Consider the following 57179-nt stretch of genomic DNA (forward strand, 5'->3'; position numbering starts at 1 on the left):
CCGTGCTCGCGGTACGGACGCGCCGCAAGCCGTGCCCGGCGGGTTCCGGATCGGGGTACGGCGGCCCGGACACCTCGCGCGCCATGTCCTCCCGGGGGCCGACCCGGCGTCCTAAGCGCCCTCCGTCGTCTTCGACATGATCGGCACCGAGCCCGCGCACCGGCGGCGCGGGCTGGGGCGGGCGGTCATGGACGCGCTGGCCCGCCGGGCGGTGGAACGGGGCGCGCGACAGGGGGTGCTGGTGGCCAGTCCGGAGGGACGGGCGCTCTACGAAGCGATGGGCTGGCGGGTCGGTCCCCGGTCACGGCCGCCGGGCGCAGGGGGTGAACTGCCGCCCGCTCCGGTGCCGTTGCCGTGCGCTCAGGCCCTGAGCTGGGTCCCCAGCCAGCGGAAGGTCTCCGGCACCTGCTGTGCCCAGACCGCCGTGGTGTGGCCGCCCGCGTTCGACGGGATCTGGCGTACGGTCACCGTCGTCGGCGGCAGCGCGAACTGCCGCAGGGCGAGACCGGCCTGGAAGCCGTCGCCCGAAGCGCCCGACACATACAGCGCGGTACGCGGCGGCTTACCGGCGGCGTTGGCCGCCTTCAGGATGTTCAGCGGGTTGGACCGGGCGCGCAGCTGGGGGTCCTTGCCGGCCAGCGAGTCCCGTTCGAGCGCCGGGTCGTTGTAGCCGGACATGGCGACCGCGGCGCGGTAGCGGTCGGGGTGGGCCAGGGCGAGCTTGGCGGCGCAGTGCGCACCGGCCGAATACCCGGCCAGGGCCCAGGAGTCCGGCTTGTCGCCGGCCCGGAAGTTGTCAATGACCATCTTGCGGACGTCGACGGTCAGCCAGCTGTCGGCGTTGACCTTCCCGGGGAGGTTGACGCACCCGGTGTCCACACCGGGGAGGAGGTTGGTGCGGGGCGCCACCAGGATGGCCGGCTTGACCGCGCCGCTCCGCATCAGCGGCATCAGCTGCTGGGCCGCGTGCAGCGAGCCCATCCAGGACTTCGCCGAGCCCGGGTAGCCGGGCAGCAGCTCAACCACCGGGAACTTCCGGTTCCGGTAGGCGGGGTCGTTGTACTGGGGCGGCAGCCAGACATACACCTCGCCGCGCACCCCCGAGATGCGGCCCTGGAGCTCGGTCATCCGGACATCGGCGCCCACGCTCGGGTCGTCGGCCGGGCGGAACCGCTGGAGCTGCTTGGGCTCGTGCGTGATCTGCCGGCCGCCCATGCCGTCGGGGCCGAGGTCGCGGGCCGCCTCGACATGGCTGCCGGTGCCGAGCAGGTCGTCCCAGGTGTCGTAGAGGTTGTTGGCGTTGTTGACCAGGACGAAGACCACGGTGATGGCCGTGACCTGGGCGAACAGCAGCATCAGCAGCCGGGCGAAGCCGCGTGCCAGGGCCGGCCCGGCTATTCGGCCCCAGAGGGCGAACGGCAGCACGACGGCGACGATCAACAGCGCGACCGAGGTGAGGAAGAAGGGCGTGCCCGTCAGGCTCATCGGGATCTCGCTTCCAGGGCAAACTAGGCGAAGGACGTGGGGTGGTTCCGCCCCCGCCTTCGGCAGTGAGCCTCTCCGCGCCCTTAGAGGAGATCCGCCGGGTCCTGGTTGCCCTTCTGTGGTGCTTTGTTACTCCCTCGTCATGAAGCCGTGCGAGCGCCCGCGCCGTGCCGCTTTCCGCAGCTCAGACCAGCCTTCGGGCGGCGGCCCAGCGGGTCAGCTCATGGCGGTTGGAGAGCTGGAGCTTGCGCAGCACCGCGGACACATGGGATTCGACGGTCTTCACGGAGATGAACAGCTGCTTGGCGATCTCCTTGTAGGCGTAGCCGCGGGCGATCAGCCGCAGGACCTCGCGCTCACGCTGGGTGAGACGGTCGAGGTCCTCGTCGATGGGCGGGGCATCCGTCGAGGCGAAGGCGTCCAGGACGAAGCCGGCCAGCCGCGGGGAGAAGACCGCGTCGCCGTCGGCCACCCGGAAGATCGCGTCGACCAGGTCCGTGCCCGTGATCGTCTTGGTGACATAGCCGCGGGCGCCGCCCCGGATGACGCCGATGACGTCCTCGGCCGCGTCGGAGACGGAGAGCGCCAGGAAGCGGACCGGGCGCTCGGCGTCGGCCGACATCGCGGCGCAGCGGCGCAGCACCTCCACGCCGCCGCCCCCGGGGAGGTGGACGTCCAGGAGGACGACCTCGGGGCGGGTGGCCGTGATGACCGTGACCGCCTGGTCGACGTCGGCGGCCTCGCCGGCCACCTCGACGCCGGTGCGCCCGGTCTCGCCGATCTCGGCCTGGACGCCCGTGCGGAACATCCGGTGATCGTCGACCAGCACGACCCGTACGGTCCGGCCCCCGGCCGTCCCGTCGCCGGTCCCGCCCTGCTGTGCGTCGTCGCTGCTCATCTCTTCCGCCTGTCCCTCGGTGTCTGCCCCGTCATCATCCCGTGCCCCGGCGCGCGCTGTCGCGTCCGGCCGCCGCCCGTCCGGCCGCCCGGTCATCTCCCGCGCTCCGTCTCCGCGCGCTCCATCTCCAGCTCGACGACCGTGCCGCCCTCGGGGGCGGAGCGCAGCCGGGCGGTGCCGCCGTGGCGCTCCATACGCCCGATGATGGACTCCCGTACGCCCATCCGGTCCTCAGGGACCGCGTCCAGGTCGAACCCGGGTCCGCGGTCACGCACCGAGACGAAGACCGTACGGCCCTCCACCTCGGCGAACACCTGCACCGCGCCGCCCTCGCCGCCGTACTTCGCGGCGTTGACCATCGCCTCGCGTGCGGCCTGCATCTGGGCGCCCAGCGGCTCGTCCAGCGGGCAGTCGCCGACGACCACGACCTCAAGGGGGACGCCATGGGCGTCCTCCACCTCGGCGGCGGCCTTGCGGACCGCCTCCGCCAGAGTGGCGGGCTCCTCGTCCTCCTCCTTGCCGCGGCCCTCGGGTTTGTAGAGCCAGGCCCGCAGCTCCCGCTCCTGGGCGCGGGCCAGCCGCGCCACCTCCCGGGGGTCGTCGGCGTTGCGCTGGATCAGGGTGAGGGTGTGCAGGACCGAGTCATGGACATGGGCGGCCACTTCGGCGCGCTCCTGGGCGCGGATGCGCATCAGCCGCTCCTCGGAGAGGTCCTGGGTCATCCGCACGAGGTAGGGGCCCGCCAGCAGCGCTATGCCGACGACGACGGCGAGCGCGGCCTGCAGGACCGAACCGAGATGCCGCACCGAACCCTGGAGCACCACGATGCCGGTCACCCCGACACCGACCAGCAGCACACCGGCCGCGCCGCGCACCATCGGCAGCACGCCCTTGCGGCGGCCGAGCTCCAGCCACTGGGCTCGGCGGGAGTTGTCCGCCTGCCGCCACACCAGGGCGACACCGGCGCCGATCAGCAGCACCGGCCAGAGATAACCGTCGGCCTGGCCCAGCTGGAAGCGGGAGGCGACGACCGAGGCCCCGACGAGCAGCGCGATCAGCGCGAAGACCTGGCCCCTGTCGGGGCGGTGCCGCAGCAGGCGGCGCCTGCCGTCCGCCGGGGCGGGCTGCCGGTGCTCCACGCCGCCGACGCCCAGCGGGACGAAGAACCAGAACGCGGCGTACAGCAGCGCGCCCATCCCCTCGGCCATGAACAGGGCCACGAACACGATCCGCACCCAGGACACCGGCAGTCCGAGGTGCCCCGCGAGGCCCCGCGCGACGCCACCGAGCAGCCGCCCGTCGGCGCTGCGGTAGAGCTTGCGCACGGGCGGATCGTCGGGGTCCGGCGCCGGGGCGTAGGCCGTGTCGGCGCGGGGCGGAGCGGTGGTCATGTGCCCGATCGTCACACGGCACCCGGGCCCGGGGCATCAGGGTCGTCCCTGAGGCTGTCCCTGAAGTTTGCGGGGTGTGGTCCGGGTCCGGGCGAATGCCCCGCGGCGCGGGCGCCTCAGTTCTGGGGGTCGGTCCTGCGGAACCCGTCCTTCACCACCGAGAAGACCTTCGCGTACTTCGCCCAGTCGGCCTCCGGCGCGGACACGTAGATCGCGTACTCCTTACCGCCCTCGCGGCCGAAGCCCAGGTCGACCCCCCGGAAGGTACGGGCCCGGCCCCCGAAGGTGAACTCCCAGATCGCGGCGGGGTCGCCCTGGAAGGACGTGGGCTGCAGGCGCAGGTTCTTGTAGACGGAGTACTTCTCCTTGAAGCCCTTCTCCACCTCCTTGAAGTGCTCCACCTGGTCCCCTGAGGAGAAGTCCAGGACGCTGACGAGGATCTGCGCGAACCGCGTCCGGTAGATGATCTGCCGGCCGTCGTCCTCGGGCTGGCGGGTCCAGCCGTCGGGGACCGGGAAACTGACGCCGAGTGCGGTCTCGTTGACGCTGTGGTAACCGTCAGGGAGGGGCGGCGTCGGCCCGATGCTGTGGGCGGGGGCCTTGGGGAGCTTGGGGGTGGTGCTCTTGTTCGCCGCCGCCTGGCCGGAGCCACCGGATTCGGTGGGCCGCATCAGGTACCAGGCCGTGCCTCCGCCGCCACCGGCGACCAACACCCCGACGGCACTCCAGACCACGATCCGGGTGCGCTTCCTACGGGGCGCCGCGCCGCCGGGAAGGACGTCGGCACGGGCGGGCCGTCCGGCGTCGGTCCCCTCCGGAATGGCGACCGGGCCGGTCACGGCCTCGCTGCTGGTGTCCGCAACGGCGCCGGTCCCCGCCCCCGTTGCCGCCTCCGTACGTGCCCCGGTGCCGGTGCCGGTGCCACGGACCGAAGCGGCCGCCGCCTCGCCCGTGTGGTGCACCGGACGGGTGGACGACTCGGTCTCCCCACCCGGGTCGGCCGCCTCGGCGCGGCCGTGTGCGACCGTCCCCAGAGCCATCGTGGACCAGCCCATCAGCGCCGTGTCCGCCTCGGCCTCGACGGCCCGCAGCGCCTGTTCGACGACCTCGGCCGTCGGACGGTCGGCCGGCTCCTTGGCGAGCAGCGCCTCGATCAGCGGGCTCAGCGACCCGGCGTTGCGCGGCGCCTCAAGGGGGTCCATGGCGATCGCGTACGCGGTCTCGACCGCGGTGGCCTTCCGGAACGGGGGGCGTCCCTCGACCGCCTGATAGAGCGTCGCGCCCAGCGCCCACAGGTCGGAGGCGGGCCCCGGGGTGCCGCTTCTGACCCGCTCGGGCGCCAAGTAGTCGATGGAGCCCACCAGCTCGCCCGTTTTGGTGAGCGTGGAGGTACCGGTGGCGACCGCGATGCCGAAGTCGGTGAGCACGACCCGGCCGTCCGCACCGAGCAGTACGTTGCCCGGCTTGACGTCACGGTGCAGCACACCGGCGGAGTGCGCGGCACGCAGCGCCGCCACCATGCCGCGCCCGATACGGGCGGCCTCGCGCGGGGTGACCGAACTGTCGTTCCGCGCGGCCTCCTTGATGGCGTCGCCGAGCGTCGTGGAAGGGACGTACTCCATGACGATGCACGGCATCCCGGCGTCGTCGACGACGTCGTGGACACTCACCACGTTGGGGTGGTTGATCCGGGCTGCTGCCTGTGCCTCACGGGTGGTGCGCTCATGGCGCCTCGCCAGTTCGTCCTCGTCGAGCTGCGGTGCGACATGCAGGCACTTGACCGCGACCTGACGGCCGAGGAGTTCGTCCCGGGCGCGCCACACGGTGCCCATACCGCCCTGGCCTATCCGTTCAACCAGGCGATACCGCCCGGCGACAAGTCGCCCCTCGTCCACCGCCGCCGCCTCCGTCACCGCACGCCCCTCCGGAAACCCGTACGTATTCAAGGCTCAACGATAGTCGCCGATACGGCCGGGCAGCCGTCCGGCCACCGCCCGGCCGTCGCGCGTCCTCCGGCCGGGCACCGACGCGGGGGCATATGCGAACGCGCGAGGGATTTCGGGAGCCCCCTGGGGGATCTCGGGGCTGCCGTCGGCGGAACTCAGGGACAGACCAGGGTTTCCACGGATGCCGCGGCGCGGTCGCCCTTGTCACCATGGCTCCATGAACGATGCAGCGCACGCCGAGGAGTCGGCGCCCTCCGACCCCGCCGGCTCCGCCCCGTCGCCGCGGCCGCTGCGCCGCAGCCGGCGGCACAAGGTGATCGGCGGGGTCTGCGGCGGGCTGGGCCGGCAGTGGGACCTCGACCCGGTGATCTTCCGGGTCGCGCTCGCGGTGCTCTCCGTCGGCGGCCTCGGCCTCATCGCCTACGGCTTCGCCTGGCTGCTCATCCCCCTTGAGGGCGAGGAGGAGAACGAGGGCCGCCGGCTGCTCTCCGGCCGGGTCGAGGGCGCCGCGCTGACGGCCCTGCTCTTCGCGCTGGTCGGCTGCGGTCTGTTCCTGACGACCCTCGCCAAGGGCAGCATGATGTCGTTCGCCCTCATGCTGACGCTGGCGGTGGCCGGTTCGGCCTACTGGTCGCGGCGGCGCCGGCTGGTGGAGGCCAGGGGCCCGGCAGCGATGGACACCGCCACCGCGCAGGCGGTCGCCGACGCCCCGCCCGAGACCAAGGCGCCCCCGGTGCCCACCGGCCCCTCCTGGTGGCGTGCCCAGCGCTCCGGGGAGGCTGCCGGGCCGGGCTATCTGTGGGGGCCCGACACCACCCCGCTCCCCTTCGACCTCAGCTACCAGGCCGAGCACGGCACCGCCGCGGCCCCCTCCGCGCACGGGTACGACGCCTGGTCCGACGCGGACCACCCCACCGGCCGCCCCGTACCGCCGCCGGACGGCACACCGCCCGCCCGCGGCGCGGGCCGGAGCCGCCGCGGCGGGCGCCCGATCGGCGGCTGGACGTTCCTGCTCGCGCTGCTCGCCGGCGGCGGCACCACCAGTGCCGTCCTCCGCCATGACGGGCTGACGCCGGCCCTCCAGGCGGGCCTGGCCTGCGCGCTGCTCGTCTTCGGCCTCGGGCTGGTGCTCAGCGCCTGGTGCGGACGCACGGGCGGCGGCACGGTCTTCATGGTGGTGCTGACGTCCCTGCTGCTGGCGGGCGCGGCGACGCTGCCCGACAACCTCACCACCCAGTGGCAGAAGGAGACCTGGTTCCCGGCCACGGCCGCCGCCGTCCGGCCGCACTATGAGCTCGGCACGGGAGAGGGGCGGTTGGACCTCACCGGCCTGCCGTTCAAGGCGGGCACCAGGGTCCGCGCCGGTGTGGACGTGGGGGCCGGCCGCCTTCAAGTGACGCTGCCGCACGGTGTCTCCGCCCGTCTCCATATCTCGCTCGGCGTCGGCGACGTCCAGCTGCCCGGCGAATCACCGCACGACGTGGACCTCGTGGCGGGCGGGCACCGGACGGTCGACCTCGCCGCCGACGGCCTCAAGAAGGGCGAGAAGCCGCACGGCTCGGTGGAGCTGACGCTCAACCTCGGCACCGGACAGGTCGCCGTCCTGCGCGCCGCACCGGGCTCCACCCCCGCGGCCGTCCGCAGGTCGGCCACCGCCCTCCCGGCACCCACCCCGCCGACCGCACCGATCCTCCAGGGAGCCCCCCGGTGATGCGCCATCCCTTCGCACCGGCCCGCCTGCTCGTGGGCCTCACCGCCCTCACCCTCGGTACGGTCTACGGCCTGGACGCCCTCGGCCTCCGGCAGGCCCCCGGCCCCTGGCTGTTCCTCACCCTCCCCGCCGGGCTACTCCTCGCCGGCATCACCTCAGCCGTCTGGACCAGATCCCGCCGCCGACACCACCCGCACCACCCGGCCAGCTCGTCGCCGACGGGCCCCTGAACCCTGATGCCTGCCCCCCTGACACCAGCCGCCGGCGTCCCCGCACGCCCCGGCCCGCCCAGGCACGAACAGCCCCACCCGACCGTCCGCCTCGCCCACCTCCCCGGTCAGCCCGTCGACCTGCGCTCCGCCCGCCGGACGCTCCGGCGAATATGCGTACCGCCCCGAAGGGCAAGCGCTCTACCGTGGCGCGGTGACGACTCAGATGATCCTTCTCAACGGTGGTTCCAGCTCGGGGAAGTCCGGCATCGTGCGGTGTCTGCAGGCCGTACTTCCCGGTCCGTGGCTGGCGTTCGGGTGCGACTCGTTCGTCGACACCCTGCCCGCGAAGTTGCGGGCTTCGGACGAGGGGATGGTGTGCGCGTCGGACGGTGCGGTACGCGTCGGGCCGGAGTTCACGGCGCTGGAGGCGGCCTGGCGGGAGGGGATCGCGGCGATGGCCCGTGCGGGCGCCAAGGTCATCATCGATGACGTCTTCCTCGGCGGGGCGGCGTCCCAGCAGCGGTGGCAGAAGGCTCTGGGCGGCCTGACCGTACTGTGGGTCGGCGTCCGGTGTGAGGCCACGGTCGCCGCGGGCCGTGAGATCGCACGAGGAGACCGCGTCCCGGGGATGGCCACGGCACAGGCCGAGTTGGTTCACCAGGGGGTCTTCTATGACCTGGAGGTGGACACGACGCGGACCGCGTCCCTGGCGTGCGCACGCGCCATCGCCGCCCACATCAGCTGACCGCAGCCCCTCGGCTCACCCGCCCCCGCGAGCCGTACGGCGCGGCGCAGCGCAGCGCCGTGCAGCGCCGTGCAGCGCCGTCCGTGGAGGTCACAGCCCTAGCCGAACAACTGCGCCCCATGCCGCTTGCGGCGGTTCGCCAGGGCGGCGTCCAGGGAGAACCTCGGCGTTCCGGCCAGCAGCAGCGGGAGCCAGGCGATCAGGTAGGCGAGGTCGTTGCCGTAGTAGTAGGGCGTGGTCGCCCAGCTCACGGTGAGCCACAGCGTCAGCGAGATCAGCGCACCGCCGAGCGCCGCCAGCCGCCCCAGCAGACCCACCAAGGTCGCGAGGCCCACGGCCAGTTCCCCGGCCGCGATGGCATAGCCGAAGCCCACCGGACTCTTCTGTGCGAGTTCCACCAGCTGGGGCAGCGCCGCCGTGTCATGGACCTGGCGCAGCAACGCGCCGAGCGATCCCGTGCCGGCGATCGCCAGGAACCCCGAGTCCGTCAGCTTGTCGATGCCCGCGTAGAGGAAGGTGGCCCCCAGGAAGAGCCGCAGCGGCAGCAGCGCATGGCGCGCCAGCTGTCCCCGCAGCCCGGCGCCGGCGCTCTCGACGCCCGCCCCTCCCAGCTCGGCACCGATCGTACGATTCGCGTGCACCATGACGTCCGCCTCTCCGTTGCCACCGGGCGCAGTCGATTGTGCCCGCGCCCGCGCCTCCTGGGGAGATACGTACGCGCGCGGGCGAGAGGTTCAACGGACCGACGCACTTCGGGCAGCCATGGCACACAGAATCCTCACGCGAAGGCGACGCCGGCGCCCGCGCAGGGCCCGCCGCCGCCCGCCAGTACCTACCGCCCGCCGCTCAGTCCAGAACGTCGATCGGATAACCGTCCGTCTCCACGCCCGCCGCCGTGACCACCCGGACCTCCACCCGGCCGGGCTCGACATCGACCGGCACCGGGACCGTCAGCACCCCGTCCGTCGGATTGGCGAAGCCGCCGGCCACCGGGACCAGCGGGACGGGGACATGGACGTCGCCGATGCGGACGACGGTCCGGGCGAGCCGGTCGGGGGTCGCGGCGCCCGGCGGGACGAAGCCGGCACCGCGGATCTCGATGTCGTCGCCGGTACGGACCGGCGCGGCGAGATCGCCCAGTTCACGTGAGCGGACGACGGAGAGGATCACCGGAGGGCCGCCGCTGATCGCCTTCCCCGCCAGGTACGTCGCCCCGGAGAGCGCCAGGAGCACCACCAGCCCCCAGGGCAGCTGCGGCGCCTGGTCCGGCCGCCCGGCCAGCCGCGCCAGCGCGCACCCCAGCACGGCCGTGTGCACCAGGACGTACTGCACATCGAGGAGGCTGCCCCGCCCGGCGTCGTCCGTCAGCAGATCGGCGGCCCGCGGCCGGTCGGCGGGAACCTTCTGCAGCCGCCCGGCCCGCACCCGGGAGGCGACGAGCGCGTGCGCCGCCACCGCCACCGCGCACCCGGCGGCGAGCGCCACCAGCAGGGCGGCGGAGCGTTCGAGCGCCAGCCCCTGGAACAGTGCGTGCCGCTCGCCGGGGGCCGCGGCCGTCAGCTGGCGTACGGCCACCGTCAGGACGGTGTACAGGACGGCGGTCACCCAGGCCGCCGCCACCGTCCGCGAGGTGGACAGCCGCCCGTCCTCACCGATCAGCGGCGCCAGCGCCCCGCCGTGCGCCCGGTGCCGCCAGGCCGCCGCGGTCAGGGCCAGGGCCAGTACGACGGCCGCGAGCAGTCCCGCCGTACGAGCCGCCGTCCAGCCCGTGCCGAGCGCGGTCAGCGCCTGCCCGAGCAGCAGGGCGACCACCGCGCCCCAGACGGCGAGCAGGGTGCGCCCCCGTAGGGCCGTCAGCCAGGCGGCCTTCCCGGCGCCGCGCCGCTGGGCGACCTCCCGTGCGGACAGCGTCAGTTCGTCGGAGACCCACTGCCGGGCCGCACCCGCGGACCGCGCGAGCCCGGCCGGCACCCCGCGCCCGGCGGCGAAGTCCTCGCGGAGCGCGACGAACGCGGCCACCGCCTGCTGGTGCCCCGCACGGGCGCCGTGCGGGCACCGTCCGCACCGGCACGCGCCGTCGGCGCGCTCCGTTTCCTCCCCCGGCTCGCCCGTTCCGGCCCGTCTGCCCGCCGCATCCACCGACACGTCCGCTACCGCCCGCCACCAATGATCTTCAACTTGACCTGTCCGAAGGGGAATTGTGCCGCACCCCGTGAGGGCGCATCTCAAACGTCCAGTTGGTGGCGGGTGGTGGGGACAGCGCCGCGTTGACGCCCGGGGCCCGCGCGGTGCCCCGGCCCCGTACACCTGACCGGGGAACCGGCCCGCGGAACCCCTGGCGCTTCCCCTATTCGGGCGAACCGGGCCACGGCGACGGCTGAGCGGACGGCGCGCTGCGCAAGCTTCCGCCGTGCGTCACATACATGGATCTCACGGATCGCACAGCCGCGATGACCTGGACGGACCGACACCACCGCGCCGGCCGGACAGCCCGCACGAACGGGACGGAGCGCGCGGGCGGGAAGCGCCGCGCCCCCGCTCCGGACTGCCTCGCCCCCGCCCCGGATTGCGGGCCGCCGCCGCGCTCCTTCTGCTGACCGGGCTCGCCGCGCTGTGCGCCGTCGCACCGGCGGGCGCCGCCCAGGACCGGTACCACCGCGCGCCCACGGGCGACAACTGCGCCTACGCCGGGACGGCGCCGCCCGTGGACGTACCGACCGGCTTCCCCATGCCCCGCGGCTGGCACTTCCCCTGCACCCGGGCCAAGCCCCCGCCGCCGCCGGCCCACCGGCCGGCACCCCGTCCCCGTCCCCCCAGGCCCGCGCCCCCACCGCCGCCGCCCCCGGCCCCGGTCCCCAAAGCCCGGCCGACGCCGCCCCCGTCACCGCCACCACCACCGCCCCCGACTCCCCGCGCCCGCCCCGCGGCCCCGCCGCCCGCGCCGAAGCCCCGTCCCACCCCCGCCCTCCGCCGCCCGGCGTCACCGCCGCCCGTCCTGCCCCGCAGCTACGCGCGCCCGTCCCACCGGCCGCGCGACGGGCGCTCGATGGTGACCACGACCCTGCTGCTCACCGCCCCGGCCGTGCTGGCCGGCGCCGCCCTCCGTCCCCGTTCGAGCTCCTCGTCCGGCTCCGCCGGGCGCCGTTCCTCGTAGGAGGTCCCCATGTCCCAATGGCTGGTCCTGACCCTCGCCATGGCCGCCGCCTGCGGCGTCGTCCTGACCATCACCGTGCTCAAGGAGCGCCGGATCACCGAGGACGACGACCCGTCCGAAACACCCGATGTGATCGAGTATCTGACGATGATGGTGGGGGTGGTCTACGCGATCGTGCTGGGGCTGGCCATCGCCGGGGTGTGGGAGGCCAGAAGCGCGGCCGAGGACACCGTACGGACCGAGGCGCAGGCGCTGCACGAGGTCAGCGCGCGGGCCCGCGCCTACCCCGCGCCGGTACGGGACCGTATCCGCACGGACGTCGACGCTTATGTCAGTCACGTCGTGCACAAGGAGTGGCCGGTGATGGCCGAGCGGGGGGAGCTGACCCCGCGCGGCGCCGCGCTGCTGACGAAGGTCCGGGCGGACGTCTCCGACTACCGTCCGCGCAACGACTTCGAGGGGCAGTCCTACCAGCCCCTCGTCGACCAGGTCGCGGTGGCCGACGGGGCCCGCAACGCCCGGGGGAGCGCGGCGGATTCGACGCTCCCGGGGGTGGTGTGGTTCGGGCTGATCATTGGTGGCGCCATCTCGATCGGCGTCATGTTCACCCTGCAGATCCGGCGCTCGGGGCGGGAGTTGCTGATGGCGGGGCTGTTCAGCGCGCTGATCGCCTTCCTGCTGTTCCTGGTCTGGGACTTCGACGCGCCCTTCAGCCGCAGCATCTCGGCGACGGTCGCGCCGTTCCTCGATCTGTTCCCGCACGCGTGAGGCGGGGTGCCCCGCGGGACCGCCGCACGTCCCGCGGGGCACCGCGCCTCCCGTCCCCCCGTGCCGCGTCCTAGTCGAAGAGGTCCGGCTCGCTGCGCACGATCTGCTGGTACAGCGGCTGGTAGTTGATCCAGGCGACCAGGTCGTTGCCCAGCTGTTCGCGGGTGTGGACGGCGTTGTGGTGGTCGATCAGCACTGGCTTGCCGGCGGCCTTCGCGGCCAGCTGGACCTGGCAGGAGCGCTCCATCGTGAGGAACCACCACGCGGCCGCGTCCACCGAGTCGCCCACGGTCAGCAGCCCGTGGTTGCGCAGGATCACCGCCTTGTGGGGCCCGAGGGCGGCCGCGATCCGCCGTCCCTCCTCCTCGTCCACCACCACGCCCGTGTAGTCGTCGTAGAGCGCGTGGTCCTCGTAGAACGCGCAGACGTCCTGGGTGATCGGCTCCAGCAGCTCGCCCAGTGCGGACAGCGCCCGGCCGTAGGCGGAGTGGCTGTGCGCGGCGGCGACGACGTCGGGGCGGGCCCGGTGGACCTGCGCGTGGATGGCGAACGCCGCCTGGTTGACGTGGTAGCGGCCCTCGACGACCTTGCCCTCCGCGTTGACCAGGATCAGGTCGCTGAGCGTGAGGTGCCGGAAGGACATCCCGAAGGGGTTGACCCAGAAGCAGTGCGGGAACTCCGGGTCGCGCACGGTGATATGGCCCGCGACGCCTTCCTCGAATCCCTGGCGCCCGAAGAGCCGCAGCGCCGCGACCAGGCGCTCCTTGCGGTGGCGCCGCTCGTCCTCGACGGTCGGGTGCGTCGGCGGCATCGCGAAGTGCAGCTGCTCGGTGGGTATCGGCGTCGGCTCGGGCATCGCGGCTCTCCTCCTGCGCACGTACGGCTCTTGATGCTCGATGCGGAAGCTACCTTCCACTACCGCAGGTCACCAGGGCCGTGACCGGCACACCTCGGGCCACCTGGATGATGTGGGCACCAGAACGGCAGCAGAGGGGACACACCATGAGGGCCGTATCGGTCAGCAGGGACATCGCCGCCACACCAGGGCAGATCTTCGCCGTCCTCCGGGACCCGGACCGGCACGCCGGGCTGGACGGCTCGGGCATGCTGCGCGGCCGCCCGCAGGGGCCGTCGCCGCTGGGGCCCGGCGACCGGTTCAGCATGGGGATGACGCAGGGCGGCATCGCGTACCGGTCGGTGAACGTCGTGGTGGAGTACGAGAAGGACCGGCTGCTCGCCTGGGAGACCTGGGGCGAGTTCCGCGGCCGGCGGCTGGTCGGCGGACAGCGCTGGCGCTACGAGCTGACGCCGGTGGACGGCACGGACGACGCGGACGGCGCGGACGGCTCCGGCGGCGGGGCCACCACCCGGGTCACCCACACCTACGACTGGTCGCGCGCCCGCCTCCCCCGTCTCGTCGTCGAACTCCCCGGCTTCCCGCGGCGGATGGGCCCGGCGATGGCCACCACGCTGGAGCGGCTGGCCTCGGCCGTACGGGCCTGACGGCGCGGCCACCGGCGCCCACAGACGACAACGCCGCCGCTCAGCGGGCCGAGCGGCGGCGTGGTCAGGAAACCGGCGGGATCGCCCCCGGCCCCACGGGCGGGATCACTCCCACTCGATGGTGCCCGGCGGCTTGCTGGTGACGTCGAGGACGACGCGGTTGACGTCGGCGACCTCGTTGGTGATGCGAGTGGAGATCCGGGCCAGGACCTCGTACGGCATCCGGGTCCAGTCCGCGGTCATGGCATCCTCGGAGGACACCGGGCGCAGCACGATCGGGTGGCCGTAGGTGCGGCCGTCGCCCTGGACGCCGACCGAGCGGACGTCGGCGAGCAGGACCACCGGGCACTGCCAGATCTCGCGGTCCAGACCGGCCGCGGTCAGCTCCTCGCGGGCGATGGCGTCGGCCTCGCGCAGCAGGTCCAGGCGCTCCTTGGTGACCTCACCGACGATGCGGATGCCCAGGCCGGGGCCGGGGAACGGCTGGCGCTGGACGATCGCGTCCGGCAGGCCCAGCTCGGTGCCGACCATCCGGACCTCGTCCTTGAACAGCTGGCGCAGCGGCTCGACGAGCTGGAACTCGATGTCGTCGGGGAGCCCGCCGACGTTGTGGTGCGACTTGATGTTGGCGGTGCCCGTGCCGCCGCCGGACTCGACGATGTCCGGGTAGAGCGTGCCCTGGACCAGGAACGCGACTTCCTCGCCCTCGGCGCCGGCCTCGGCGACCAGCTCGGCCTGGGCCTGCTCGAAGACCCGGATGAACTCCCGGCCGATGATCTTCCGCTTCTGCTCGGGGTCGCTCACCCCGGCCAGCGCGGTCAGGAAGCGCTCCTCGGCGTCGACGACCTTCAGCTGGACGCCGGTGGCGGCCACGAAGTCCTTCTCGACCTGCTCGGACTCGCCCTTGCGCTGGAGGCCGTGGTCCACGTAGACGCAGGTCAGCTGGTCGCCGATGGCCTTCTGCACGATCGCGGCGGCCACCGAGGAGTCCACGCCGCCGGACAGCGCGCAGATCGCGCGCTTGCTGCCGACCTGGGCGCGGATCGCGGCGACCTGCTCCTCGACCACGCTGGTGGTGGTCCAGCTGGGCTCGATGCCCGCGCCGCGGTAGAGGAAGTGCTCCAGCACCTGCTGGCCGTGCGTGGAGTGCATGACCTCGGGGTGGTACTGGACGCCGTAGAGCTTCTTCTCGTCGTTCTCGAAGGCGGCGACCGGGACCACGTCCGTGGACGCGGTGACCGTGAAGCCCTCGGGGGCGGCGGAGCAGGCGTCACCGTGCGACATCCACACCGGCTGCTCGGCCGGGGTGCCCTCGAAGAGGGTGGAGCCGGGACGGGAGACGGTCAGCGGGGTACGGCCGTACTCCCGGGCACCGGTGTTGTCGACGGTGCCGCCCAGGCTCAGGGCCATGAGCTGGAAGCCGTAGCACATGCCGAAGACCGGGACCCCGGCCTCGAACAGCGAACGGTCGAGGCTGGGGGCGCCTTCGGCGTAGACCGACGAGGGACCGCCGGAGAGGATGATCGCCTTGGGGTTCTTGGCGAGCATCTCGGCCACCGGCATGGTGGACGGCACGATCTCGCTGTAGACCCGGGCCTCGCGGACCCGTCGGGCGATGAGCTGGGCGTACTGTGCGCCGAAGTCGACTACGAGGACGACGTCCGGGGCAGCGGCAGGGGGCGCTGATGGCACTTCGGCGGCCTTCCGGCGGTGTGGAGCAGGGTTGGACTTTCGATTCTAACGGGCTCATACTGAGCCCCATGAACAAGCAGCTGACCTTCGTCTTTACCTATGGCACCGGCCCAACCGGCTGCCATGGTCGTGCTGCTTGATCCACTGACGAGCAACTTCCCAGGCGCCCCGGGCCGACAAGGTCCGGGGCGCCTGTGTCTGTCCGGGACCTTCCCGGACCCCGGGGCCACCCACCCCAGGAGACACGGACATGAGCACCTCGACCAGCACCGCCCCCGACACCGGCGCCCGCTCCCCCGAGGCCGCCGGAATCATCACCGACGCACGGCAGCGGATCGACGATCTCGACGGCCGGATCATCGGCCTCGTCCAGGAGCGGATGGCCGTCTCGGCGGTCATCCAGCACGAGCGCCTCACCTCCGGAGGACGGCGGGTGAACCTCGCCCGTGAGATGGAGATCCTCGCCCACTACCGCGACCAGCTCGGCAAGCCGGGCACCTCGCTGGCGAAGACCCTGCTGGAGCTGTCCCGGGGCCAGATCTGAGGCAGCCACGAGACCGGCGGCATGGCCGGTTCTGGCTGGTCCGCGGTCGGTTTTGCGCGCCGGTCAGGCGCGTGCCAGAACGCGTGCGCCCCGGCGCGGCTGCCGGATCTGAGTTCGGTTGCCGACTCACCCGTACGGCGCGTGACCGGCCGCCGCGAGGCTTCGTTGTTCCCGGTGCCACGCCAGCCAGGCGCGGCCTGCAGGACTACGCGTAGACGCCGCCTCACGGGCGGAAACCCGGAGCGATGAGACGCCGGCCGCCAGCAGCGGCCCGCGTCGTGGGACCTCACTCCGGTGCCGTGGCCGGTCAGCAGGGGACAGCAGCCCGGTCACATCCGATGGGGTGGTCGGTCCTGGGGACGCCCGGGACCGACCGCATCCGGTCGAAACGGTTGCGCCAGGTGAGGCGCATCCAGGACGATGCTTCACACACGACGCACCGCGTCCGGCGGGGCCCCTGCAGTGCCATGGGTCCGGCCGCCGCGGGCTTCACCCCCCTCGCGCACCACCCCGAAAGCCAGCGGCGCCATCCCCCCCCCCGGCGCCGCCCCTCGGTGCCGGCGCTGCCCTGACGCCGGCACCGAAAGCCAAGGGCCCCGTGGCCGCCCGCACCCCCCTCGCGGACGGCGTCCGGGGCCCTTCGCTGTGCCCGGCGTGCGCCCGGCGCGCGACGACTCTCCGTCAGGTGCTGTGCGCCGCCTTTGGGATTCCTGTGAGCCTGCTGTGACAGGTGTGACTGGCATCACGACAGCGGTTCTGGTTGAGCGGACAACCATTTTTGGCCATGGCCGGTCATGTACCTGCAATCGCACGGCCCTACCGCGCCCCACCGCGACGGCCCGCACCACTGGTGCCGGTAACCGGCACTTCGGACCCGAGAGGTCTTCTCGATGAAGCTTCGCCGTGCCCTGACGGCTGCCGCCGCGACGGCCGTCATAGCCCCCGCCGCCCTGCTGGCGGCCCCCGCCGCGTATGCGACCGGCCCCGGCGCCGAGTCCACCGCGAGCGCCGAGCCCACACCGGGCACCCCCGGCCCGGAGCAGTCCGGCGAGACCGCGAGCCCCGGGACCCCGGGTTCCGGTGACGAGACGACGGGGACCACCGCCCCGGGCGACGGCACCGGGTCCGGTGAGGAGGCCGGGAGCGGTGACGGCACCGGGCCGTCGGCCCCGGAGACCCCGGCCGTCCCGACCGCCCCGGATGCCGACGCCACCGAGCCCGGCGACTCCCCCGGTTCCACCCCCTCGGCCGACCCCACCGAGGCGGGCGGCCGCGGGGGCGAGGAAGGGGACGAGGGCGAGGACGAGGAGGAGTGCACGGTCGACGACGACGCGATCAAGGTGACCGTTGCCGGTCTGCCCTCCCGGCTCGTCGCGGGCGGCGGCTGGCAGGGCTTCAGCGTGCGGCTGGCCAACACCACGGACCGGACGCTGGACGAGGTCTACCCGGTCCTCTACGCGGTGCCGACCGGCGACGTCGAGCACCCCGAGTCGCAGCTCGACCTGGAGTACCAGCACCCGGACACCGGCCGGTGGACCTCGTTCGACGAGTGGACCGAGGCGGAGTACTTCGGCTGGTTCCGGCTCGACGCGCACCGGACCGCCGAGCTGAAGCTGCGCATCCGCGCCGACCGGGGCGCCACGGCCGGTGACGGCTTCGCGCTGGTGGCGGGCGACTACCGGAACAAGGACGGCTCCTGCGGCTGGTCCGAGGAGCAGTGGTACGACTTCACGATCCTGTCCGCCGGCAGCCACCCGGGCGAGATCCCGCCGGCCGAGCCCGGCAGGCCCGGCAACAAGCCCCGTACGCAGGGCGGCGGGAAGCCGGTCGGCGCCGGGAAGCCGAAGGGCGGTGTGGCCGAACTGCCGGTGACCGGCAACCTGGCCGAGACCGGGGCCTCCTCGGCGCTGCCGCTCATCGGCGTCGCGGGCGGGATCGCGATGGCCGTGGGCGCGGGCGCGGTCTTCGCCGTCCGCCGCCGTAGGACGGACGGCGCCGCCGCGTAACCACGGGCGCGCAGCGGAGGGCCGCATCCGCGTCGGGTGCGGCCCTCCGTCGTACCGCTCAAGGCACGTACTACGTCGGCGACTTCTTCGGCGGGACCGGCGGGACGGCCAGGAAGGGCAGGTTCAGCGCGCCGAACGCCTCCTTGGGGACGGCGGGGCGGACCGGCTCCACCGGGGCCAGCCGCTGGTAGGGCCGTCCCGGGGCGGGGCGCGGGTCCGCCTCGCCCTTGTTGGGCCACAGCGACATCGCGCGTTCGGCCTGCGCGGTGATGGTCAGGGACGGGTTGACGCCCAGGTTGGCGGAGACCGCGGCGCCGTCGACGACCGAGAGGCCCGGGTGGCCGTGGAGGCGGTGGTACGGGTCGATGACGCCGTGCTCGGCGTCCGCGCCGATCGGGCAGCCGCCCAGGAAGTGCGCGGTGAGCGGGGTCCCCATCAGTTCGCCGACGTTGCTGCCGGCGAAGCCGTTGATCTCCTGGGCCAGCAGGGTGGCCGCCCGGGTCGCCTCCGGGATCTGCCCGGGGTTCGGGGCACCGTGGCCCTGACGGGCGGTGAGCAGGCCCTTCCCGATGCCGTCCGGTTTGCGGTACGTCGTCAGGGAGTTGTCCAGCGACTGCATCACCAGGCCGATGATGGTGCGCTCCGACCAGCGGCGGTTGGAGAGCGAGCGGAGGAGCAGCAGCGGATGCCGCAGACAGTTCGCGGCCCAGCGGGTGGCGCGCGAGCCGCGGCCCTCGACGGGCACCTGGAGGATGGACATCGCGCCCATCGCGTTCGAGCGCTTGCCGTACCTGACCGGCTCGATATGGGTGTCGGCGTCGGGGTGGACGGACGAGGTGATCGCGACACCGCGGGTGAAGTCGGCCTTGGTGCCGTGCCGTTTGCGGTAGCGGCGGCTGTCGGTCTGCGCGCCCACCAGCGCCTCGGAGTTGGTCCGGGTCAGCTCGCCGAGTTTGCCGGAGATGCCGGGCAGCAGTCCGCTGTCCTTCATCCTGTGCAGCAGGGTCTGGGTGCCGTACGTGCCCGCGGCGAGGACCACCCGGCGGGCGGTGAAGGTGCGGCCCCGGCCCCGGCGCCTGTTGTCGGTGGGGAGGGTGGCGACGGCGAATCCGCCGCGCGAGTCCTCGGTGACGGTGACGACCGAGGTCATCGGGTGGATGACGGCCCCGGCGCGCTCGGCGAGGTGGAGGTAGTTCTCGTTGAGGGTGTTCTTGGCGCCGTGCCGGCATCCGGTCATGCACTCGCCGCACTCGGTGCAGGCCTTGCGGGCCGGGCCCTGGCCGCCGAAGTAGGGGTCGGGGACCTCGGTGCCCGGTGCCGCCTTCGAGGTGCCGTGCGCGTCCTCGCCGTCCCCGAAGAAGACGCCGACCGGCGCGAGGTGGAAGGTGTCGCCGACGCCCATCTTGTCGGCGGCCTCCTTGAGGTGGACGTCGGAGGGCGTCATCGTCGGGTTGAGGCGCACCCCCAGCATCCGTTTGGCCTGGTCGTAGTACGGGGCCAGCTCGTCCTGCCAGTCGGTGATGGCGCCCCACTGCGGGTCCTCGAAGAACGGTTTCGGGGGGACGTAGAGGGTGTTGGCGTAGTTGAGCGAGCCGCCGCCGACGCCCGCACCGGCCAGCACCATGACGTTGCCGAGCAGATGCACCCGCTGGATGCCGTAGCAGCCGAGCGCCGGGGCCCACAGGTAGTTGCGGAGGTCCCAGGAGTTCTTCGGCAGGGTCTGCCGGGTGAAGCGGCGGCCGGCTTCGAGGACGCCGACGCGGTAGCCCTTCTCGGTCAGCCGCAGGGCGGAGACCGAGCCGCCGAAGCCGGAGCCGACGACGAGCACGTCGTAGTCGTAGCCGTCGTCGGCGGCATCGGAGGCGTCGGGGGCGTCGGGGGCTTCCGGGGCCTCCCGGTCGCCGTTGCCGTCCTGATTCCGGGCAGAGTTCTCCTGGGGCACTGGCTCTCCCTGCGGTGGTTAGCGGAGCCGGAACGCCTTCATCGCGCGCAGGCTGCGGCTCATGAACTGGGCGTACTTCTCGTCGGTCATGCCGAAGGACGGGGCCAGCGGCATCAGGCGCTGGTGGGCGACGGTCTGTGCCTCGGTGTACTTGAGGATGCCCTCGGAGCCGTGGCGGCGGCCCAGGCCCGAGTCGCCCATGCCGCCCATCGGCGCCTGCACGCTGGCGTACCCGGCGGCGTAGGACTCGTTGACGTTGACCGTGCCCGTGCGCATCCGGGCGGCGACCGCGCGGCCGCGGCGGCCGTCCTTGGTCCAGACGCTGGAATTCAGCCCGTACGGGGTGGCGTTGGCGAGCGCCACCGCCTCGTCCTCGTCACGGAAGCGGTAGATCGAGACGACCGGGCCGAAGGTCTCCTCGTCGCAGACCGCCATCGGGGCCTGTACGCCGTCGAGGATGGTCGGCTCGTAGAACAGCGGGCCGATGTCGGGGCGGGGCCGCCCGCCGGCGACCAGCGTGGCGCCCTTGGCGACGGCCTCGTCGACATGGCGGGTGACGGTCTCCAACTGGCGCTCACCGACCAGGGAGCCCATGTCGGCGCCGTAGGCGAGGGAGCTGCCGAGCCGCATCGCCTTCGTCCGGGCGGCGAAGCGCTGGAGGAAGTCGTCGGCGACGGACTCGTGGACGTAGAGCCGCTCGATGGAGATGCACAGCTGGCCGGCGGAGGCGAAGCAGCCGCGGACGGCACCGGCGGCGGCCTTCTCCACGTCGGCGTCGTGGAGCACCAACATGGCGTTCTTGCCGCCGAGTTCGAGGGAGACACCGACCAGCCGGGCGGCGGCGCCCTGGGCGACCTCGCGGCCCGTACGGGTCGAGCCGGTGAAGGAGACGTAGTCGGCGTGCGCGACGACGGCGGGGCCGACGACCGGGCCCTCGCCGATCACGACCTGCCAGACGTCCTCCGGCAGCCCGGCCTCGATGAGCTGCTCGCGGGCCCACAGGGCGGTGAGCGCGGTCTCCGTGTCGGGCTTCATGACGACGGCGTTGCCCGCGACGAAGGCCGGCAGGGCGTCGCCGACGGAGAGTTCGAAGGGGTAGTTCCAGGGGGCGATCTGCCCCACGACGCCCCGGGGCTGGCGGAGTTCGGTGACCTTGGTGAGGGTCGGTACGACGCCGGTGCGGGCCTTGGGCCTGAGGTAGGCGTGGGCCTTGCGGCCGTAGTGGCGGGCGGTGACGGCGACCGCCTGCAGCTCCTCGTGGGCGTGCAGCCGCGCCTTGCCGGTCTCCAGCTGGATCAGGTCGAGGATCTCGGCCTGGCGGCGCAGCACCAGGTCGTGGAAGCGGAGCAGGACCGCGGCACGCTGCTTGACGGGGACCTTCGCCCAGCGCTCCTGTGCGGCGCGGGCGCGCTCGAAGGCGGTGGCGACGTCCTCGGGGGTGGACTCGGGCAGGTCGGCCAGCTTCTCGCCGGTGAAGGGGGTGTGGTTGGCGGTACGGCCTCCCCCGCTCACCACACCGCGGCCCAGCCGGGCGGCGATCTCCGGGGTGACCACCTCCGCGGCGGTACGGGCGCCCGCGGGGGCCGGTGCGACCGGGTTGCCTCCGTCGGGGGTCTCGGCGGGCGCGGCGGCCACGGGGGCCGCGGGCGCTTCCGCGGCAGCCTCGGCGGGGGCCTCCGCGGCGGTGGCAGCTGTTCCGGTGTCCTGCGAGTCCGTCATGCGGGCGAGCGTATTCCTCCCCCGGCGCTTTGTGTACCCGGCAGTAATGAGTTTTCCCGCGGCATCCGCCATCGCGCCAGTGTTCACTGGCCGCAAGGGTGCTGGTCTGGGACGAAAGGGACGCCCGCGCTCACGCCCCGGACAGCCGGAACGCGTCGAGCGCGGTGTCGAGGTGGCGCTTGGCCTCCGTGCGCGAGGCGAGCGGGGAGGAGATCCACAGATCGATCATCCGGCCGCCCTCGTCCCAGCTGAGGTCGTAGGTGTACCGCGGGCCGCCGTCCTGGGTGCTGCCGTTCCAGACGAACTCCCACAGACCGGCCTGGAGCCCGTTGTGGGTGGTCTCGGTGACCTTCCCCTGACGGTAACCGCGGTAGTCGGCGGGGCCCTTGGCGTCCGCGGCGCGCATCGCGCCCAACGGGCCCTCCGGCACCCGCCGCTGCAGCTGGACGCCGATCCGGAACCGCTTGCCCTGGGAGTAGTAGTAGACGCGGTCGTTCTCGTAGGAGCGGGTGAAGCCCTCGGGGACGGCGAGCGAGAAGCCGGCCGGGTCGCGGACGAGGCGGTATCCGGCCGGGACCCGGCCGCCGCCCCCGGAGGCCGGCGGCGCGGTGACGGTGGGGCGCGCCGTACCGGAGCCGCCGCTCTGTGGCGGCCCGCCGTCCGAGGCCTGCTGGGACCGGCTGGGGCGGCCGCCGGTGCCGGTGCCGCCGTCGGTCCCGTCCGTGTGCATCAGCAGCACGGCGAGGCCCGCGCCCGCGCCGCCGATCACCACCGCGGCGAGCGCGACCAGCAGGGCGGTGCGGGCGCGGCCGGTGTGCGGGCGGGCGGCCGCGGCCAGCGCCCGGCCGTCGAGGGCGTCCCGGATCGGCTGGCCCGGAGCGCGGCCGCCCGCCCGGCCGCCGGGCCGTGCGCCGCCGCCGGCAGGGGGAGGGCCGGACGCGGCCGGGCCGGGGGGCGGCGTGCCCGCGGCCGGGAGGTCCTCGCTGGGCGGGTGCTCACCGGGCGGATGGTCGCCGGACGGGTGGTCACCGGGCAGGCCGCCGCCGGGGGCGTCGTACAGGGGGGCGTGGACGTCGGGCCCGGGGTGGCGCGGGGTGCCGGGGCCCCCGGAGAAAGGCGCGCCCCCGCCCGCCACGGCCTCGGCCTCCGCCGCGAGGCCCGTGGCCCCGAAGCCGCCGCCGGAGTCGCCGGGGCCACCGGGACCGGCGGGGCCGCCGGAGCCCCGGCCGGACCCGTGCGCCGGTTGCCCGCCCGGCTCGCGCTCCGGGGCGCGGCCCGACCGCAGATAGCCGCGCAGCAGCCGCTCCGTCTCGGCCACGCCCAGCCGGCGCTCCGGCTCGCGCTCCAGCAACCCGCCCACGACGGCGTGCAACGGGCGGGCGGATTCCGGGAGTTCGATCTCGTCGTAGACCACCGCGTGCAGCACGCCGCCCAGCGAGTCGCGGCGGAACGGCGAGGCACCGCTCAGCGCGGCGCACAGCAGCACCCCGAGCGACCAGAGATCGGCCTCGGGACCGGTGCCGTGCCCGGACATCCGCTCCGGGGCGGTGTACTCGGGCGAGCCGACGAAGCCGCCGGCGTCGGTCAGCGTCGTGACGCCGGGCACCTGGGCGATGCCGAAGTCGGTGAGCACGACGCGGCCGGTGCCGGACTCCATCAGGACGTTGGCGGGCTTGATGTCGCGGTGCAGCACCCCGCGGGTGTGCGCGGCCCGCAGCGCGCCCAGCAGCGCGACACCGATCCGGGCCGCCTCCCGGGGCGCGACCGGGCCGCCGCTCTGCAGCCGGTCGGCCAGCGACGCGCCCTCCACCAGCTCCATCACGATCCACGGCCGGCCGTCCTGCTCGACCACGTCATGCACGACGATCACGTTCGGGTGCTTGATCCCGGCGACGGTCCGCGCCTCGCGCATCGCCCGCTCCCGCTGCACCCGCGCCTCGGCCTCGGCCGTTCCCTCGTCCAAGTGCAGTTCTTTCACGGCGACTTGACGGCCCAGCACCTCGTCGGTGGCCCGCCAGACCGTTCCCATCCCACCGCGGCCCAGCCGTATTCCCAGGCGGTACCGGCCACCGATCATCCGGCCCTCGCCCCCGAAGATCCCCATGGCCCCATCTTGCCGTACGGCGCCCCGCACGGCAGGGGTGGCGCCCACGGACCGGCCATGGTCACCCGCGCCCCCTCCCGGAGCCGCGCGAGGACGTCCGCGAGACCCGCCACCATGCCCAAGAACCCATGTTCCGGGGCCAGATGGTTACGGGCGGCCCCGTCATACTGAACCGCAGCGAACAGCTGACGGCGGCGCCGGAGCTGCACCGGGCGCGCGACCGGGAGACCCGCAACGGGCCACGGGCCACCACCCGCCAGGGCCGCCGGGGCCTCCTCGCAGCCACCGGCGGGCAGCACCGCTGCTCACCGGCGCGTGAGCGGGACGACACGGGGTGGAACCTCCACCGGCTCTCCCGCCGTCCTTGACACAGTGAGGCTGTTGTACGGGAACGACCGGTACGGCGGCCACGGGAAGCGGATCGGGGGTCGGTCATGGTGAGGCAGGACGGTGGAACGGTGGATGTCCGTCCGGGGCCCGACCCGCGCCGGGCCGCTCCGGAACACAGCGGCGCCTACCTCGCGACCGGGCTGTGCCTGGCGCTGTACGCCGGTGTGCTGGGCGCCTGGACGGTCTTCGGCATCACCCAAGGGGACAGCAGCACCTGGGACTTCGTCGAGGGCCTGTTCAACCCGGGCGCCTCCCCCACGACCCAGATCCTCGGCCCGTACGAGTGGGCCTTCACCGCCGTGTTCCTGGTGATCGCCGCGCTCACGCTGGCCCAGCGGCGGGTGGCGCGCTCCGCGGCGCTGCTGTCCGGTTTCGTGCTGCTCGCGCTCTCCCTGCGGGAGGGCGTGGGCCTGCTCCACGCCGCCTACCGCCACCAGTACAGCAACGACCCGCTGGGCAGCTGGGCGCTCGCCACCCGCGGTCTGGGCGTGGTGGTGGCGCTGGTCGTGCTCTGCTCGATGTTCCCGGCCACCGAGCACCGGACCGGCGGCGGCCGTCCCGCACCCGAAGTGCCCGGCCAGGACGCCCAGTGGCGCCGCCTGTCCCGGATCTGCGGCGTGCTCTTCCTCGTCATGGCCGTCGCCGAACTCGGCTGGGCGGTCCGCGACCTGACGGCCACCGGCGTGGACGCGGGCCGCTATCTGCGGGGCGTGGTCGACGGCTCGGTCCTCGGCGCCCTCGACCTCGCGGCGTCCGCCGAGTTCACCACCGTCGGCTCCGTCCTCGCCCTGCTGATCCTCGGCGTGCTGGCCCTCCGGGGACGCCGGGACATCCGTGGCGCCCTCCTGGTGTTCGCGGCACTGGAGCTCTACATGACCGTCCGCACGGTGGTGTGGCTGACCGTCTCCGACTTCTTCAACCGCTCCTTCGAAACCACCGAGGGCGCCCTGTCCATGGCCACCACGGCCTACGGCCTCGCCGCCATGACCTCGGTCGTCGTCCTGGCCACCGGCCGCGGCACCCGCCCGTACGGCGACCCCCGCCCGGAGGGGGTCCGGCCGGCCGTGGTGGGGCGCGAGGGGTGGCTGTAGGCAGCGCCCGCGTCCCTGTGCACCCCCGCGGGGCACCCGGCCACCGGGAGGTTCAGCCGCCGGCCCCGAGTTCCTTGCTCATGAACAGCGCGGTCTCACCCTCGCTCGGCGTACCCCGGTAGAGGGTGGTGTCGAGACCACAGAGGGCGAACCCCATCCGCCGGTAGGCGCGGACAGCCGGGACGTTCACACTCGTGGTCTCCAGCCAGGCCGTCCGTGCCCCGAGCCGGCTCCCGTACGCGCAGGCCCGCTCCATCAGCGCCGCGCCGACACCCTGCCCCCGGTGCGTGGACGCCACCGCTATCCGGTGGATGACCAGACGGTGGTGCCACTCCTCGACCCCGACGGCAACGACACCGCACACCGCCCCGCCGTCGACGGCGACTTCCACGTGCACCCCCTCATCCGTCTCGTCGCCCTCGTCGCCTTCGTCGTCCTCGTCGTCGGGGAAGACCTTGACCAGCGGCGGATCGACGAAGACCGACCGCAGCGCGAACCCCTCGTCCCCCGCGACGACCTCGTAGACCGTGTCCGTGGTGAACGAGTCGTCGAGCGCGTCGATCTGATCCCGGTCCTCGGGCCGCGCTTCCCGGTACACGATCCGTCGTTCGAGGCTCACCTGTACTCCGCATCCTCGGGCCACTCGGTCACCGGAGAAACGAACGGCCCGCTTGTCCGGTTCCGCCGGCCGCACGGTTGCCGGCCGGGGAATCGGGTCGGGTCGCCATGGCGCGCCGCTGCGGTCAGTCGTGGGTCCTGAGGACCTCCGCGAGCCGACGCCCCTCCGAGGCGCCTCTGCGCAGCAGTACGGCCGCCGTGGTGTGCAGCTCGTTCCACGCATGGGGGCGCCCGATCTCCGACGCGTCGGGGGCGCTCGCCACAGCTGCGGCCAGGGCCTGTTCGGCCTCGCCTGCTGCCGCGTGGGCGTGGGCCAGACAGGCGCGGTACCAAGCCCCGTCCCGGCGGTAGTCGGCCGGCAGCGCGCCGAGCCCCGAGGCGATGTGCTGCGTGGCCCCCCGCCAGTCACCGAGGTGCATGGCGGCCATGCCCCGCTGGAGCGTGAACCAGGTCTCGTCGTAGAAGTACATCCACGGCGGTTCGTCCTCGGGCCGCTCGGCGGCACGGCCGATGAGGTCCTGGGCCTCGTCCAGCAGCCGACGGGCGTCGTCCGGGGCGTGGCTGAGCGCATGGCCGCGCGCCTCCATCTGCGCGGCCATGCCCTGCACTCCCAGTGACGTATCCGGCGCCGACCAGCGGGCAGCCTCCGCGAGCCGTACGCACCGCCGCCCGCGGCCTCCGGACCAGGCCATATGCGCCTTCATGCTGAGCGTCGTGGCCGCCATGCCGGCGTCCCCGGCCTCCAGGGCCCACTCGTGGGATCGGTCGTACCAGGCCAGGGCGGCGGCCGACTGCCCCTGGTCCTGCGCCATCCACGCAAGGAACTGGGCGTGTTCGGCAGCGAGCCGGACCACGCGCTCCGCCAAGGGCCCACGCGCGCCCGCGTAGAGGTTCACCACCGTGCGGAGCTGCTGGTGCATCACCTCGACGAGCGGGCGGGACCCGATGAAGTCCTCGGCCCTGCGGTGTTCGGCCAGCAACCGGTCCAGCCAGTCCAGCGTGGCGCCGTCGACCCGGTGCGCCCCCTCCACCGTGTTGGTGACCCGTGTCAGCAGGTCCTCATCGGGCACGGAACCCGAGAACGCCAGCCCCGGCACCGGCAACGCCTCCGAACCGGCCGCGTCCGGAAGCCGCTCCCCAGGGATACCGAGCCCCGCGACGATCCGTTGCCGCACCTCCACGGACGTGACCCGGCGGCGCCCCCGCTCGATCTCGGAGACATCCGGCTGCACCAGCCCGACCAGCTCCCCCAGCTTTCTCTGACTGACACCGGTGAGCCGCCGGTACGTACGGAAGACGGCACCCCAATCCCCGCCGGACAGGGCCGCCATGAGGCGGGGGTGGGACCAGAGATCCGTGGCAAAGTCACCCATGCCTCCAATATAGGGCGGCCCTATAGCCAGTTGGGATGGGTTCACACGACGTTCGGCGCAAGGGTCGTGCACGACAGACAGCCACGACGACGTACCCACCGGAGGTCATCCTCGATGGACACCCCACCCACCCCCCGCCTCCTCCCCTGGACCACCCCCGACGACAAACCCTGCTATCTGCTCACCGACCGGGAGGGCGGCTATGTCGCCCGGTACGCCGAGGACGTGGAGGAGTTGCAGCTCGGGATGGCGGTCGGGCTGCTGGAGCATGCGCGGGAGCTGATCGGTGATCCGGCGGTGAGTGCGCGGCAGTTGCGGTTTTTGTCGGTTCAGCTCAGTGCGGCGTTACGGGACGCGGTGCGGGTCGCGGAGTGTCGCGGGGAGCGGCCTGCGGGGCCGGGAAAGGGCGCCTGACCAGCGCTTTTGAGGGGGTGAAAGGTCGCGCGTGAGCGGTGCGGGGGAGATCCCCCTCCGAACCGCCCCCGCACGCCACAGACGGCCGCCGCGTGTGGGGGTCGCGGCGGCCGCCGATGTGAACTGCAACGCGTCCTGGGCTCGGGGCCTGTTCAGTGGTGCAGCATGTGAACCACTCTGCCTGTGGGGACCTCCCCACGGCATCCTCCAGAGGTCGCGGGCTCACCCCCGCCGCTCGGCGGGGGTGCGGGTCCGTCGCAGGGCGGTCCCGGGTGGCAGGGGAACGGAATCGCGCAGCGCCGGGCGGTTCCGCGGGCTCGGGTGGTGCGAAGGAGAAAGGGGCGGCCGGTGATCCGTGTCGCTGTGGTGGACGACGAGCGGCTGGTCAGATCGGGACTGCGGATGATCCTGGGGACGGTCCCGGACATCGAGATGGTCGCGGACTGCGGTGGCGCCGAGGCCGTGCGGACCGTGCTGGACTGTGCGGCGGACGTGGTGCTGCTGGACATCCGGATGCCGGACGTGGACGGGCTGACCGTACTGCGCCGGCTGCGCGCCGCCCCGGAGCCGCCCGCGGTGGCGATGCTGACCACCTTCGACGCCCAGGAGTACCTGACGGCGGCACTGCGCGAGGGCGCGGCCGGGTTCCTGCTCAAGGACTCCGACCCGGAGCAGCTCGTGCGGGCCGTACGGACGCTGGCGGACGGCGGGAGCGTGCTCGATCCGGGCGTCACCCGCGCGGTGATCGGGGGCTATCTGACCGCCGAGGACCAGACGTCGGCGGCGCGGGCGGTGAGCGGACTGACGCCACGGGAGTCGGAGGTGCTCGCCCTCCTCGGCGAGGGCCTGGGCAACGCCCAGATAGCCGACCGGATGGGGCTCGCCCCCAGTACGGTCAAGGACCATGTGCGCGCCCTGCTGGGCAAATTGGGCGGCATCAACCGCATACAGGCGGCCATCGTCGCCGACCGTGCCGGCCTGGTGGCGGGCGACCCCCGGGGGGCGTGGTGAGGGCCCGGGGCGACCGCAGCCGTCTGCGGGCGCGCGCCGGGCGCGCGGTGTCCCACGGGGAGGCGAAGGGGCGGGCGCTGACGCGCGGCGCGCTGGGGCGGCGGCTGCGCGCCCTCGTCCCGCTGGTGGTCCCGGTGCTGCTGGCGATCGCCGACTCGATGCTGGTCAACGGCCTCGAACTCGACCTGGAGGTCGGCGTCTCGATGCTGGCGGCGGCCGCCCTGGTGCTGCGCCGGCGGTTCCCCCTGCTGGTCTTCCTCGTCACGCTGCCGGGGCTCTACATCGGCTACATCTGGTTCGCGCCGATGATCGGGCTCTACACCCTGGCACTCCAGCGGCCCGGCCGGGGGCGGCTGGGTACCTGCGCGGCGCTGCTGATCGCGGCGCACTTCTTCCCGTATCCGATCACCGACTTCGAGCTCACCGTCTACCGCGAGAACACCCAGGTGCTGATCGACGCCAGTGTGACCTCGGCCGCGCCGATCGCCCTGGGCCTGCTGATGCGCACCCGCCGGGAACTCGCCTCCCGTATAGAGGATCTGACCCGCAGCCGCCGCCGGGAGCACCGGCTGCTCACGGACCGGGTCAAGACCACCGAACGCGCCCGGCTGGCCCGTGAGATGCATGACGTGGTGGCCCATCAGGTCAGCCTGATCAGCCTGCAGGCGGGGGCGATGCAGGTCGGCGCGGAGGACCCGGCGGCGCGCGCGGGTGCCAGGACGATCCGGGAGCTGTCCGTACGGACGCTGGAGGAACTGCGGCACATGGTGGGTGTGTTGCGGGCGGACGGCGGCGAGGCGGACGCGGCGCACAGGCTGGCCCCGCAGCCGGACCTGGAGGAGCTGCCGCGGCTGATCGAGATGAGCGCGCTGGACGTGACGTACGAGGGCGGGGTGGCGGCCGGCGCGAGCGGCACGAAGACGGTGGAGCGGGCGGCCTTCCGTACGGTGCAGGAGGCGCTCACCAACATCCGTAAGCACGCACCGGGGGCACAGGTCCGGGTACGGGTCGACCCGGTGGACGGGCAACGCGGCGAAGGGGCCGGAGGCGGCGAGAGGGCCGGGCGGGGTGAGAGGACCGGGCGGGGCACCACGCGGGCCGTGGAGAGCCGTGCGGCGCACGGGTTGCGGGTGGAGATTCGTAACGGGCCGCCGGACGCGACGGCGGCGGTTCCCGCGCTTCCCGGCGGCGGGCACGGGCTGGTGGGGCTGCGCGAGCGCGCTCAGAGCCTCGGCGGGACGCTGGAGGCGCGGCACACCTCCGACGGCGGCTTCGTCGTACGGGCGGAGTTTCCGTACGGAGCGGGGTGAATCAGCCGGAGGCGGGCGTACGGGGGCCGGGAGGGGGCGCCCCGGGGACGTTCGGGCGGTGAGCGGGACCGCGGCGGACGTTCAGGCGGAGAGCGGGGCAGCGGCCTCGTCGACGGCGGTGCGCAGGTCCGGGTAGACCTCGAAGAGCCGGCGGACACCCAGCGCGGCCAGCACACGGTTGACGTGCGAGCCGTCCACGGCACCCTGCGCGGGGAGGATCAGCCGCAGCCGCCCCTGACAGGAGCGCATCAGGCGGCGGGCGGCGATCAGCACGCCGACCCCACTGGAGTCACAGAACCGCACCTCGGAGAGGTCGAGCACCAGTGATCTCCGGCCGTCGGCCACCGCGTCGTGCACATGCTGGCGCACCGCGGGCGACGTGACCAGGTCCATCTCCCCGGACACCTGGAGTACGGCCCATGGGCCCTGTTCGTCCTCTGCCACCTTCAACGACACGCGCTCGAAGCCTTTCGCTCGCTTTCGGACCGGATGGGCCCGGCAGTATCCGGAACTCATCCTTCCCCGCCTCGACTGCCCGGCCTCTCTCCCCCGAAACTCTTCCGAATCCTTGGCGCAACAGGCAGTCCGCCTAAGGCTATGCCCCAGGGGCTGCTGCTTTTCGCCGACATCCGGTCACACACGGATAACACCTCACCGTATGCGCACACGAACGATCGGCATCGATCGGCTCTGATCGGGCAGTATCGCCACAAAGTGAGTCCGGTCACCCGGCGGGCCTCTACCACCCCCGCCCCCGTCGGGGCTCGGTTTGCCGCAAAGGAGCGTGCGTTGTCAGACCCGCGCATTACATTCGAGGGGACGGTGGGTGCTGTGATCGCGCACACAGCCCCGGACGTGGGTGCGTGTGCCGGAGTAACGGCTGTTGACGGCTGAGGAGTGAGCCCGGAGGCGACGGGCAGGGATGGGGTTCCGATGGGACACGACGCGCCACCGCGCTGGGACAGGCGGATGCAACAGCGGCTCGCCCACGGCGAGGCGGCCGCGCTGGGCGAGCTCTACGACCGCTTCGCCTCGCTCGTGCACAGCCTCGCCCACCGTGTCCTGGACGACGAGGACGCCGCCGACCGGCTGACCCGCGAGGTGTTCGGCTACATCTGGGAGCACCCGGACTCCTACGACCCCAAGCAGGGCCCGCTGCGCTCCTGGATCGCCGGGGTCACCCGCCATCAGGCGGTCCAGCGGCTGCGCCAGACCGAGGCGGCCTCGGCGCGCGACTGCGGGGACGGTGCCCCGGCGCCCGCCGAGATAGAGGAGAAGATCCGCGAGGCCTCCACGGCGGCCCGCGCCGACTACATCGTCACGTCCATGCCAGCGCCCCTGAGGGCCGCACTGGAGCTGGCGTACTTCCAGCGCCGCGACTACCGCCAGACCGCCGCCGACCTCGGCGTCACGGAGGACGAGGCCCGGCGCCGCCTCCGGCTGGGCCTCCAATTGCTCTCCACCGCCCATCACCACCACGCCCTGCCGCCCGGCCACCGCGCCTCGTACACCGCACGCGCCCCGCGCTCCTCCCCCACGGCGCCCGGCACGGCAGCGGCACCCCACCCACCCCGCGGCCCGCTCCCGCCGCACTCCCAGCACACCGGCCCCGGCACCTCCGCACCACCCGGTCCGGGCCAGGGAAGGTCACTGTGAACGGCCCGGACGAATGGGACGGCCGCGAGCTGCCCGGCAGCCCCGGTGAGCGGCCGCGGATACCCTCCCCGCGCACCGCCGCCGAGGACCACGGCCCCCTTCCCGACACCCCGCCGGTGCCCGTCCGCGACCCGGTGAACGACACCACCGGCCCCCTCACGGACACCGGGCCCGGGTCCGAACCGCCCACCGCACCACCGCTGCCCGGCCCCGACCCGGCCCCGCCGCACCGCGTCCTCAAGTCGCTGCTCGGCGCCTGGGCGCTGGCCGCCTGCTCCGCCGAGGAGACGGCCGCCGTCGAGGCGCATCTGACCGACTGCGCCTCCTGCGCGGACGAGGCGCTGCGGCTGCGCGACGCCGTCGGGCTGCTGCACCCCGCCGACAGCCTCGACCTCGATCCGCTGCTGCGCTCCCGTGTGCTGGAGGGCTGTCTGGGCCGGCGGCCGGCCCGTATCCCGGTGCCCGAATGGGCCTCGCCGTACGACGCGGAGACCGCCAAGCTGGATGCGCTGCTGCACGACATGGGCGAGGCGGAGTGGCGTACTCCGGTGCGGCTGCGCTGGTTCGAGGGGGAGCGCGCGGTCGAGCGGGAGACCACCGTCGCCGGTGTCATGGGACACCTGATGGCGGTGGACGGCCTGGTCGCGACGGCGCTGGGACTGACCGACCCGCTCGGCACGGCCGCCCCGCCCGGCACCCCGGACCCACTCGTCCGTACGGAAACGTTCTGGCGCGCGGCGGGCGAGGAACGGAAGCCGGTCGCCGTGCACGCACCGTGGCGCGACCAGAGCTACGCCCTGGTGCGGCAGGTGTCGTTCGCCGGCAGCCGGGCCGCCGAACTCGCCGTCCCCTACGGGGACTTCCGGCTGGCGCTGCGCGACGCGTTCCTGGACCGCGCCTTCGAGTGCTGGGTGCACGCCGGCGACATCGCGGAGGCGGTGGACTACCCGTACGTTCCCCCGGCCTCCGGGCACCTCCACCAGATGGTCGACCTCGCCGCCCGGCTGCTGCCCAGCGCGCTGGCCGAACGCCGCCGGGCCGGGCTCGCCGCGCCGCCACGGCGGCTGGTCGAGGCGGGCGCCCCCGGCCGTACGCTCCATCTGGAGGTCGAGGGCAACGGCGGCGGCCACTGGTACATAGCGCTGGACTCACCGGCCGCACTGGGCACCCCGGACCGCACCGTCGCGCATATCGCCCTGGACAGCGCCGAGTTCTGCCAGCTGGCCGCGGGCCACATCTCCCCCGAGGAGGCCGCCGCAGGCCAGGACGGCGAGCGCGACGCGATCCGCGAGGTGCTCTTCGCGACCGCGTCACTGTCCCGGCTCTAGGTGCGGGGCGGGGTGGAGCGGGCGCTGGGCTGGGCGGCTCGTCGGCGTGGGGCCCGACGCGGGATCGCCTGGGCGGAGTCCCGTAGGGGGCGGTCGAACGGGTCCCGTAGGGGGTGCGAGCGCCCCCTCGGGGCCACCAACGTGAAGGGGGCGGAGGCGTATTCCGGTGGCAGTGCGAAACCGCCCGTGCGGGCGGTGGCACGTACGGGCGGTGGGAGGCCGTCCTACGCGAAGACGACCGTCCGGCTGCCGTTCAGCAGCACGCGGCGCTCGCTGTGCCACTTCACGGCCCGTGCCAGGGCCTGGCACTCGACGTCCCGGCCGATGGCCACGAGCTGGTCCGGCGTGACCTCGTGGCCGACCCGCTCGACCTCCTGCTCGATGATCGGGCCCTCGTCGAGGTCGGCGGTCACGTAGTGCGCGGTGGCGCCGATGAGCTTCACCCCGCGGGCGTGCGCCTGGTGGTACGGCTTGGCGCCCTTGAAGCTCGGGAGGAAGGAGTGGTGAATGTTGATGATCCGCCCGGACAGCGCCTTGCACAGATCGTCGGAGAGCACCTGCATGTAGCGGGCGAGGACGACCAGCTCGACGTTCTCCGCCGCCACCAGCTCCAGCAGCTGCGCCTCGGCCTGGGCCTTGGTGTCGCGGGTGACCGGAATGTGGTGGAACGGGATGTCGTACGAGCCGACCAGCTCGGCGAAGTCCCTGTGGTTGGAGACCACGGCCGCGATCTCCACCGGCAGCGCGCCGATCCGGGAGCGGAACAGCAGGTCGTTGAGGCAGTGCCCGAACTTGGACACCATCAGGACGATCCGCATCTTCTCGTCGGCCCGGTGGATCTGCCAGTCCATGCCGAAGGAGTCGCCCACCGCCGCGAAGCTGGCCCGCAGCTTGTCGACGCTCACCGAGCTGTCGGCACTGAAGTGGACCCGCATGAAGAACAGCCCGGTGTCGTGGTCGCCGAACTGCTGGCTGTCCTCGATGTTGCAGCCGGTGATGAAGAGGTAGCTGGACACGGCGTGCACGATGCCCTGCTTGTCCGGGCAGGACAGGGTCAGGACGTACTGATCGTTCCGATCACGCTGACCGGGCTGGGTGGTGGGCTGCGACTCGCTCATGACCTCATAGGGTCGCACACCTGCGGAGCAGGTCAGGCCGGGGCATCCGCCTGACCGGTCATGATGGCCAGCACCTCCAGCGAGCGCGGCGCGGCATCGGGGTCCTCACCGTCCGCGGCGGCCAGCCGCACATGGGCCTCACGGGCCGCGTGCACCGCCTCCGGCCAGCCCTGGTGCGCCAGGTAGGCGGCGACCGGGGCGTCCGCGCCGACCTGGTGCATGATCCGCAGCACCCGCAGCACGGCCACGTCGACGAGCTGGGCCTCCTGGGAGTCCCGGAAGATCGTGCCGACGTACTTCTCGGCGGACCAGTTGTCGAGCCAGGTGTCCTCGACGAGCCGGTAGACGGCGTCGGTGACGTCTCCGTACCCGGGGCGGCCGGCCAGCCAGGTCTCCTGGTGGAAGGCGGGGTCGGAGAGCATGTGCAGCGCGGAGCGCACATTGCTGCGCCAGCGCCACCACGGCATGTCGTTGAGTGGCATACCGCCCATGGTGGTGGAGCGGCGGCCGCGACGGGAAGTCTTCTCCGAACCTTGCACAGTATGGGATCGTACGTTCCGCGCCGATGATCTCAAGCGGCCCCCCGGAGTTCACTTCCGCGTCACCATCCGTTGCCTTGTCGTCACTCAGCCGTTCCTGGCAGGACGGAAGGCTGCGGTGTCATGACCGGACGGCGACGCTCCTCCCCCCGCCCTTTCTCCCGCGCTTCCGCGGTCGGTTCCGTGGTGGCGTGCACGGCGGTCATCGGGTCGCTGCTCTGGGGCTGCGGCTCCCTCCCCGGGGCCTCGGGGAGTTCCGGGGAGAAGGACCCCGTCACGGTGATGACCTGGGCGCCCGAGGACACCAGGGCGACCAACATGCCGGGGATGCCGGCCATGGCGCAGGCCTACGCCCGCTGGGTCAACTCCCAGGGCGGCATCAGGGGCCACCGCCTGCGGGTGCTGACCTGCAACGAGCGCAATGACTCGGTGTCCGCCGCGCAGTGCGCCCAGCGTGCGGTGGACCGGGGCGCGGTCGCGGTCGTCGGCTCCTACAGCCAGTTCGGCCGCTCGTTCATGTCGCCGCTGGAGGTCAAGGGCGTCCCCTTCATCGGCGGATACGGCGCCTCGGTCGAGGAGTTCGAGAGCCCGCTGTCCTACCCCGTCAACGGCGGACAGGCCTCGCTGCTCGCCGGGAACGGCCGTCAGCTGGCGCGCGACTGCCGGCGCGTCGCACTGGTCCGCCCGGACACCATCCAGGGCGACCAGATGCCGTCCCTGCTCAACTCCGGCCTGGAGAGCGGCAGTCGGGAGCCGGCCAAGGACATCAAGGCACGCGATGACGCCACCGACTACTCGTCCACGGTGCACCGCGCCCTGGACGGCGTGGGGGCCGACCCGGCCGTGCACGGCACGGCGAAGGCCGGCGGCAGGGCGGACGGCTCCTGTGTGACGGCCTCGCTCGGCGATCACACCGACACGTTCTTCGACTCGTTCCGACGCCTCCAGGAGGACAGCCCCAAGGTGCGGGTCGCCTCCGTGCTCGGCAGTGTCGGCCAGTCGCTGGTGAACCGTACGGGCGGCCGGTCCGGGCCGCTGGAGGGCGCGGACATCACCGGCTGGTATCCGGCCGCCGGCGACTCGCGCTGGGAGCCGATGCGCAAGGTCATCAACGACTTCGCGTTCAACGACAACCGCATCGACCCCGCCGACCAGGGCGCGCAGACGACCTGGATCGCCTACACCGTGCTGCGCTCGCTGATCGAGCAGCTCGACGACGAGGGCGTCGAGGACATCACCCCGCACGCCCTGCAGACGGCGCTGGACGGCGGGGACCGCGCCGTCGACACCGGCGGGCTGACCCCGAAGCTGCGCTGGCGCGAGGACGACATGCTCGCCGTCCAGGACTTCCCCCGCATCGTGAACGGGACGGTGACCTACCAGGTCGTCCGGGAGGGCCAGTTGGTCTCCGGCCGGCACGGCTTCGTGAACGTCACCAAGACGCTGGAGCGGCGGCGCCCGGACAGCTGAGCGGGCCGCCGGGGCGGACGGCCCCGGCGGCGCCCGCCCGGCCCTCGCTCAGAGCTGCTCGGGGCGGCGCTCCGTCAGCCCGTACTTCTTGGCGAGCGGGTTCCAGAGCTGCGCGGCCTGCCGCTTGGCCGTAGTGGCCTGGCCGCTGGCCGCGTTGCCCTGGGCGGTCTGCCGGGTGCTGCGGGCCTTGCCCTTGTGGCAGCCCTTCTTGCTGCCGACCTGTCCGGCCCAGGCCGCGTAGTGGTTGTCCGCGGACGCCGAGGACTGCCAGGCCTTGGTCAGCGCGGCGGTCAGCCGGTCGTGGTCGGGGATCTTGTCGACGGGCAGCTGCTGCAGCCGCTTCACCAGGTCGTTGCGCTGGCCGGCGGCGGCCTGCAGGTCCTTGGCCGCGGCGCGGAGGTTGTCACAGGTCTTGATGCTGTTGACGGCGTTGATCACCGAGGAGCGGCTGTTGTTGCTGTCGCCCAGCAGCGCGTCCAGGCCCCTGGACTGGGCCGCGGCGGGGTCGGCGGACGGCTTCGGCTTCTCCGGCTCCTTCTCCTTGGCCTCCTTGCCCGTGTCGGCTCCGGAGTCCTGCTTCTTCGGGGTGTCCTCGCCACCGCCGCCGCTCAGCGCCCAGCCGAGGCCGAGGCCGGCGCCCGCTAGCGCCACGATGACGGCGCCGACGATCAGGGCCGGGGCGAGCCGCCGGCGCCCGCTGCCGCCGTCGTCGTCGTAGGGGGCCGGCTGGTCGTAGCCGCCGCCGGGCGGGAACTGCTGCCCGTGGCCCTGCTGTCCGTGGCTCTGCTGTCCGTACGGCGGGCGGCCCGGGTCCTCGAAGCGCGGCAGCTGTGCGGTGGAGTCCGGGGCGCCGGTCTGCCCGGGCCCGCCCGGGCCGTCGCGGAACAGGCCGTCGAACTCGGCGGGGGTGGTGCGGTCACTGGGCGCGCCGGGGCGGACGCCGTACGGCGCGCCGGGCGGCGGGGTCGGCGCACCGGCGCCGACCGGGGGGATGTACTGGGTGGCGTCGGCGTCGCCCGCGCCCTGGGCGCCGGGCATCGGCTGGGCCTGCGGCATCGGACGGCCCTGGGGACCGCCCTGCTGCGGCTTGATCGCGCGCAGCATGGTCGTGGACTCGTCGGGTGTCTCGGGGCGGGAGGACGCCTCGGGCGGCAGCGGCGCGGCGCCGGGGCCGCCGGTCCGGCCGTCGACGGGCGGTATCAGCGCGGTGGCCTCCGCGTCGCCCGAAGCGGGCGGCAGCGGCGCACCGGTCTGCGGGGCCGACCGCACCAGCTCTCCGGACGGGCCCTGGGGCTGCTGCCCGAACTGCTGCGGGGGCTGCGGGGCTTGCTGCGGCTGCTGCCCGTACGGCTGGTGCGGGGGCTGCTGGGCCTGCTGCGGCTGCTGCCCGTACGACTGGCCCTCGGGCGGGAGTGCGCCGGGCGCGCCCTGGCCGGGCTGCGCGCCGGGCGGCATGAGAGCCGTCGCCTCGGCGTCGAAGCCGGGCTGGGGCTGGGGTGCGGCGGGCTGCTGCGGGGGCGTCTGCTGCGGCGGCGCGGGCGGCACGGCGGGCGGCGCCGGCGGCTGGGCCGGGGACGGCGCACCGAAGCCCTGGCCGCCCTGCGGGTGCGGCGGCTGCGCCGGGTAGCCCTGCTGCGGACCGGGGTCGTAACCCTGTTGCGGGCCGGGGTCGTACCCCTGCTGCGCGGCGGGCTGCCCCTGGGCGGGCGCCGCGCCGTACGGCTGCGGGGCGGGGGCGGCCTGCTGGCCGGGCCCCCAGGGCTGGCCCCACGGCTGGCCGGCCGGCGGCGCGGCCTGCTGCTCGGGCACCCACGGCTCCCCGTTGGCGGGCAGCACAATGCCCTCTCGCGCGGGACCGGCCGCAGAATTCTGCGGGTCGTGACCCTGTCCGCTCTGCGTCACCGTGACTCCTACCAACGTGCAGACCTACGGAATCGTCGGCTGCACGCTACCGGGTCGCAGCAACGTTCGACCACGTCGCCTGGTCACCGCCCCACCCGTCCGGAACGCCTGGGGGCGGCCCCCGGCGGCCGGGCCGTGCGGCGCCGCTGGACATACCCGGCGTCGCACGACAAAGCAGCCTCCGCCCCATGAGGCGATCCTCACGCCGCCGTGGCCCGCAGCTCCAGCCGCGCGCTGAACTCCCGCACCACCGGTTCGTCCCGATAGGGCTCCAAACGCAGCTGAAAGTCCTCCAGATACTCCGCGCCCCGGTCCGACCGCAGCCCGCTCAGCAGCTCCACCGCCCGGGTGCCCGTATGGCAGGCCTGCTCCACCTCGCGCTGCTGGACCTGGGCGCCGGCCAGCAGCAGCAGACCGATGGCCCGGCGCCGCGCCCGGCCGGCCGGATGCCCGTCCAGCGCCTCCCGCGCCCGCTGCGCGGCGGGCCCCGGCTGTCCCAGGTCGCGGTGGCAGTGGGCGAGTTCGTCGGCCAGGTAGGCCTGGTCGAAGTGGGCGATCCAGACCGGGTCGTCGCCCGCGTCGGCCGCCGCCTCGGCGCGCTCCATCGCGGCGACCGCGCGGCCGGCCACCACCTGGAAGGCCCGGCCGTCGCCCATCAGCGCGTGTCCGCGCGCCTCCGCGGCACAGAACATCGCCTCCGCGCGCGGGGTGACATGGCCGCGGGCGCCCTCCTGCGCGGCCCGCGCGAGCTGCGCGATCTCCCGTGGATTGCCGAGCGAGGCGGCGAGGTGGCTCATGCTCGCGGCGAGGACGTAGCCGCCGTAGCCGCGGTCACCGGCCGCCTGGGCCAGCCGCAGCGCCTGGATGTAGTAGCGCTGGGCGAGGCCGGGCTGCCCGGTGTCGACGGCCATGTAGCCGCCCAGTTCGGTCAACCGCGCCACGGCGGCGAAGAGTTCCCGCCCGACGGACTCGCGGTACGAGCCGGCCAGCAGCCCGGAGACCACGCTGTTGAGGTAGTGCACGACGACCGGCCGGACGTGCCCTGCGCCGAAACGGTGGTCGAGTTCGCTGAGCGCCGTGGTCATCGCACGGACCGCCTCGACGTCCGAGATCCCGACCCGGGCACCGGCGTTCCGGGCGACCTGGGAGTCCGCCCCGGTGATCAGCCAGTCGCGGCTGGGCTCCACCAGGGCGGACGCCGCGACCGTGGAGCCGCTGAGGAAGTCGCGCCGGCCGACATCGCTGCGCCACAGCTCACAGACCTGCTCGATCGCCCCGAGGACGGTCGGGGAGAACTGGAGCCCCACCCCGGACGCGAGGTTCTTGCCGTCGGCCATCCCGATCTCGTCGATGGTGACCGTGCGCCCCAGCTTGCGCCCCAGCGCCTCCGCGATGACGGCCGGGGCGCGGCCCCGTGGTTGCTGGCCGCGCAGCCATCTGGCCACGGAGGTCTTGTCGTAGCGGAGGTCGAGACCGTGTTCCGCACCGCACATGTTGACGCGGCGGGCGAGCCCCGCGTTGGAACAGGCGGCTTCCTGGATCAGCGTCTGCAGCCGTTCGTTGGGCTGCCGTGCGACGAGTGGCCTGGCGGCCATGCTTGTACCCCCTGTGTACCGCTGTGCGTTCACCGTCGAACGCCGTTCCCCGTGATCGATTCCCCAGGAATATGCCGGATATCCGAGAGATCCTGAATATGCGCGATAGGGGGGATCGGTGTGATATGCGCTTCGCCGTGGATGCCCGGCCCTGGGCGTGTGTGCCCTGTCCGGTGCCTCCTCGGTGCCGAGCGCCGTTCACGGGTGGGGAAGGCTGCGCGGTGCCGTGCACAGATGGCGGCGCCGCCGTGCCGGGCTCCCCCGGGTGACCGCGGACTGCCGCCGGGCGGTCCCTCCGCCCGTCAGGCAGGTGGCTACCCGCTCCCCGGGCCCCGCCCGCACACGCGCCCCCACCGGTGCACCCATGCGCCCCACGTGCGAGAACGATGCGCCCGGGGGCTCACCCCTGAGCCGTAACCCTTGGTGACAAGGGGAGTTGTCCCCGGCGTGGAAAAGACCATCGGAGTCACAGGAGCCTCGCGAATTCCCCTGCAGCGCGGCGATCAACTGCTCGAAACCGCGGTGCGTTACGCGGAGGAACGACACTGGGACGTGTTCCCCGGCGCATGGCTGGAGCACGACGGCGAGACCCCGCGCTGCTCGTGCGGCGCCGGCGACTGCGCGGCCCCCGGGGCGCACCCCACCGGGCCGGGCTGGGCCCAGCAGGCCGGCGGCAGCGCGACCGCCGTCCGCCGGATGTGGAGCAAGCAGCCGCGGTCCTCGATCCTGATGCCGACGGGCCGGACGTTCGAGGCGCTCGACGTCCCCGAGACCGCGGGCTGTCTGGCGCTGGCCCGTATGGAGCGGATGGAGCTGGCACTCGGCCCGGTCACCCGCACCCCCGACCGCCGGATGCTGTTCCTGGTGCTCCCCGGCGCGGCGGTGAAGGTGCCCGCCCTCGTACGCGCCCTGGGCTGGGCGCCGGCCGCGCTGGACCTGATCTGCCGCGGCGAGGGCGAGTACATCGCCGCCCCGCCGACCCGGGTGGGCGCGCACGGCTCGGTGCAGTGGGCCCGCCGCCCGACCTCCGCCAACCGCTGGCTGCCGGACGCGGAGGAGCTGATCAGCCCGCTCGCCTACGCCTGCGCACGGGACGCGGTCGCACTCCGGGGGCGCTGACCCCGGACCGGTCCGCTCCTCTTGTCCCCAGGCAGCCGAACTGCCCGGCCCCGTCCGGTACCCGCCCGTATCGTGGGATGCCGGACGGGGGCCGGGACCGGCCTCTGCGGGGACGTCGAAGGGCAGGACCGGTGGCGAACGAGCCGGAGCACATCGAGGAGCGGGGCGCCGCGGCGCCGCCGCGGCAGACCACGGCCGCTTCTCCGGACGGGCCGGCCGCGGCCCCCCGGGGCGGGGAGGCCGGTCCGCCCGCCGTACGAGTCCAGGGGCTGTGGAAGAGGTTCGGCGAGCAGATCGCCGTCAACGGCATCGATCTGACGCTGCCCGCCGGCCGCTTCATCGGGCTCGTCGGCCCCAACGGCGCGGGCAAGACCACCACGCTCTCCATGGTGACCGGCCTGCTGCGGCCGGACGCCGGGCTGGTCGAGATCCGCGGGCACGACGTCTGGCAGGACCCGGTGTCCGTCAAGTCCCGGATCGGGGTGCTGCCCGAGGGGCTGCGGCTGTTCGAGCGGCTGTCGGGTCGCGAACTCCTCGGCTACATAGGGCGGTTGCGCGGCCTGCCGGGCGACGAGGTCGACAAGCGGGCCGCTCAGCTGCTGGACGTGCTCGACCTGGCCGGCTCGCAGCACAAGCTGGTGGTGGACTACTCGACCGGTATGCGCAAGAAGATCGGGCTGGCGGCCGCGCTGCTGCACAACCCCGAGGTCCTCTTCCTGGACGAGCCCTTCGAGGGTGTCGATCCGGTGTCGGCGCAGACCATCCGCGGCGTACTGGAGCGCTACACCGCCTCCGGCGCGACGGTGATCTTCTCCAGCCATGTGATGGAACTGGTCGAGTCGCTCTGTGACTGGGTCGCGGTGATCGCCGCCGGGAGCATCCGGGCCGACGGCCCGCTCGCGGAGGTGCGCGGTACGGCGCCCTCGCTCCAGGACGCGTTCCTCGAACTCGTCGGCGCCAGTGACCGGGGCGCGGGCGCGAACCTGGACTGGCTGGGCGGCGGCGCCCGATGAGCACCGAATCCGCCGCGGTGGCCGCGCCGCCGGCCGCCGCACCGTCCCTGACCGGCGTCTTCGTACGGCTGAAACTGTCGCTGCTGCGCAACGGGCTGCGCCGGTCGACCGGGCGCACGCTGGCGTACGTCGGCTCCGTCCTCGTGGGCCTGCTGTTCGCCGCGGGCGTCGTGGTGGGGCTGGTCGCACTGCGCGGCAACCCCCACGTCGGCGCGCTGGTCGTGCTGCTCACCGGAATCCTCACCCTGGGCTGGGCGGCGATGCCGCTGTTCTTCCCGGCGAGCGACGAGACGCTCGATCCGACCCGGCTGGTCATGCTGCCGCTGCGGCCGCGACCGCTGATCGTCTCGCTGCTGGTGGCCTCGCTCGTCGGCATCGGCCCGGTGGTCACCCTCGCGCTGGTGACCGGGTCGGTGATCGCGGTCGCCGACGGGGCGGCCGCCGCGGCCGTCGGCGTGGTGGCCGTGGTCCTGGTGGTGCTGGTGTGCGTGGCGCTGGCACGGGCGATCGCCACCGCCACGGTGCGGCTGCTGACCAGCCGGCGGGGCCGCGATCTCGCCGTGCTGGGCGGCCTGTTCATCGCCATCGGCGCCCAGGGCGTCAATCTCGCCGCCCAGAAGCTGGGGCAGCCGGACGGCCTGTCCGTACTGGAGCCGCTGGGCGACGTCCTGCGCTGGGTGCCGCCGGTCTCGGCGATCGGCGCCGTCGACGACATCGGGCACGGGGCCTACGGGCGGGCGCTGGCCGGCCTGGGGCTGACGGTGCTGGCGCTGGTCCTGCTGCTGTGGTGGTGGCAGCGCACCCTGACCACCCTGATGACGTCCCCGGACTCCTCCACCCTCCAGGCGGTCGAGAAGGACAGCGCGCGCCGGGGCGACGGCGAACGGGGCCTCGCGCGGCTGCTGTCGGGCGGGCGCACCGGCACGGTCGTGCTCCGCTCGCTGCGCTACGCCTGGCGTGACCCCAAGTCGAAGATGTCGTGGGCGACCGCCCTCGCCGCCGGTCTGCTGGTGCCGGTCATCTCGGCCGTCCAGGGCAACGGCAGCATCTACACCGCGTTCTCGGCGGCCACGCTGCTCGGCCTGCAGATGTACAACCAGTTCGGGCAGGACACCTCGGCGTTCTGGATGGTCGCCTCGACGATCGCGACCCCGCGGGACGCCTATCAGGAACTGCGGGCCCGCGCGCTGGCGCTGTCACTGGTGGCGCTCCCGTACGTGACGCTGGTCGTCGTCGGCAGCGCGGCGCTCATGGGGCCGTGGTCGGCCTTCGCGGAGGTGTACGGGCTCTCGCTGGCGGTGCTGGGCGCGCTGCTGGCCACCGGGGCCCTGTCGTCGGCGCTGTTCCCGTACTCGATCCCCTCCGAGGGGAACAAGAACGTCGCACCGGGCCAGGGCGCGATCGCCTGGTTCAGTCTCTTCGGCGGGATCGTGGCGGGGGCCGTGCTGTGCGCGCCGCTGCTGGGGCTGATGGTCTGGCTGCATGTCGCGGGGCTGACCCACCTGTTGTGGGTGCTGCTGCCGGCCGGTGCGGTCTACGGCGTGGGCATCGCGGAGCTGGGGATGCGACTGGCGGCGCCGCGGGTCGCGGGGCGGCTGCCGGAGATCCTGGCAGCCGTCAGCAAGGGCTGAGCGAGGCTCCGGGGCCGGGCCGCGGCGGCCCGGCCCCGGAGTTGTCCACAGGCCGCTGCGGCCCGCACCGCACCGCCGGATTCAAAGATTCCGCTTGTCAATTCGGGTCACATATCAATCGCATGGAATTCGCCCGCAATTGGACAAACAATCAGGCGAACGCACCAGCTTTTTCGGGAATTTCGAACGAATCGCTCGGCGCCCCCAGATGGCACCCACCGCAATGCTTCGACAAATCCAAAAGTCCCCTCCTATGCTCCGCTCACACAGCCGTTCGCAACACATGGGAACTGTGTGGCGCGACGGGGGAAAACGACTGCTGGAGAATGTTGTGCTGTACAAGAAGACCGCTCTGCTGCGCGCCGCCGCACCCGTCGCCGTACTGGCGCTGGCACTGACCGCCTGCGGCGGCAACAAGAAGAGCAACACCTCCACCACCGACAACGCGCCCAAGACCGAAAAGAGTTCGTCGGCGCCGGAGGGTGGCGGGGAACTGAAGCCCGGTCAGGGCGGTACGGGGAAGTTCAAGGAAGAGGACGGGACGATCACCTATGCGGTCGCCGCGCAGAAGGTGAAGGTGAGCACCGAAGCCGAGACCGCGAAACTGGTCTCGGACCCGAAGCGGGCCAAGGGCCTGGTGGCGGCCACCGCCTGGGTGAAGTACACGAACAAGGGCGGCGGTGTCGTCAAGGAATCGCCCGACGTCGCCGACGAGTCCGAGATCTACGCGGACGGCCGGCGCGGCGGTCTGCTGATCGGTGCCGCCGAGGACGGTCCGGGCTGCGAGGACACGATCGACATCGAGAACTGGAAGACGGGCCAGAGCCACACCATCTGCCAGACCTACATGATCCCCAAGGGCGCGAAGTCCGTGGAGGTCCACTGGACGGCCGAGGGCCAGAGCGGCTCCCCGCTGATCTGGAAGTTCGACAACGCCGGCTGATCCGGCGGCACACCGCCTGCCATGCGCCGGAGCCCCGGGGCCGTGGCGCACGGCAGCGGCCCCTCAGGCCGGCATCGTGGCCGCCTGGAGAAACGGTTCGATGGCGGCGCACCATGCGTCGGGCTGCTCCCACGGGAGTAGATGTCCGGCGTCGGGGATCTCGGCGTAGGCGCCGCGGGGCAGGACCCGGACCATCTCCTGGGCCTCGGCGCGGCCGAGTTCGGCGTCGAGGCCGCGGACCACGAGGGCCGGGCAGGGCACCTGGGCGAGCTCTTCCCAATGGGCGTCGTACACCCAGGTCTCCCGGGCGCTGAGCATCTGCCGGCGGGAGAAGACGGGCCGCCAGCCGTCGGCACGCTCGGCCATCACCTCGGCGAAGAACTCCCCGCGGGCGGGCCGGGGCCGCTCCAGGGTGGGGTCGTCCTCGCCGAACCACTTGCGGACGTCCGCGAGGGTGGCGAACGGCACCGGCCAGGACCGGAACCACTCGGTCCATTCGTGCTGCGAGGCCGCGCCGAGCGCCGACGCCCGCATGTCGCAGATGACCAGCGCGCTGACCAGATCCGGTCTCCGGGCCGCTAACTGCCAGGCCGTCAGGGCGCCCATCGCATGCCCGACGAGGGCGACCGGGCCGAGACCGAGCTGCTCGATGGCGGCGATGGCGTCATCGACATACGCCTCGCGGCCATACGGCCCCTCGGCGGGTTTGTCGCTGCGTCCGTGACCCCGCTGGTCCAGCGCGACCGGACGGTGACGGGCACTCAGACGGCGGGCGGTCCCCGCCCAGTGCGAGGCGCGGCCCATCAGGCCGTGGAGCAGCAGCACACCCGGCCGCTGCTCGCCCTGCTCCAGCCCGCCGCCGATCTTGGGCGGGTCGGTGAATTCCCAGGCGGCGAGCCGCACGTCGCCGGCCCCTGCTACATCGATGCGCCGCACCATGTGCCCTGGCACCCCCAATCGTCCCTTGAGCAGCTTCACACTATCGAACCTCTATTCGAACGCGCCGTTCCGACGCGGAACACCCCTCGTTCGAGTGACCTCGCTCAAGGATTGGCCGCGCGCGCCACGGGGAGACATCTGCCGGGAGGCGGGCCCTACCGGGAAGGGGGCCCGTGGGGACAGACCCTGAGAGCTCGGGGCTCCGGGTCTGGGGTGGGGGACATGGGGAGGCAGGGCCCCGGCTGCTCGCAGCGCCGGGGCCCTGACCGTCTCCCGCACGAGTGGATGCATCCGAGCCCCCTCCCTGGCCAGGACAGGCCGATGCATGGCCATGCGTCAGGGTGACACGACACCGGCCGTATCGCACGGATTCGCACAAGTCCGTTCAGCGAGCAAGAAGTTGCCGAGCCCGCCGGCCGCGCGTCAGCGCAGCTCAGCGGGCTCGGGAGCGAGGATGGGCGGGCGTGCGAAAAGGAAAGCGGCTGAAACCCGTTTCAGCGCTTGGCGACGAAGACGTGCGAGGCGATCTCGGAGTCCAGCTCGGCGGCCTCGCCGCTGCTGCCGACCAGCACCCCGGCCGGTGACTCCGTCACACTCACCACCGCGCCCGGCTGCACACCGGCCCGCCGCAGGGTGTACATCAGCTGGGCGTCCGCCTGGATCGGCTCGCCGATCCGGCGCACCACGGCGGTCTTCCCGTCGGCCCCGGCGTCCAGGTCCATCAGGCTCACCATGCCGGCGTCCAGGAACGGGTCGCCGCCGGAGGTCTCGCCCAGCTCCTCCAGCCCCGGGATGGGGTTGCCGTACGGGGACTCGGTCGGATGCCGCAGGAGTTCCAGGACGCGGCGCTCGACCGCCTCGCTCATCACGTGCTCCCAGCGGCACGCCTCGGCGTGCACCTGCTCCCATTCGAGCCCGATGACGTCGACGAGCAGGCACTCGGCGAGGCGGTGCTTGCGCATCACCCGCGTCGCCAGCCGCCGGCCCTCCTCCGTCAGCTCCAGATGCCGGTCGCCCGCGACCTGCAGCAGGCCGTCTCGCTCCATGCGCGCCACGGTCTGGCTCACCGTCGGGCCGCTCTGTTCGAGCCGCTCCGCGATGCGGGCGCGCATGGGCACCACACCCTCCTCTTCCAGTTCGAGGATGGTGCGGAGATACATCTCCGTGGTGTCGATCAGTCCGGACATGCGTGCCCCTAGATGTGTGGTGCGGTGGCCCTGGACTCAATTCTGACGCATCCCGCCGACAACGGTGCCGCCTCGTCCACCCGCCAGCCCTTCCGGTCGTATTGACAGGGCACTGGTCCAGACCGCAACGTGATCCGCGCCACTGATCACATCCGCCGAGATCCGACGAGAGGGGCCCGCGGCATGGCTGAGAGCGACCGGAGCGACCGGCTGGCCGGGAAGTACTTCGACGCCGCGATCGACCTGCTGCGACAGGTCCGCGACGCGGAGGGCGACCGGATCGGCGCGGCCGGGGCGCTGATCGCGGACACCGTCGCGGCGGGCGGCCGGGTCTTCTCCTTCGGCGCCGGGCACTCCTCGCTCCCCGCGCAGGACACGGTCTACCGGGCGGGCGGCCTGGCCGTCATGAATCTGCTGTCCGTACCGGGCGTGGTCGGCGTGGACGTACGGCCCGCGACCCTCGGCAGCGCGCTGGAGCGGGTCGACGGGCTGGCCGGGGCCGTCCTGGACACCAGCCCGCTGCAGGCGGGCGACGTGCTGGTGATCATCTCGCTGTCCGGGCGCAACGCACTGCCGGTCGAGATGGCGCGGCACGCCCGTGCCCTCGGTATCAGGGTCATCGGTGTGACGTCGGTGGCGTACGCGGAGGCGACCACGTCCCGGCACGCCTCCGGGGACTTCCTCAAGGACCACTGCGACCTCGTCCTGGACAGCCGGGTCCCGGTCGGCGACGCGGAGCTGACGCTGCCGGGCATCGACGCGCCGTTCGCACCCGCCTCCACGGTCGTCACCAGCGCGATCATGCAGGCCGTGGTGGCGACGGCCGCGGGCACGCTGGCCGAGCGGGGCATCGACCCGCCGCTGCTGCGCTCCGGCAACGTCGACGGCGGGCACGACTGGAACGCCGGGGTGATGAGCGCCTACGCGGACCGGATCTTCTACCGGCAGTGAGCGGCCGGTAGGGCTCAGCGCGCGGCCGCGCCCGCCAGGTCCAGGGCCGCCGCGATCCGGGCCGCGACCTCCTCCGCGTAGTCCGCGTCGGCGCGGTCGAACGGGCGGCGCGCGGGCGCCCGCAGAAAGGTCAGGACGCCGAGCCGGCGCCCGCGGCTGCACAGCGCCACACACAGCCCGTGCACGGTGCCGTCCGGCCAGTGACGCGCGGCCGCCCAGCCCCCGGGCGAGGCCGGTCCGGCGCTGGTACGCACCGGGCCGCGCCGCTCGTACGCCTGGAGCGCCGGATGCCCCGGCACATACGGCACCGGGATGCCGGCCGCCGCCAGCGTCTCGGTCGGGCCGGGCGCACCGGCCGGGGACGCCAGCGTCCGCATCAGGCGGGGCGCGCCCGCCCGCACACGACGCCCGGCCTCCGCACCGGAGGCGGCGCCCCCCGCACCGGACGGCGCCCCGTCCCCACCCGCGTCCACGCCGTCCGTACCGTCCACGCCCTGAGCGCCCTCGCCGGTGTCTTCCGCGCCCGCCGCGTCGAGCCCCGTCCCCTCCGGGAGCTTGCCGAACGGTGCCGGTGCGGGCGGCGTGACGAGGTCGACCAGGCCGTGGTCGGCGAAGCCCGCCAGGGCGAAGTCCAGATGGAGCGCGGCGGCCTCGGACGGGTCCGGGCACTCCGCGGCGGCCCGGCCGGCCCGGTGGAGCTGCTGGGCGCGGAAGCGCAGCAGGGAGTTCTCCTGCTCGGTCCGCTTGGTGTCCGTGACGTCCTGGAAGAGCCAGGCCACACCGAGCGGCACCGGCTCCTCCGCCATCGGGGAGGACAGCCGGACGAAGCCGCTGCGCCAGCACCGCCGCGGCACCCCGGCCTCCTCGGAGCGCAGCGTCACCCACAGCTCCGCGACGGCCGGCGGCGCGCCCTCGGCGAGGACGTGCTGCAGGGCGCACTCCAGCTCCTCGACGCCCTGCGCCAGCAGCTCGCCCAGGGGGCGGCCCAGCAGCGCCGTGCGCCCCACGCCCAGGGCGCGGGCGGCGTGCGCGTTGACGACCGCGGGCCGCAGATCGGCGTCGATCAGCACCACGCCCCACGAGGCGTCCTCGAACAGCGCCTCGCTCAGCGCGATGGACCGCTCCAGGTCCAGCTGGGTGTGCACCTCGCTGAAGGCGCAGTACACGCCGACGACCCGGCCGCCGGGGGCGCGGACCGCGGAGGACTGGGTGCGGACGAGGACGCGGTGGCCGTCCTTGGCCAGCAGGGCGAACTCATGGACCTGGCGGCCCGGGGCGCGCATGGCGGCCGCCAGTGCCGCCTCGATCCCGTCGGCGTCCTCCTTGCGGACCGCCCAGCCGGCCAGGCCCGTACGGCCGACGGCCTCCGCGGTGGTCCAGCCCAGGATGCGCTCGGCCTCGTGGTTCCAGTGGGTGACCGTGCCGTCCGCGGCGAAGGCCACCAGCGCGGCGTCCATGCCGTCCAGGAGCGCGGCGAGCAGACCCGAGTCATCGGTCTCGTCGCCGGCGCAGCGCGCCGAGGCCGACGAGGCCGAGGAAGCTGACGAAGCAGTCACTGGCACCCCTTACGAACGCGGCCACACATGCTCCACCTGGGAACATTCAACTGGAACGTGACACAGCGCACACGGGATTCGCAGAAATCGTTGCCAACGGGAAATTCCCTTGTGTGCGGGCGGACGGCTTCCTAATGTGTGGAGCACACGAGAAGGGAGGTGGTTCGGCAGATGATTTCGCACCGGACGCGTGAGGTGGCTGCGGGCTAGCGGCCCGTCGCTTCACCGAAGTGCAGCGCCGGACCGCGCATACTGCAGATGCGCAAGCCGGCCCAATCCCAGTAGTCACCCGACCCGCGGGCTGCCGGTTCGTCCGACCGGCTCTTCGCGCCACTGAGCGCGGAGGAAGCAGCCCGCGGGTCGTCTGCGTTGGCACAAGCACCGCACACGGCCCGCGCACGGCCCGGCCGACGGCGGCACCCGCCGCGGCGCCACCCGTACGGACCGCCCGGCGCCTCAGGGCGCCAGCCGCTCCACGGCCCAGGCGCCGCCCTCCCGCACGTACCGCAGCCGGTCGTGCAGCCGGTTGAGCCGGCCCTGCCAGAACTCGACCGTCTCGGCGGTGATGCGGTAGCCGCCCCAGTGCGGCGGCGCCGGCACCTGCTCGCCCTCCGGGTAGCGGGCCGCCAAATCCTCGTAGGCACGCTCCAGTTCCTCGCGCGAGCCGACCCGTGCCGACTGGTCGCTGGCCCAGGCGCCCAGCTGGGAGCCGTGCGGGCGGGTGCGGAAGTAGGCGGCGGTCTCGTCCCGGCCGATGCGCTCCGCGGTGCCGGTCACCACCACCTGGCGGGCGAGGGGATGCCAGGGGAACAACAGCGAGACGGCCGGATTTCCGGCCAGTTCACGGCCCTTCCGGCTGTTGTAGTTCGTGAAGAACACGAAGCCGCGGTCGTCGAACGCCTTCAGCAGCACGGTCCGTGAGCTCGGCCGGCCCGCCGGGTCCGCCGTCGAGACGACCATCGCGTTCGGCTCGTGCAGACCGGCCACGGTGGCGTCCTTGAACCAGCGCGCGAACTGGTCGTACGGGCTCGCGGCGAGGTCGGACTCGACGAGTCCCTCGGCGCGGTAGTGGGCCCGCATGGAGGAGGGGTCGGGGGTCTCGGCATGAGGCGCGTCGGCTGGGTGCACGGCCTCATCTTGCAACACCCGGTCCGGCGCGGTCAGCCGGGAGGGGCGGAAGTCTGCCCCTCGCCGACCGGTCGTAACCCTCCCGACGGCAGATCGTCCGGTCTGCGGGTCGCACGCCTCCCCGCAGGTGAGGGACCCGCCACAATCAGGGGCAGGCCCCCTGTGGCCCCCGGGCCCGGAGAGCTATCGTGTCCGTCCGGCCTGACGGGGCGACCACACCGCACCACCCGCGGACCGACCCACCGCGGACAAGACCGTCGCGTGGCCCGCGCCCTGGCGGGGCATCACCGGGGTGCCCGGTACGGACCGCGAGCTGCCGGCGCAGCCGCGGAGCCGCACCGGCGCCGCACACCAGAGACTCGACCGCACGGCAGCCGGTCACGGACCGTTTGCCGTCCCCATCTTGAGGAGCTGCCTGATGTCGGACTTCGTACCCGGGCTCGAAGGAGTCATCGCGTTCGAGACGGAGATCGCCGAGCCGGACAAGGAAGGCGGTTCGCTCCGCTACCGCGGTGTCGACATCGAGGATCTCGTCGGGACGGTGTCCTTCGGAAACGTCTGGGGACTGCTGGTCGACGGGGCCTTCGACCCCGGACTGCCGCCCGCCGAGCCCTTCCCGATCCCGGTGCACTCCGGTGACATCCGGGTCGACGTGCAGTCGGCGCTCGCCATGCTCGCGCCCGTATGGGGCCTGAAGCCGCTGCTGGACATCGACGCGGAGACGGCCCGGGACGACCTCGCCCGCGCCGCCGTGACGGCGCTGTCGTACGTGGCCCAGTCGGCCCGCGGACCGGGCCTGCCGATGGTGCCGCAGAAGGAGATCGACAAGGCGGAGACCATCGTCGAGCGCTTCATGCGGCGCTGGCGCGGTGAGCCCGACCCCCAGCACGTCAAGGCCGTCGACGCCTACTGGACCTCGGCCGCCGAGCACGGCATGAACCCCTCCACCTTCACCGCCCGCGCCATCGCCTCCACCGGCGCCGACGTGGCGGCCGCGCTGTCCGGCGCGGTCGGCGCGATGTCCGGCCCGCTGCACGGCGGTGCGCCCTCCCGCGTCCTCGGCATGATCGAGGACATCGAGCGGACCGGCGACGCCTCCGCCTACGTCCGTCAGCGGCTGGACCGCGGCGACCGGCTGATGGGCTTCGGCCACCGCGTCTACCGCGCCGAGGACCCCCGCGCCCGGGTGCTGCGCCGCACCGCCCAGGAGCTGGGCGCCCCGCGCTTCGAGGTCGCCGAGGCGCTGGAGAAGGCCGCCCTGGAGGAGCTGCGCAGCCGCCGCCCCGACCGCGTGCTGGCCACCAACGTCGAGTTCTGGGCGGCCATCGTCCTGGACTTCGCCGAGGTCCCCGCGCACATGTTCACCTCGATGTTCACCTGCGCCCGTACGGCGGGCTGGAGCGCGCACATTCTCGAACAGAAGCGGACGGGCCGACTGGTGCGGCCGTCGGCCCGGTATGTCGGGCCCGGGGCCCGTAGCCCGCGGGAGATCCCCGGCTTCGAGGGCATCGCCCCCCGGTAGGGTCTCGGCTCTCGGGCCGCGCTTCGGCTGTCCCGCCGTGGCGCCTGGCGGCGGGCGGGTCCGCTGCGCGGGGCTGTCGGGTGCGGTGACGGGCCTCCGCGGGTGGGGGTGTCCGGACTGCTTCGCTTTACGTCCGGACACCCCCACCCGCTCCGGCCCGTCCCCTCCCGTTGGGGGATGGGAAAAACGGTGGGTGGGGGCGTAGGTGGCTGGTCCGGTGCGCGTGGTGAAGAGCAGTGATTCGGCGCCCGCCCCCACTCACCTGTAGTCACTCGTCACCGCACCCACAACCCACCCGCCCGCCGCAGGCGCAACGGCGAGAAGCCCCACGGCGGGAAAGCCAAAAACGTGGGGCAACGGCAAAGCGCAGCGGAACGTTCGCCGGGTAGAAAGATCCCTTTGGCTCGTTCCACGCACGGTGCGCCGAGAACAGCCGTATGCGTGTCGTCCTCGTCACCGAGTCCTTTCCGCCCGATGTCAACGGCGTCTCCCACTGCGCCCTGCAAACCGCCCGGCATCTCGTCCGGCGCGGTCACGAACCGCTGGTGATCGCGCCGCTCGGGGGTGCTTCGGCGGATGCCGGTGCGGACGAGAGTCCCTGCCCCGTCGTCCGGGTGCCCTCCATGCCGCTGCCCGGCTATCCGCAGGTGCGGATCGCGCTCCCGGGGCGCCGGCTGTCCGCGGCGCTCGACGGGCACCGTCCCGACCTGGTGCACCTCGCCAGTCCCTTCGTCCTGGGAGCCCGCGGGATGGCGGCCGCGGCCCGTCGCAGGGTGCCAGCGATCGCCGTCTACCAGACCGATCTGGGCCGCTACGCCCGTACCTACCTCGGCGGTGGCGGGGCCACGGCCTGGCGGCGTATCCGGGCGGTGCACGCCGCCGCCGACCGCACCCTGGCGCCCTCCAGCGCGGCCCTGCTGGATCTGACCGAGCACGGTGTGCCGCGGGTCCACCTGTGGCCGCGGGGTGTCGACTCCGAGCGGTTCCACCCCGGGCGGCGCGACGCGGTGCTGCGCAGCTCGCTGACCGCGGGGCGGGAGCTGCTGGTGGGGTACGTGGGGCGGCTCGCGCCGGAGAAGGACGTCCGGCTGCTGGCCGAGACCTCGCGGCTGCCGGGCGTCCGCACCGTCGTCATCGGCGACGGCCCCAGCGCCGCCGGGCTGCGTACCGCGCTCCCGGAGGTCCGCTTCCTGGGCCGCCGTACCGGGGATGAACTCGCGCGCCTTTACGCGTCGTTGGATGTCTTCGTCCATACCGGGCCGTACGAGACGTTCTGCCAGACCGTGCAGGAGGCGATGGCGTCCGGGGTGCCGGTGGTGGCGCCGCGGGCGGGCGGTCCGGTGGACCTGGTGGACCACGGCCGTACGGGGCTGCTGGTGACGCCGGGCGACGGCGGGGCGTTCCGGGACGCGGTGCGGCTGCTCGCGGACAGCGCCGGGCTGCGGGACCGATACGGCGCAGCGGCCCGCCGGGCGGTCGCGGACCGTACCTGGGAGGCGGTCGGTGACCAGCTGCTGGGGCACTACGAGGCCGTGCTCGACGACCGGACGGCGGTGGCGGCATGACCGCGCGACGCGGCGGCGGGGCGGGGCTGCGGATCGTCCGGATCGCCAACTTCGTCACCCCGGCCTCCGGCGGGCTGCGCACCGCGCTGCGCGAACTCGGCGCGGGCTACCGGGCCGCCGGGCACGAACCGGTGCTCCTGGTCCCCGGGCCCCCGGGGAAGGACGGTACGGCCGGCCTGCGTGACGAACTCACCGGTCAGGGGCGGGTGATCACCGTGCCGGGGCCGGAGCTGCCGGGCAGCGGCGGCTACCGCATGCTGACCGACCGCCGCCGGCTGGCGCGGCTGCTGGACTCGCTGGCCCCCGACCGGCTGGAGGTCTCCGACCGGACGACGCTGCGCTGGACCGGGGAGTGGGCGCGCCGGGCCCGGGTGCCCGCGGTGATGGTCTCCCACGAGAGCGTGGACGGGGTGCTGCGTACCTGGGGCGTGCCGCAGCCGCTCGCCCGCGCCGCGGCGGACCGGCTCAACCGCCGTACGGCGCACGCCTACAGCCGGGTGGTGTGCACCACCGAGTGGGCGGCGGCGGAGTTCGTGCGGGCCGGTGCGCGCAATGTGGTGCGTGCGCCGCTCGGGGTGGATCTCGCCGCCTGGCACCCGGACTGCCGCAGCGCCGAGCTGCGGCGGCACTGCGCCGGGCGGGCGGAGTTCCTGCTGCTGCTCTGCTCCCGGCTGTCGCAGGAGAAGCGGCCGGGCCGGGCCCTGGACGCGCTGGCCGAGCTGCGGCGGCGCGGGGTCGACGCGGCGCTGGTGGTGGCCGGTGACGGGCCGCTGCGGGCGCGCCTGGAGGCCCGGGCGCGGGCCGAGCGGCTGCCCGTGGCGTTCCTCGGGCACCTCGTCGACCGCTCCCGGCTCGCCGCGCTGCAGGCCGGTGCCGATCTCGCGCTGGCGCCCGGCCCGGCCGAGACCTTCGGGCTGGCCGCGCTGGAGGCGCTGGCCTGCGGCACACCGGTGGTGGCCAGCGCGGCGTCGGCGCTGGCGGGTCTGGTCGGCGGGGGCGGGGACACGGCGCTCGACGACGGGCCGTCCTTCGCCGACGCGGTCCAGAGGGTCCTGGCCCGGCCGGAGCCCGCCCGGCGCGCCGCAGCGCGCCGGCGGGCCGAGAACTACGGCTGGCAGCCCGCCATCGACGCCTTCCTGGCGGCGCACGACGCGCCCGCACCGGTCGGCAGGCCGGTCCCCGCCGCGGTTGTGCCCCATCAGGCCGGTCCGTTGGGCGGGTGGTGACGGTGGGGTCCCAGGAGGTGGGGGCGCCGGAGCGGACGCGGGGCGGTGGGGCTCCGGTGCCGGGCTGCTTCGCCGCGCTCGGCGATTCGCTGACCGAGGGGCTCGGCGACCCGGCACCGGGCGGCGGCTGGCGCGGCTGGGCCGCGCTGCTGGCCGAGGCGCTGGGCGAGCGGCCCGGCGGCGTCCCGCTGGTCAACCTGGCGCGGAGCGGCGCGCTCGCCGCCGATGTCGCCGAGCGGCAGCTGCCCGCCGCGCGGGAGCTCCGGCCGCGCTTCGCCTCGCTGCTGGTCGGGGCGAACGACACCCTGCGCGCCGCCTTCGCCATCGAGCGGGTGGCGGCCGCGCTGGACCGGGCGCACGGCGCGCTGAGCGCCGACGGGGCGGTGGTGCTGACGGCGTGTCTGCCCGATCCGGGCCGGATGCTGGGGCTGCCCGCGCCGCTGGCCCGCCCGTTGGGGCGCCGGATGCGCGCCGTCAACACCGTCGTCCACGCGGTGTCCGCCCGCTACGAAGGCGTGCATCTGCACCTCGCCGAGCACCCCTGGGTCGCCGAACGCGCCTCCTGGAGCGTGGACCGGCTGCACCCCAGCGAGCGCGGCCACCGGCTGCTGGCCCGCGGTTTCCACGCGGCGCTCGCCGCCGGCCGCCCCGTCGGACCGCCGCCCGCGCTCACTCTCGACGGGCCGCAGCCCACCCGCACCGGCTCCGCGCTGTGGATGGCGACCCGCGGGACCCGCTGGGTCGCCGACCGGTGCACGGACCTGCTGCCCGGTCTGCTGGGGCTGGCGTTCCAGGAGTGCCGGCACGGCCTGACCGGGTCCGGGCGCCTGCTCGACGCCGTGGCCGACACCGCCACCCGCTCCGCGCTTGCCGCGCTGAGCGGTCCGTACGGCACGGCCACCGGCAAAGACAGCGGGACGGCGAAGGGCGCTGCGACAATGGCGGGGTGACCGGACGCTGGGAGTTCTGGATCGACCGGGGTGGCACGTTCACGGACGTCGTCGGCAGACGGCCGGACGGGCGGCTGGTCACCGCCAAGCTGCTCTCGCACCGTCCGGAGCGCTACCGGGACGCCGCGGTGGCCGGCATCCGGATGATGCTGGGGCTCGGCCCGGACGAACCGGTGCCCGCCGAGCGGGTGTCCGTGGTCAGGATGGGCACCACCGTCGCCACCAACGCCCTGCTGGAGCGCACGGGCGAGCCGACGGTGCTGCTGATCACCGAGGGCTTCCGGGACGCGCTGCGGATCGCCTACCAGAACCGGCCGCGGATCTTCGACCGCCGGATCGTGCTGCCCGAGGCGCTCTACGACCGGGTGATCGAGGTACCGGAGCGGATCGGCGCCCAGGGCGCGCTGATCCGGCCGCTGGACGCGGACGCGGTCCGCCACGCGCTGATCCGGGCCCGCGCGGACGGTCTGCGCAGCGCCGCCGTCGTCCTGCTGCACGGCTACCGCCACGCCGCGCACGAGCAGGCCGTCGCCGAGCTGGCCAGCCGCGCCGGCTTCGCCCAGGTCAGCTGCTCGCACGAGGTCAGCCCGCTGATGAAGCTGGTGCCGCGCGGCGACACCACCGTCGTCGACGCCTATCTCTCCCCGATCCTGGGCCGCTATGTCGACGAGATCGCCGCCCAGCTCCCCGGCATCCGGCTGATGTTCATGCAGTCCAACGGCGGGCTGCGGGAGGCCGCGCACTTCCGCGGCAAGGACGCGGTGCTGTCCGGGCCGGCGGGCGGCGTGGTCGGCATGGTTCGTACGGCCGCGGAGGCCGGCGAAGGCTACGACCGGGTGATCGGCTTCGACATGGGCGGTACCTCCACCGATGTGTCGCACTACGCCGGTGAGTTCGAGCGGGTCTTCGGCAACGAGGTCGCGGGCGTACGGATGCGCGCGCCGATGATGAACATCCACACCGTCGCGGCCGGCGGCGGTTCCGTGCTGCACTTCGACGGCCGCCGCTACCGGGTCGGCCCCGACTCGGCCGGCGCGGACCCGGGGCCGGCCTGCTACCGGCGCGGCGGCCCGCTCACCGTCACCGACGCCAATGTGATGCTGGGCCGCATCCAGCCCGCCCACTTCCCGGCGGTGTTCGGGCCGGACGGTGACCGGCCGCTGGACGCCGAGACGGTCCGTACCCGTTTCGCCGAGCTGGCTGCGCGGGCCGCCGCCGAGACCGGGGACGACCGCGGACCCGAGGAGGTCGCGGCCGGCTTCCTCGACATCGCGGTGCTCAACATGGCCAACGCAGTCAAGAAGATCTCCGTTCAGCGCGGCCGGGACATCACCCGCTACGCCCTCACCAGCTTCGGCGGGGCCGGCGGCCAGCACGCCTGCGCGGTCGCCGACGCGCTGGGCATCGACACGGTGCTCGTCCCGCCGCTGGCCGGGGTGCTCTCCGCGTACGGCATCGGCGTCGCCGACGCCACCGCGATGCGCGAGCAGGCCGTCGAGGCGGAGTTCACCGACCCCGGGGCCGTCGGCCGGGTCCAGGAGGTGTGCGACGCCCTCGCCGCGCAGACCCGGCGCGAACTCCTCGACGACGGGGTGCCGGACGCCTCCGTCACCACCCGCGCCCGGGTGCTGATCCGCTACGCCGGGACCGACTCCACCCTCGGCGTCCCGCTGGCCGACGCCGACACCATGGCCGCGGACTTCGCCCGGGCGCACCGCGAGCGCTACGCCTTCACCATGGACAAGCCCCTGGTGGCCGAGGCGGTGTCGGTCGAGGCGGTGGGCGCGGCCGGCGGCGCCGGTGACCACGAGACC

Annotated in this window: 47 protein-coding genes and 2 pseudogenes (2 of these 49 cut by a window edge); 27 read left to right on the forward strand and 22 right to left on the reverse strand. The window is 73.7% G+C overall.

The features are described from left to right. On the forward strand, positions 1 to 115 hold the 3' portion of the coding sequence (locus ACGFN2_RS09930) for a hypothetical protein (RefSeq protein ID WP_393358942.1). 71 nt of this gene lie to the left of the window's left edge; the window shows 115 of its 186 coding nt (coding positions 72–186); its start codon lies off the left edge, out of view; the stop codon is at positions 113 to 115. A gap of 72 nt (positions 116 to 187) precedes the next feature. After that, positions 188 to 232, forward strand: a pseudogene (locus ACGFN2_RS09935) (hypothetical protein); the annotation flags it as partial. 128 nt (positions 233 to 360) lie between these two features. Here ACGFN2_RS09935 and ACGFN2_RS09940 read toward each other — a convergent pair. The 4 genes from ACGFN2_RS09940 to ACGFN2_RS09955 all read right to left on the reverse strand — a co-directional run bounded on the left by ACGFN2_RS09940 (position 361) and on the right by ACGFN2_RS09955 (position 5606). Next, positions 361 to 1485 (reverse strand): alpha/beta hydrolase-fold protein, encoded by a 1125-nt coding sequence (locus ACGFN2_RS09940; protein ID WP_362607919.1) that lies wholly within the window; start codon positions 1483 to 1485, stop codon positions 361 to 363. A gap of 184 nt (positions 1486 to 1669) precedes the next feature. Then, a complete protein-coding gene (locus ACGFN2_RS09945; RefSeq protein ID WP_393358944.1) occupies positions 1670 to 2383 on the reverse strand; it encodes a LuxR C-terminal-related transcriptional regulator in 714 nt (237 codons plus the stop codon). 92 nt (positions 2384 to 2475) lie between these two features. Then, complete coding sequence (locus ACGFN2_RS09950) at positions 2476 to 3774, reverse strand: PspC domain-containing protein (protein WP_393358946.1); 1299 nt, start codon at positions 3772 to 3774, stop codon at positions 2476 to 2478. A 116-nt stretch (positions 3775 to 3890) separates the two neighbouring features. Beyond that, on the reverse strand, positions 3891 to 5606 hold the full coding sequence (locus ACGFN2_RS09955; RefSeq protein ID WP_393359040.1) for a serine/threonine-protein kinase: 1716 nt from the start codon (positions 5604 to 5606) through the stop codon (positions 3891 to 3893). Positions 5607 to 5937: 331 nt separating this feature from the next. Between ACGFN2_RS09955 and ACGFN2_RS09960 the strand changes: the two genes are divergently transcribed. From ACGFN2_RS09960 to cpt, 3 genes are all read left to right on the forward strand, one after another. Next, a complete protein-coding gene (locus ACGFN2_RS09960) occupies positions 5938 to 7431 on the forward strand; it encodes a PspC domain-containing protein (RefSeq protein ID WP_393358948.1) in 1494 nt (497 codons plus the stop codon). Further along, the gene (locus ACGFN2_RS09965) at positions 7431 to 7661 is read left to right on the forward strand and encodes a hypothetical protein (RefSeq protein WP_393358950.1); all 231 of its coding nucleotides are present in this window, start codon (positions 7431 to 7433) and stop codon (positions 7659 to 7661) included. Before ACGFN2_RS09960 ends, ACGFN2_RS09965 begins: the two co-directional genes overlap by 1 nt. Positions 7662 to 7854: 193 nt before the next feature. Next, a complete protein-coding gene (gene cpt / locus ACGFN2_RS09970) occupies positions 7855 to 8388 on the forward strand; it encodes a chloramphenicol phosphotransferase CPT (RefSeq protein ID WP_393358952.1) in 534 nt (177 codons plus the stop codon). Positions 8389 to 8486: 98 nt separating this feature from the next. Here the strand turns inward: cpt and ACGFN2_RS09975 are convergent, their stop codons facing one another. Together ACGFN2_RS09975 and ACGFN2_RS09980 are read right to left on the reverse strand one after the other, a co-directional pair. Beyond that, positions 8487 to 9032, reverse strand: a complete 546-nt coding sequence (locus tag ACGFN2_RS09975) for a TQO small subunit DoxD (RefSeq protein WP_362607910.1) — start codon at positions 9030 to 9032, stop codon at positions 8487 to 8489. Positions 9033 to 9234: 202 nt separating this feature from the next. Further along, entirely contained in the window at positions 9235 to 10533 is a 1299-nt protein-coding gene (locus ACGFN2_RS09980; protein ID WP_362607909.1) for a hypothetical protein, read from the reverse strand. Positions 10534 to 11551: 1018 nt separating this feature from the next. Here ACGFN2_RS09980 and ACGFN2_RS09985 point away from each other — a divergent pair. Beyond that, positions 11552 to 12310 (forward strand): hypothetical protein, encoded by a 759-nt coding sequence (locus ACGFN2_RS09985; RefSeq protein WP_362607907.1) that lies wholly within the window; start codon positions 11552 to 11554, stop codon positions 12308 to 12310. A gap of 70 nt (positions 12311 to 12380) precedes the next feature. On the opposite strand, the gene ACGFN2_RS09990 is transcribed toward ACGFN2_RS09985, so the two are convergent. Continuing rightward, a complete protein-coding gene (locus ACGFN2_RS09990; protein ID WP_393358955.1) occupies positions 12381 to 13166 on the reverse strand; it encodes a class II aldolase/adducin family protein in 786 nt (261 codons plus the stop codon). Positions 13167 to 13312: 146 nt separating this feature from the next. Here ACGFN2_RS09990 and ACGFN2_RS09995 point away from each other — a divergent pair, with 146 nt between their 5' ends. Beyond that, positions 13313 to 13813: an SRPBCC family protein gene (locus tag ACGFN2_RS09995; protein ID WP_393358957.1), complete on the forward strand. Its 501-nt coding sequence runs from the start codon at positions 13313 to 13315 to the stop codon at positions 13811 to 13813. A 105-nt stretch (positions 13814 to 13918) separates the two neighbouring features. Here the strand turns inward: ACGFN2_RS09995 and guaA are convergent, their stop codons facing one another. Next, positions 13919 to 15505: a glutamine-hydrolyzing GMP synthase gene (gene guaA, locus ACGFN2_RS10000; RefSeq protein ID WP_362607903.1), complete on the reverse strand. Its 1587-nt coding sequence runs from the start codon at positions 15503 to 15505 to the stop codon at positions 13919 to 13921. Between the two features lie 250 nt (positions 15506 to 15755). Here guaA and ACGFN2_RS10005 point away from each other — a divergent pair, with 250 nt between their 5' ends. Both ACGFN2_RS10005 and ACGFN2_RS10010 read left to right on the forward strand, forming a co-directional pair. Beyond that, on the forward strand, positions 15756 to 16049 hold the full coding sequence (locus tag ACGFN2_RS10005; protein WP_362607902.1) for a chorismate mutase: 294 nt from the start codon (positions 15756 to 15758) through the stop codon (positions 16047 to 16049). An 890-nt stretch (positions 16050 to 16939) separates the two neighbouring features. Beyond that, entirely contained in the window at positions 16940 to 18055 is a 1116-nt protein-coding gene (locus ACGFN2_RS10010) for an LAETG motif-containing sortase-dependent surface protein (RefSeq protein ID WP_393358960.1), read from the forward strand. Positions 18056 to 18125: 70 nt separating this feature from the next. Here ACGFN2_RS10010 and ACGFN2_RS10015 read toward each other — a convergent pair whose 3' ends face one another. The 3 genes from ACGFN2_RS10015 to ACGFN2_RS10025 form a co-directional block, all read right to left on the reverse strand. Next, on the reverse strand, positions 18126 to 19997 hold the full coding sequence (locus tag ACGFN2_RS10015) for a GMC oxidoreductase (protein WP_393358962.1): 1872 nt from the start codon (positions 19995 to 19997) through the stop codon (positions 18126 to 18128). Between the two features lie 18 nt (positions 19998 to 20015). Then, on the reverse strand, positions 20016 to 21716 hold the full coding sequence (locus ACGFN2_RS10020; RefSeq protein WP_393358964.1) for a succinic semialdehyde dehydrogenase: 1701 nt from the start codon (positions 21714 to 21716) through the stop codon (positions 20016 to 20018). 130 nt (positions 21717 to 21846) lie between these two features. Then, a complete protein-coding gene (locus tag ACGFN2_RS10025) occupies positions 21847 to 23820 on the reverse strand; it encodes a serine/threonine-protein kinase (RefSeq protein WP_393358966.1) in 1974 nt (657 codons plus the stop codon). Positions 23821 to 23948: 128 nt separating this feature from the next. Here ACGFN2_RS10025 and ACGFN2_RS10030 point away from each other — a divergent pair, with 128 nt between their 5' ends. After that, positions 23949 to 24188 carry a hypothetical protein gene (locus ACGFN2_RS10030; RefSeq protein ID WP_393358968.1) on the forward strand — a complete coding sequence of 80 codons (240 nt, stop codon included), beginning with the start codon at positions 23949 to 23951 and terminating at the stop codon, positions 24186 to 24188. A gap of 90 nt (positions 24189 to 24278) precedes the next feature. Continuing rightward, the gene (locus ACGFN2_RS10035; RefSeq protein ID WP_393358970.1) at positions 24279 to 25301 is read left to right on the forward strand and encodes a hypothetical protein; all 1023 of its coding nucleotides are present in this window, start codon (positions 24279 to 24281) and stop codon (positions 25299 to 25301) included. Positions 25302 to 25353: 52 nt separating this feature from the next. Here the strand turns inward: ACGFN2_RS10035 and ACGFN2_RS10040 are convergent, their stop codons facing one another. Together ACGFN2_RS10040 and ACGFN2_RS10045 are read right to left on the reverse strand one after the other, a co-directional pair. After that, positions 25354 to 25920 (reverse strand): GNAT family N-acetyltransferase, encoded by a 567-nt coding sequence (locus tag ACGFN2_RS10040; protein WP_393358972.1) that lies wholly within the window; start codon positions 25918 to 25920, stop codon positions 25354 to 25356. A 124-nt stretch (positions 25921 to 26044) separates the two neighbouring features. Beyond that, positions 26045 to 27292: a helix-turn-helix domain-containing protein gene (locus ACGFN2_RS10045; RefSeq protein WP_362607889.1), complete on the reverse strand. Its 1248-nt coding sequence runs from the start codon at positions 27290 to 27292 to the stop codon at positions 26045 to 26047. Between the two features lie 114 nt (positions 27293 to 27406). On the opposite strand from ACGFN2_RS10045, the gene ACGFN2_RS10050 reads away from it, so the two are divergent. The 3 genes from ACGFN2_RS10050 to ACGFN2_RS10060 all read left to right on the forward strand — a co-directional run bounded on the left by ACGFN2_RS10050 (position 27407) and on the right by ACGFN2_RS10060 (position 30027). After that, positions 27407 to 27706, forward strand: coding sequence for a hypothetical protein (locus ACGFN2_RS10050; protein ID WP_393358975.1), 300 nt, complete (start codon positions 27407 to 27409; stop codon positions 27704 to 27706). Between the two features lie 348 nt (positions 27707 to 28054). Continuing rightward, on the forward strand, positions 28055 to 28717 hold the full coding sequence (locus ACGFN2_RS10055) for a response regulator transcription factor (protein ID WP_362607885.1): 663 nt from the start codon (positions 28055 to 28057) through the stop codon (positions 28715 to 28717). A 158-nt stretch (positions 28718 to 28875) separates the two neighbouring features. Continuing rightward, the gene (locus tag ACGFN2_RS10060) at positions 28876 to 30027 is read left to right on the forward strand and encodes a sensor histidine kinase (protein WP_393359042.1); all 1152 of its coding nucleotides are present in this window, start codon (positions 28876 to 28878) and stop codon (positions 30025 to 30027) included. Positions 30028 to 30108: 81 nt separating this feature from the next. Here the strand turns inward: ACGFN2_RS10060 and ACGFN2_RS10065 are convergent, their stop codons facing one another. Continuing rightward, positions 30109 to 30483, reverse strand: a complete 375-nt coding sequence (locus ACGFN2_RS10065) for an STAS domain-containing protein (RefSeq protein WP_262041265.1) — start codon at positions 30481 to 30483, stop codon at positions 30109 to 30111. A gap of 477 nt (positions 30484 to 30960) precedes the next feature. Between ACGFN2_RS10065 and ACGFN2_RS10070 the strand changes: the two are divergent. Continuing rightward, positions 30961 to 31524: pseudogene (locus ACGFN2_RS10070) on the forward strand (sigma-70 family RNA polymerase sigma factor); the annotation flags it as partial. Positions 31525 to 31679: 155 nt separating this feature from the next. Beyond that, on the forward strand, positions 31680 to 33011 hold the full coding sequence (locus ACGFN2_RS10075) for a zf-HC2 domain-containing protein (RefSeq protein WP_393358978.1): 1332 nt from the start codon (positions 31680 to 31682) through the stop codon (positions 33009 to 33011). A 224-nt stretch (positions 33012 to 33235) separates the two neighbouring features. Here ACGFN2_RS10075 and purU read toward each other — a convergent pair whose 3' ends face one another. Together purU and ACGFN2_RS10085 are read right to left on the reverse strand one after the other, a co-directional pair. Continuing rightward, positions 33236 to 34129, reverse strand: coding sequence for a formyltetrahydrofolate deformylase (purU, locus tag ACGFN2_RS10080; protein ID WP_362607883.1), 894 nt, complete (start codon positions 34127 to 34129; stop codon positions 33236 to 33238). Between the two features lie 32 nt (positions 34130 to 34161). Next, entirely contained in the window at positions 34162 to 34620 is a 459-nt protein-coding gene (locus ACGFN2_RS10085; protein WP_362607951.1) for a hypothetical protein, read from the reverse strand. A gap of 171 nt (positions 34621 to 34791) precedes the next feature. Here ACGFN2_RS10085 and ACGFN2_RS10090 point away from each other — a divergent pair, with 171 nt between their 5' ends. Continuing rightward, positions 34792 to 36138 carry an ABC transporter substrate-binding protein gene (locus ACGFN2_RS10090; protein ID WP_393358980.1) on the forward strand — a complete coding sequence of 449 codons (1347 nt, stop codon included), beginning with the start codon at positions 34792 to 34794 and terminating at the stop codon, positions 36136 to 36138. A 48-nt stretch (positions 36139 to 36186) separates the two neighbouring features. Here ACGFN2_RS10090 and ACGFN2_RS10095 read toward each other — a convergent pair whose 3' ends face one another. Together ACGFN2_RS10095 and ACGFN2_RS10100 are read right to left on the reverse strand one after the other, a co-directional pair. Beyond that, the gene (locus ACGFN2_RS10095) at positions 36187 to 37947 is read right to left on the reverse strand and encodes a hypothetical protein (protein ID WP_393358982.1); all 1761 of its coding nucleotides are present in this window, start codon (positions 37945 to 37947) and stop codon (positions 36187 to 36189) included. 293 nt (positions 37948 to 38240) lie between these two features. Then, the gene (locus ACGFN2_RS10100) at positions 38241 to 39635 is read right to left on the reverse strand and encodes a transcriptional regulator (RefSeq protein WP_362607881.1); all 1395 of its coding nucleotides are present in this window, start codon (positions 39633 to 39635) and stop codon (positions 38241 to 38243) included. Between the two features lie 447 nt (positions 39636 to 40082). Between ACGFN2_RS10100 and ACGFN2_RS10105 the strand changes: the two genes are divergently transcribed. The 4 genes from ACGFN2_RS10105 (at position 40083) to ACGFN2_RS10120 (ending at position 44341) form a co-directional block, all read left to right on the forward strand. Beyond that, entirely contained in the window at positions 40083 to 40754 is a 672-nt protein-coding gene (locus tag ACGFN2_RS10105; RefSeq protein WP_393358984.1) for a bifunctional DNA primase/polymerase, read from the forward strand. Between the two features lie 131 nt (positions 40755 to 40885). Further along, positions 40886 to 41767 (forward strand): ABC transporter ATP-binding protein, encoded by an 882-nt coding sequence (locus ACGFN2_RS10110; protein WP_393358986.1) that lies wholly within the window; start codon positions 40886 to 40888, stop codon positions 41765 to 41767. Next, on the forward strand, positions 41764 to 43398 hold the full coding sequence (locus ACGFN2_RS10115; RefSeq protein WP_393358988.1) for a transporter: 1635 nt from the start codon (positions 41764 to 41766) through the stop codon (positions 43396 to 43398). Before ACGFN2_RS10110 ends, ACGFN2_RS10115 begins: the two co-directional genes overlap by 4 nt. 331 nt (positions 43399 to 43729) lie before the next feature. Next, positions 43730 to 44341, forward strand: a complete 612-nt coding sequence (locus ACGFN2_RS10120) for a hypothetical protein (RefSeq protein WP_393358990.1) — start codon at positions 43730 to 43732, stop codon at positions 44339 to 44341. 63 nt (positions 44342 to 44404) lie between these two features. Here the strand turns inward: ACGFN2_RS10120 and ACGFN2_RS10125 are convergent, their stop codons facing one another. Further along, complete coding sequence (locus ACGFN2_RS10125) at positions 44405 to 45280, reverse strand: alpha/beta hydrolase (protein WP_362607874.1); 876 nt, start codon at positions 45278 to 45280, stop codon at positions 44405 to 44407. 494 nt (positions 45281 to 45774) lie between these two features. Next, a complete protein-coding gene (locus tag ACGFN2_RS10130) occupies positions 45775 to 46467 on the reverse strand; it encodes a metal-dependent transcriptional regulator (protein WP_362607872.1) in 693 nt (230 codons plus the stop codon). Positions 46468 to 46650: 183 nt separating this feature from the next. Between ACGFN2_RS10130 and ACGFN2_RS10135 the strand changes: the two genes are divergently transcribed. After that, positions 46651 to 47418 carry an SIS domain-containing protein gene (locus ACGFN2_RS10135; RefSeq protein WP_362607871.1) on the forward strand — a complete coding sequence of 256 codons (768 nt, stop codon included), beginning with the start codon at positions 46651 to 46653 and terminating at the stop codon, positions 47416 to 47418. Between the two features lie 14 nt (positions 47419 to 47432). On the opposite strand, the gene ACGFN2_RS10140 is transcribed toward ACGFN2_RS10135, so the two are convergent. Both ACGFN2_RS10140 and pdxH read right to left on the reverse strand, forming a co-directional pair. Beyond that, complete coding sequence (locus tag ACGFN2_RS10140; RefSeq protein WP_393358993.1) at positions 47433 to 48974, reverse strand: PAS domain-containing protein; 1542 nt, start codon at positions 48972 to 48974, stop codon at positions 47433 to 47435. Between the two features lie 456 nt (positions 48975 to 49430). Further along, positions 49431 to 50054, reverse strand: coding sequence for a pyridoxamine 5'-phosphate oxidase (gene pdxH / locus ACGFN2_RS10145; protein WP_393359044.1), 624 nt, complete (start codon positions 50052 to 50054; stop codon positions 49431 to 49433). A gap of 466 nt (positions 50055 to 50520) precedes the next feature. Between pdxH and ACGFN2_RS10150 the strand changes: the two genes are divergently transcribed. The 5 genes from ACGFN2_RS10150 to ACGFN2_RS10170 all read left to right on the forward strand — a co-directional run. Beyond that, positions 50521 to 51624, forward strand: coding sequence for a citrate synthase 2 (locus ACGFN2_RS10150; protein WP_362607867.1), 1104 nt, complete (start codon positions 50521 to 50523; stop codon positions 51622 to 51624). A gap of 437 nt (positions 51625 to 52061) precedes the next feature. Then, positions 52062 to 53189 carry a glycosyltransferase family 4 protein gene (locus tag ACGFN2_RS10155; RefSeq protein ID WP_393358995.1) on the forward strand — a complete coding sequence of 376 codons (1128 nt, stop codon included), beginning with the start codon at positions 52062 to 52064 and terminating at the stop codon, positions 53187 to 53189. Next, positions 53186 to 54415 (forward strand): glycosyltransferase, encoded by a 1230-nt coding sequence (locus tag ACGFN2_RS10160; protein ID WP_393358997.1) that lies wholly within the window; start codon positions 53186 to 53188, stop codon positions 54413 to 54415. Before ACGFN2_RS10155 ends, ACGFN2_RS10160 begins: the two co-directional genes overlap by 4 nt. Positions 54416 to 54471: 56 nt before the next feature. Continuing rightward, the gene (locus ACGFN2_RS10165; RefSeq protein WP_393359046.1) at positions 54472 to 55365 is read left to right on the forward strand and encodes an SGNH/GDSL hydrolase family protein; all 894 of its coding nucleotides are present in this window, start codon (positions 54472 to 54474) and stop codon (positions 55363 to 55365) included. Beyond that, positions 55362 to 57179: the 5' portion of a hydantoinase B/oxoprolinase family protein gene (locus ACGFN2_RS10170; protein WP_393358999.1), read on the forward strand. The gene runs 1797 nt beyond the window's last position; the window shows 1818 of its 3615 coding nt (coding positions 1–1818); its start codon is at positions 55362 to 55364; its stop codon lies off the right edge, out of view. Before ACGFN2_RS10165 ends, ACGFN2_RS10170 begins: the two co-directional genes overlap by 4 nt.

It is taken from the genome of Streptomyces sp. NPDC048612 (genome assembly GCF_043199295.1).
Classification (GTDB): domain Bacteria; phylum Actinomycetota; class Actinomycetes; order Streptomycetales; family Streptomycetaceae; genus Streptomyces.

Coding starts and splice junctions, on each gene's coding strand:
- ACGFN2_RS09940 (WP_362607919.1), bottom strand. CDS start 1,485: ATGAGCCTGACGGGCACGCCCTTCTTCCTCACCTCGGTCGCGCTGTTG.
- ACGFN2_RS09945 (WP_393358944.1), bottom strand. CDS start 2,383: ATGAGCAGCGACGACGCACAGCAGGGCGGGACCGGCGACGGGACGGCC.
- ACGFN2_RS09950 (WP_393358946.1), bottom strand. CDS start 3,774: ATGACCACCGCTCCGCCCCGCGCCGACACGGCCTACGCCCCGGCGCCG.
- ACGFN2_RS09955 (WP_393359040.1), bottom strand. CDS start 5,606: ATGGGCACCGTGTGGCGCGCCCGGGACGAACTCCTCGGCCGTCAGGTC.
- ACGFN2_RS09960 (WP_393358948.1), top strand. CDS start 5,938: ATGAACGATGCAGCGCACGCCGAGGAGTCGGCGCCCTCCGACCCCGCC.
- ACGFN2_RS09965 (WP_393358950.1), top strand. CDS start 7,431: ATGCGCCATCCCTTCGCACCGGCCCGCCTGCTCGTGGGCCTCACCGCC.
- ACGFN2_RS09975 (WP_362607910.1), bottom strand. CDS start 9,032: ATGGTGCACGCGAATCGTACGATCGGTGCCGAGCTGGGAGGGGCGGGC.
- ACGFN2_RS09985 (WP_362607907.1), top strand. CDS start 11,552: ATGTCCCAATGGCTGGTCCTGACCCTCGCCATGGCCGCCGCCTGCGGC.
- ACGFN2_RS09990 (WP_393358955.1), bottom strand. CDS start 13,166: ATGCCCGAGCCGACGCCGATACCCACCGAGCAGCTGCACTTCGCGATG.
- ACGFN2_RS09995 (WP_393358957.1), top strand. CDS start 13,313: ATGAGGGCCGTATCGGTCAGCAGGGACATCGCCGCCACACCAGGGCAG.
- ACGFN2_RS10005 (WP_362607902.1), top strand. CDS start 15,756: ATGAGCACCTCGACCAGCACCGCCCCCGACACCGGCGCCCGCTCCCCC.
- ACGFN2_RS10010 (WP_393358960.1), top strand. CDS start 16,940: ATGAAGCTTCGCCGTGCCCTGACGGCTGCCGCCGCGACGGCCGTCATA.
- ACGFN2_RS10020 (WP_393358964.1), bottom strand. CDS start 21,716: ATGACGGACTCGCAGGACACCGGAACAGCTGCCACCGCCGCGGAGGCC.
- ACGFN2_RS10025 (WP_393358966.1), bottom strand. CDS start 23,820: ATGGGGATCTTCGGGGGCGAGGGCCGGATGATCGGTGGCCGGTACCGC.
- ACGFN2_RS10030 (WP_393358968.1), top strand. CDS start 23,949: ATGTTCCGGGGCCAGATGGTTACGGGCGGCCCCGTCATACTGAACCGC.
- ACGFN2_RS10045 (WP_362607889.1), bottom strand. CDS start 27,292: ATGGGTGACTTTGCCACGGATCTCTGGTCCCACCCCCGCCTCATGGCG.
- ACGFN2_RS10050 (WP_393358975.1), top strand. CDS start 27,407: ATGGACACCCCACCCACCCCCCGCCTCCTCCCCTGGACCACCCCCGAC.
- ACGFN2_RS10060 (WP_393359042.1), top strand. CDS start 28,876: ATGCTGGTCAACGGCCTCGAACTCGACCTGGAGGTCGGCGTCTCGATG.
- purU (WP_362607883.1), bottom strand. CDS start 34,129: ATGAGCGAGTCGCAGCCCACCACCCAGCCCGGTCAGCGTGATCGGAAC.
- ACGFN2_RS10085 (WP_362607951.1), bottom strand. CDS start 34,620: ATGGGCGGTATGCCACTCAACGACATGCCGTGGTGGCGCTGGCGCAGC.
- ACGFN2_RS10090 (WP_393358980.1), top strand. CDS start 34,792: ATGACCGGACGGCGACGCTCCTCCCCCCGCCCTTTCTCCCGCGCTTCC.
- ACGFN2_RS10100 (WP_362607881.1), bottom strand. CDS start 39,635: ATGGCCGCCAGGCCACTCGTCGCACGGCAGCCCAACGAACGGCTGCAG.
- ACGFN2_RS10115 (WP_393358988.1), top strand. CDS start 41,764: ATGAGCACCGAATCCGCCGCGGTGGCCGCGCCGCCGGCCGCCGCACCG.
- ACGFN2_RS10125 (WP_362607874.1), bottom strand. CDS start 45,280: ATGGTGCGGCGCATCGATGTAGCAGGGGCCGGCGACGTGCGGCTCGCC.
- ACGFN2_RS10130 (WP_362607872.1), bottom strand. CDS start 46,467: ATGTCCGGACTGATCGACACCACGGAGATGTATCTCCGCACCATCCTC.
- ACGFN2_RS10135 (WP_362607871.1), top strand. CDS start 46,651: ATGGCTGAGAGCGACCGGAGCGACCGGCTGGCCGGGAAGTACTTCGAC.
- pdxH (WP_393359044.1), bottom strand. CDS start 50,054: ATGCGGGCCCACTACCGCGCCGAGGGACTCGTCGAGTCCGACCTCGCC.
- ACGFN2_RS10150 (WP_362607867.1), top strand. CDS start 50,521: ATGTCGGACTTCGTACCCGGGCTCGAAGGAGTCATCGCGTTCGAGACG.
- ACGFN2_RS10155 (WP_393358995.1), top strand. CDS start 52,062: ATGCGTGTCGTCCTCGTCACCGAGTCCTTTCCGCCCGATGTCAACGGC.
- ACGFN2_RS10160 (WP_393358997.1), top strand. CDS start 53,186: ATGACCGCGCGACGCGGCGGCGGGGCGGGGCTGCGGATCGTCCGGATC.